This is a genomic window from Pseudoalteromonas shioyasakiensis (assembly GCF_024518675.1).
Taxonomy (GTDB): domain Bacteria; phylum Pseudomonadota; class Gammaproteobacteria; order Enterobacterales; family Alteromonadaceae; genus Pseudoalteromonas; species Pseudoalteromonas shioyasakiensis_B.
Window position 1 is genome coordinate 57,672 of sequence record NZ_JANIGL010000007.1, and the last position, 57,671, is coordinate 115,342.

Consider the following 57,671-nt stretch of genomic DNA (forward strand, 5'->3'; position numbering starts at 1 on the left):
AGGGCGAATGGATGCGCCCTCTCATAGAGATAACTGTATGCAACACGAAAAAATATTAATAATCGAAGACGACAGAGCGATTAGGCAATTGATTGTTACACAGCTTGAGCCACTTAACCTTCATATTGATCAAGCCGACAGCGCCGAAGCGGCATTGAAAAAAATTGCAAAGCACTCCTATGGCTTATTATTACTCGATATCAATTTACCACAAATGGACGGCCTCAGTTTATGTCGAAAAATTAAAGAACATTATCCAGCTATAGCTGTCATTTTACTAACGGCTTTGAGCTCTGATATGGATCGGGTTATTGGTCTTGAAATGGGTGCCGATGACTATATTTGCAAACCCTTTTTTGCTCGTGAGTTACAAGCTCGGATAAAAACTCAACTACGTCATCGCGATCAATTAATGGCAGCAGCTATAATGGATGAGCAAACAATCAGCTGCGAAAAAAGCATTCAGCTTGGTTCATTACATATTGAGTTTGCCAGTCATCAAGCTTTTTTAGCGAAGCAGGCTATTAACCTCACTGCGACTGAGTTTGACTTGTTAGCTTACTTTGCTCGCCACCCCAATCATGTTTTTAGCCGCCAACAACTGCTCGATAAAGTGTGGGGTTACCAGCATAGTGGTTATGAACATACCGTAAATTCACACATAAATCGTCTGCGCGCAAAGTTAGAGCTGCACCACCAAGCTCCCTTTATAGAAACAGTGTGGGGAGTGGGCTACAAGCTCAACCCGAGTCAATTGAGCCACTAAATTATGAAACTAAATCTTGGTTTATCTTTATATCAAAAATTAGCGTGGTCGCTAGTGGTGATTTTTTGCCTTATTTGCGCATTAGTATATAGCTGGAGTAAAAAGCTTGAGTACAGCTCACAACATCATGCCGAACAAAATTTACATATCAATTTAGCTGAGCATTTAGTGCAAGATAACCCACTCATTAAACAGGGTATTTACGACTACAAAGCACTAGAAAACCTATTTCATACCTTGATGCTGCTTGGCCCTGCATTTGAGTTTTACTTTGTTGATCCAAAAGGAAAAATTATCTCTTACTCGGCTGAGGCCGGGAAAGTTAAACGCTCCCACATCAACTTATCGCCTTTAAAGCGTTTAATAAATGATCCAACTTTAACCCCCGTTTACGGCGATGATCCTCGAGATAGTAATAAGCAAAAGATTTTCTCGGTTGCACCCGTTAATCATCAAAATACACTGCAAGGCTATATGTATGTGATTATTGGTGGGGAAGCTTACGAGACAACATTAAATAAAATAAAAGCCGATGACAGTCTGTACCTCAATGCAATGTGGCTAATGGCTGCATTACTGTTTTTATTTATTGCCATGCTACTGCTTTTTAAGTTTTTTACATCGCCAATTAAGCGCTTAGCGAATGATATAAGCCGTATTGAAGCTGCTAATTATCAATTAACTGATTTTCAGCTACCTGCTTATAGCAATAAGAATAATGAAATTGATCATCTTAGCCGTGGTATTCAAGCCATGCTAAGCCGCATAGATGAACAGTTTAAAGCGCTGCAACAAAGTGATTTACGCCGCCGTGAACTATTGACTCATTTATCCCATGATTTACGTACGCCACTTGCTTCTTTACAAGGTTTTTTAGAAGTACTCACTAGCCCAAATAGACATCTTTCGGCACAGGAACAACAACACTATTTAACGGTTTCAAGTAATAACTGCCAACAACTTAAGTTATTAATTGAGCAAATTTTTGAATTAGCAAACCTCGAAAGTGGCCAAGTAAAGATTAATACTGAAACATTCAATTTAGGTGAGCTTATTTATGATTGTGTCGCAAAGTTTAGCTTAACTGCGCAAAATAAAGGCATTAGTTTAGGCGTTGAACCGACTATCTGTGACTTTACTGTAATTGCTGATATTGCCAAATTAGAACGGGTTTTAAGTAACCTTATTGATAATGCAATTCGCCATACAGCTAAAGGAGACAGTGTAAATATACGGGTTACTCAAACACAAAACCAACAGCTATATGTAGACGTGAGTGACACTGGTATTGGTATCAATAAAGATGAGCTCACCGCTATTTTTGAGCCTCATTATCAAGGTCGCAATTCAAATACAGCGGGCCGTCAGCAAGGTGGTTTAGGATTGGCCATTTGTAAAGGCTTACTCAAACTCATGGACAGTGAAATTAATGTTCAAAGTGAATTGGGTAAAGGCACGCAATTTAGATTTAATTTAGTGCAAAAAATAAAGGCGTGATATTAAATCACGCCTTTGCTTTTAGTATTTTTAAGCTACTTTTCAATACCAGCTAAATCTAATAAGAAAGCATAATTAAGTGCGGTGTCTTGTAGGCTTTTAAAGCGTCCAGATGCACCTCCATGACCGGCTTCCATATCAATTTTAAACAATAATTTATTGTTATCTGTTTTATACTCACGAAGCTTTGCAACCCATTTAGCGGGTTCAAAGTATTGTACTTGTGAATCATGTAAACCCGTTGTCACAAGCATGTTGGGATAAGCCTGTTTACGAACTTGATCATAAGGTGAGTACGACAACATGTAATCATAATACATTTTCTCGTTCGGGTTACCCCACTCTCCATATTCATTCGTTGTCAGCGGCAGACTTGCATCAAGCATTGTGGTTACTACATCGACAAACGGCACAGCTGCTACCATGCCTCTATAAAGCTCTGGCGCTTGATTTGCCACCGCGCCCATTAATAAGCCACCAGCACTTCCACCCATAGCGAACATTTGTTTCTCATCGCCATATTGCTGTTTTATCAACCCTTTCGTGACATCAACAAAATCGTTAAAGGTGTTCTTTTTATTGAGTAGTTTACCATCTTCATACCAAGGGCGCCCCAGCATTTGTGAACCACGAATGTGAGCAATAGCAAAAACAACCCCGCGATCCAATAAACTTAAGCGAGAGCTAGAGAAACTTGGGTCCATTGTCGCGCCATATGAACCATACGCATATTGTAATAGTGGATTTGTACCGTCTTTATTAAATTTATCTTTACGATAAACCAAACTAACCGGTACTTTCACGCCATCACGAGCGGTAATAAATAATCGCTCTGAGGCATAGTTATCGGCATTAAAATCACCAACAACGGTTTGCTGCTTAAGTAAGGTTTTTGCTGTGCTATTTAAATCAATATCGTATGAGCTACCTGGGGTCGTCATACTGGCATAATAAACACGTAAACTTGGGTTATCTAACTCATTATTACCATAGGCATGAACCATATAACTGCTGTCGTTAAAGCTCAATGCCTGTTCATCACCACTGGTTAAGTTGCGCACCGTTAAACGTGACTGCCCCATTTCCCGCTCTTTATATACTAAATGGTTTGTAAACAGTTCAATGCCTTCAAGCTTAACGTCATCACGTGCAGGGATAACAGTTTGCCAATTCGCTTTATTATGGGCTTTGTCTTTATGCACTTTCATTAACTGAAAGTTCACCGCATTTAAGTTTGTAACTATGTAATACCAATCACCGTGTTTAGCAATATCGTACTCAAGATTTTCTTCTCGTTCGATAAAGCGTTTTGGCTGCGCTGTAACGTTATTTGCATCTAACACAGACACGCCTGATGCACTTGTACTCCCATGCCAAATATAAATTTCTTGCTTATCTTTGCTTTTACCAAGCCCAGTGTAATAACTGGTATTAGCTTCTTCGTATACTAGTACGTCTTCTGATTGTGGCGAGCCAAGCGTATGGCGATAAACTTGATAGCCTAATAATGTCTGTAAATCCTTTTTGATGTAATAAAACGTTTTATTATCATTAGCCCAAACAACATCACCACTTGTTCCTTCTAGCTCATCTTTAAGCAACTCACCCGTGCTTAAGTCTTTAACTAAAATGGTGTAAATACGACGGCTTACCGTATCCTCACCATAGGCCAGTAAATGACCATTAGGACTGACCGATAAACCTGTCGCTGAATAGTAATCATGGCCTTCTGCCAATTTATTTACATCTAAAATAACCGTTTGGTCAGAACCTTTTGCATCAGTGCTACGTACATAAGTTGGGTATTCATTATCACCCCGCGTTTGCGATGAATAAAAGTAGTCACCACTTTTGGTTGGCACTGAATCATCATCTTTTTGAATTCGCCCTTTTAGCTCTTCAAATAAGGTGGATTGAAGGTTTTTTGTATGCGCGAGCTGTTGGTCTGTATAAGCATTTTCAGCGTTAAGGTGTGCAATAACTGCAGGGTCTTTGCGTTCATCATCGCGCATCCAATAATAGTTATCGATGCGAGTATCATCATGAATCGTCATTTCATGAGGTATTTTTTTTGCAACCGGCGCTGATGCTTGAGTTTGCTCAGTCACACTTTGAGTGTTGTTCATTGTTGATTGTGTTTTTTGTTCTGGCGCTTTATTGCATGCCGATAAAATTGCGACAGATAGCGCTGCAAGCGCAAAAGAATGGAGAGTTTTCATAGTATTCCCTAAAGTTATTATTTTTTTCCATGGTCAATAATATCTATGTACCGATAAGTTACTATAGGCATTTGTAAAGCAATGTAAAAAGGGAGCCGAAGCTCCCTTTATAAAATATTACGATTTACTAGTTTTACTGTTATTTTTGTTTACGACGACGCATAAACGCAAATGGTGCAACTAGTAATGATAACCAAGCTAGTGAACCTGAATCACTTTTTTTAGTTTCTGGTGTAGTTACAACATCTTCACTAGGATCTTGCGTGACTGAAATGACTACATCGACGGCATCAGAACTATTATCTGCCGAGTCAATTGCAGTAACTTGAACCGTGATTTCTTCACTTGTTTCAAAATCAATATTACCTGCAACTTTCAATTCACCTGCATCTGAAATACTAATTAACTCACTACCTGATACGGTATAACTTGTGATTGGTGTCGCATCCATATCAGGATCTGTGGCTGTCACTGAGCCAATAACAGTATCTACAGTTGTATTCTCCTGTACAGTAAAGCTTTGTTCAGCATCAATGACTGGCGTAACTTCTGCTCCTTCATCCGCTATATTATTTACCATTACAGTTATCATTACTGACTCTGAAATATTACCTGCAGTATCCGCAGCAACAACTTCCAGCTTAACCTCTGTCAAGCCTGCTTCATAGTTAAGCACATCTTGATTCATCACAATTACTTCGCCCGTAGATGTGATATCTACAGCTGTAGAAGTAGAGTTTAGAACAATAAACTCAGAAACTGGGTTAGCTAAATCTGCGCCATAAGTTGCTTCTAGAGTACCAATAATAGTCCCATTTTCTGTGTTTTCATCTACGGAAAACTCAGCATCACTAAGTACAGGCGCGGTATTACCGTCACTTACAGGAGTTGCTAGATACACCTGAGAACCTGAGTCAGATAAAATCATGAAATCCGCCCCAGCATTAAGTAACGTCGCCGATACTCCCGGCTCCAAGCTCTCTAACGCCCCCATGTCATCAATCATCGCAGCATAGCTATCTTCTGATGCATCTCTAAATGTGTAGGTTCCCATAGCCACATCGCCAGTTCCTGTTGCAACCGGTGTCCAAGTTGCTTCTTCAGTACGGAATCTAACTGTCGCAGTAATACCAGCTTCCATATCTTCAGCGGTTAAACCAAAGGCACCGATACAGCTACGCAAAGTAAAGTGATTATTACCAATCGTTTGGTAAATACCGTCAGAATTTCCAGAGCCGGAGCCATAGCTATGAGTGAAGGTGATTGCTGTGCCTGGCTCTATATCTTCATAGAACCACTCAAGCATGCCATTTTGTGCTGTTACATCATATGCACCATCTTGGTCCAAATCAAAGTCAGCCATGAAACCACCCACATAACTATGCGTAATCCCCTCATTGAATACCATAGTCGTCAGTGTTAAATAGCCTTGTTCACAAACCTCACTAGGAACAGCAAAAGTCTCAACCGATGCACCGACAATATCAAAACGATGCTCTTCATCTACTTCATCAAGTGCCACAATAGGTGCAAATACAGGAGCTAAAGGTGCAGCACCTATGTTTGTAAGCTGATGAGCAGGACCATCTTCGGTCATGATTGGCATGATACTTACCTCAGCGTTTGCTTTAGGTAATACATGATAGACAAGATGCAATGCAGGCTCATTTCCCTCTGAAAAAATTAAAGCACCATCTAGCTCTAGGTTAGTCAAATCATGCGTAGCATCTAGAGAACCAACGTTATCTGCCGTTAATGTCCATTCAGGTAATGTAGCTGGGTCAATCGTTGCAATGACATCAAACGACATCGTTTGACCTGCAGGGACCGTGACTGTTTCAGGGTAATCAAGAGAGAACGAGCCTCGTTCAATATCGTTAGTGAAGCGTTGCTCTAGTGATAATGTATACACTTTATCTTCGTTTGAAAAGTTTTTCACTTCAATGGTTTTCGTGATACTAGTAAGTTGAGATGCATTCACTAAGCCAAATGATAATGCAGCTTGTTTTGTATCTGCCGCCCAAGCTGCAACAGGTAAGTTTGCTGCTTTATTTACATCCACTAAACCTGCACCGATATAACTAATAGGCGCAAGCTCTGTATCTGGATTTGTTGCAACAGGCTCCATTGTCACATTAAGGTTAGCAGTGTTCATAAGCGTCGCTTTTAACTCTAGCGCATTACGCTCAGGATGAACTTCTTTTAATAAACTCATCGCACCAGCGGTCATTGGCCCCGAGAAAGAAGTACCCGTTGCGCCAGTTAAGCCATCACCTAGGCCTGGGTGAGCTGTCATTATATTAACACCTGGAGCGGTAATTTCAGGTTTAAGTAATCCACCCATTGATGGGCCGCGCGATGTAAAGTTAGCTATCGCACCAGCCAAGACTAAGCGCTCTAAAGTAATTGTAAAATCATCGCCTGCTTTTAGTGCATTGCCAGCTTGCAGAGTAACACCAACTGACGGAATTGTAACCGTAGGATCCGAGCCACCCATAGGAGCTGGTGTACCGTCATCTACATTATTAGCAATAACAACAAATTCAGCCCCATTGGCTTGTGCGGCAAGAACTTTTACTGTAAATGCACAACCACCACGGTCAATAATTACACCTTTACCAGTGAAATCAACATCCGTATCAAATGCTAAACAACCATCTTGGTTAGCATCAGGGTAAACTAACTCAACATCCTCATTTGAGTAACTAAAAGCAGCTTGCGGACCAAAACTTGCTCCTTGAACAATAATACTTTCACCAGCAATCATGCCACTAACAATGGATTCTTCTTCAGTAGGGTGAGTCATTGCACCTACCGAAAGTGCATTTTCAGTGGTGCTTGGTCCGCCAACAATAAATGGGTATGCACCATCATTACCAGCAGAAATAACTACGCTTGTACCAAGTTTCACCGCTTTATTAATAAATAGCCCAACAGCATCATTCGCAATATCACCATAATCGCCACCCAGAGACATATTAATAACATCGACTCGATCAGAAATATCCCCATCGCCATTAGGATCCATCGCATTCTCTAATGCCAGTAATTGTGCTAAACCCGGGCAGGTAACATCATTACAAACTGAATAAACAAAGAGGTCCACATTTGGTGCGATTCCATTTACCGAGTGAGAGACATGAGTACCATGATTGGTATCGATATCAATAGGGTCTGCATCGTCATTAATGTAATCATAACCACCTAAAACTTTCCCTTGCGGCCAATCAACAGAAGCAGGATCTGCAGTTGCAGCAGCATATGCTTCGTCCGTGCCGGCACCGCCAAATGCGGTGTGGGTATAATCTATTCCAGTATCAAGCACAGCAACACGAATCCCCTCACCTGTTGCCAGACCGTTAGTAACTAATGGCGTTGCATTAATATAATCTGCACTGTCAGCTACATGCAATTCATAATCATAAATTGGCAAAATATCAGAAACTTGAGAATTATTAAGTAACTTAACGATATCCGCTTTTTTACCATTAACAATGACTGAGCTCACAAGTGTAGAGGTTTTAGCAATTACCTGAACTGGTAATCCCATATTTCTAATATCATTTTCAACACTCACCTGAGCCGCCACAGCATTCGCTTTAACGCTTGCAACATCTTGATAGAATTTATTCGCAGAAACAGTCGCTGGAGTGTTTAATTTTACTAACCAACTAGTTACCTCACCTCTAGCTTGTTCTTTTTTTGTCACACTTGTTGTTTTAATATCTTTTTGTGCTGCTAGATTATACTTCGTATAGTCATTAGCAGCATGAGCTGATCCACAAATGGCGCCGGTTATGGCAAGAGCAATAGCTGAACGCTTAATTGTTTTTGAATACATATAATTCCCCTGGATGGTTATGTTTCGTTGTGGTTGTTGTATGATATAAATAGGGTTTAAGGGAAAAGAATATAAAGTGCTAATACACAAAAGTACAACAACACAATTACAGCCAAATAACAAAAAGCCGTAACAACACAAATAAAAACCGTAAAACACTGTTATTTAAGAGTTTATAGAAAACCCCAAAATGTAAACAAATGTAAAGGGAACAAAGTGAATTCAGAAGTTATTAACATATTAACAATGGCCAAGGTTATTCAAACAGCTGTAGCCCCTGTTTTTTTGATCACAGGTATTGCGGCAACATTAGGGGTTCTTTCAAATCGTTTAGCACGTATCACCGATCGCGCACGGCAGCTTGAACGCAAACTAAAAGTAAGCATTGACGAAGATTTTAATTTATCACTTACCACCGAACTTAGGGCTCTACTTAAACGCTCTCGCTGTATCCACATCGCATTTAGTTTAAGTGTATTAAGCGCTGTATTAGTATGTGCCGTGGTCATGCTATTATTTTTGTCGCATATTCAAGCAGTTAATTTAGGAGTAACCATAGGTAGCTGCTTTGTCGGCGCTATGGCGTTATTAATCTGTGCATTTATGTCATTGCTCGGCGAAGTATTCCTCGCTACTCGAAGTATGCGCAGAGGAATGATATTTGCTGATATTGATATCAATGATTAAGAGCTGATATCAATGATTAAGACCCGATATTAATGATTGCACTTAATACTTGAATTCAAGATCGATTAAAATACAACGGTTAAAGCTTAGTTAAGTTTAACCGCAATAAACTTGTATTCTTATGAATGCTAAGATACAACAGATAAGTGAGCTTATTTTATCTATCAAGGGGCAAAAGGAATGAAATTAAAACAGGTATTTTTAGGAGCAATCCTATCAACTCTGACACTCGGTGCGTCAGCCAACTCAGCATTTGAAGAGCCAAAAGATGCAATTGAATATCGTCAAGCAGCATTTTCAATGATCCGAGTACAAATTGGTGATATGGGCGATATGCTCAAGGGTAAAGTCGAATTCGATGCTGAGCGCTTTAAGCACCGCGCAAATAACGCAGCTGCATTATCAAAAATGCCATGGGAAGCGTTTGTTGCAGGCTCAGATAAAGGTGATACTGCTGCACTACCCGCTATTTGGAGTGACAACGAAACCTTTATGAAAAAAGCCGCAGCTTTTCAGCAATATGCTGACGAATTAGCCGTTGCGGCACAAAGTGGCGACAAAAAAGTAATCGCTAAAGCGTTTGGTCCGTGGGCTAAAGGCTGTAAAGATTGCCATAAGTCTTTCAAAGACTAAGCAATAACTTGAATACTAAAACGGCGCTATTTAGCGCCGTTTTTCTTTTTTAAAAGCAAATTCAACTCAATAAATAAGCCAGAGGCTCTGCCCCCCACGTTGTCATTAATACAATTAATAACACCGCAAAAATCACAAATGCAAGCCATGGCGCTTTCGTTATTTTTTCATTACTATGGGGCTGATTTGTTTGAGTGTTACCTGTGATCATCGCTTTTACGAGCTTTTTACCCCTGAAACGATAAATTATGATGGCTGTTATATGTAAAATAATCGCGTAGAAAAGCAAATCAAAGTTTCTATGGTGCACCCAACTTGCCCATTCAACGATATTACTTGATACATATTGCACTAAAGGGCCATCAGTTAAAATATCATCTGTTGTCATTAAGCCACTGATTAACTGCACCAAAATTAATATAAAAAATGCAATAACCATATAACTACCCGCGGCGCCATGTCCGGGCTTTGAGTCACCTACTTTAAATGATTTTAATGCAGCCAATGGAGAATGTATTAGCGCTGTTAACTTTGCTGTTTTACTCCCTATCACCCCCCAAATTAAGCGGGTTATTAATAGTGCTAAAGTAAAAAAGCCAGCCACAAAATGTAGCTCCAGCATGCCCTCTTCTGCACTTAAGTACAAAGTGGCAATTGCAATCACTAATAACCAGTGGAAGCTACGTATAAAGCCATCCCACACCTTAAACTTGCCCATTCTCGACCCCTTTAAATAAAAACATGATTATTCCAAATTTTGACTAACTTAGCATCTTTACTGTTCAGAGTTAATTGATCTATGGCAGACTAATGGCTATTTAACTTATAGCGAATAAAATGAATGACTGTTTGCACTAAACGAGCCTTACTCAAAGGCTTTTTAGATATGTTGCCCCTATGTTTAGCGGTGATTCCATGGGGGATCTTATGTGGCTCGTTAGCCATACAAAATGGTTTTAGTGCTGTTGAGACCCAAGCTATGTCGTTATTGGTCTTTGCAGGCTCTGCACAATTAGTCGCAATAGAATTAATAGCAGGTAATACCCCCTTGCTCACCATTCTTTTTACCACGTTTATTATCAGTTCTCGGCACTTTTTATACGGTTTAGCAGTACGCCACAAAGTGATTGATCAACCTATGCGCTGGCGCTTACCGGTCAGCTTTGTCCTTACAGATGAACTTTTTGCGTTTTCTCATCACCGCAAAGCGTATCGCACTAAAACACGGTTGATCTACGCACTAAGTGCCGGCTTTAGCTTTTATATCACGTGGAATCTATGGACCTTGATTGGCATTGTTGCGGGTAGTTTATTACCTGATTTAACTAACTTAGGCTTAGACTTTGCCATTGCTGCCACTTTTATTGCTCTAGTGATCCCAGGCATTAAGAATACAGCCACATTAGCCACGGTGATCACCGCAGGTATAATGGCAACGCTTCTGAAAAGCCAAGGGTTTGAATTATGGTTAGTTGTTGCAGCATTAACAGCAATGGCCGTAGGCTATGCCATTAGCCGTATGCAAGCGAAAACGGAGAAAAACTTATGATGACCACTATTTTGCTCATGGCCTGTATCACTTTTTTTACCCGTTATTTATTTTTGCATCGCGCCCTACCATTTAAAGTAGGCCCTAAAATGCAGCAGTTTTTAAGCTTTAGCGCCCCAGCTGTACTTACAGCAATTTGGGTGCCGATTGTCTTTGTAACTGATGAGGGAATAAATTTAGATTGGCAAAACCCATATCTGAGCGCAGCAATAGCAGCAATTATTGTCGCCTATAAGACTCACAACATTTACTACACAACACTGGTAGGTATGGGTTTATTTTTGATCTTAAATTAAATGCTAGCTAATAATATAGCGCGGCTTTTATCTAAGGTGACCTGTTCGCGCTCACCAAGTGCCGTCATACCATGGCGCTCAAGTTGCGCAACAATTTTGTCAGCAACTTCCTCTCCTAACTCATAGTCAGATAAACGCGTTGGCATATTAACACTGTGGAAAAACGCTTCAGTTGCAGCTATTGCTTGCTCAATTGCTGCGTCTTCATCAGTAATATCGAGGCCTAAAACTCGCTCGCCATACTGTAAAATTTTACCGCGCTTGGTATCTTTTTGCTCAGCCATCATACGAGGCAACACAATTGCTAACGTTTGCGCATGATCAAGACCGTATACCGCTGTCATTTCGTGGCCTAGCATATGGGTTGCCCAGTCTTGTGGTACACCTGCTCCGATTAGGCCATTTAACGCCATGGTCGCCGACCACATAATATTAGCGCGTACTTGATAGTTATCAGGCTCGCTAAATGCTTTAGGACCTTCTTCCATTAAGGTCATTAAAATTCCTTCAGCAAAGCGATCTTGCAGTTTTGCTCCCACATCATAAGTTAAATACTGCTCCATAGTATGAACAAACGCATCAACAATACCGTTTGCGACTTGGCGCTTTGGTAAAGAGTAAGTAACTGCAGGATCTAACACAGCAAACAGAGGCTGTACTAATGGGCTCGAAAACGGAAGTTTGTCGTGAGTATCAAGGTTAGAGACCACACTAAAAGAGTTTGATTCAGAGCCCGTGGCTGGCAATGTTAAAATCACACCCAAGGCGATGGCCGATTTAACTTCGCCACGTTTGGCCAAAATATCCCATGGCTCGCCATCGAAATGTGCCGCTGCAGCAATAAACTTACTGCCATCAATAACCGAACCACCGCCTACAGCAAGAATAAAATCAATTTGCTTTTCTTTCACTAATGCAACGGCTTTCATACATGTTTGATAGCTAGGGTTTGGCTCAATTCCAGCAAATTCAAACCATGTGTGATCGCTCAGAGCCTGAGCGACCTGATCATAAATGCCATTACTTTTAATACTCCCGCCGCCATAAGTAACCAATACTTTTGCATCGGCTGGGATCTCATTCTTAATTGCTTCTATTTGCTGCTCACCAAAGTGGATTTTGGTAGGGTTTGCAAAACTAAAATTTAACATGCTTGCTCCATTGCTTGAATAGGATATGTTCGGTGACCAAGTAATTGTAGGCTTTTAAACGCGAAGTTAAAGATCAGAATCAGACAATCACTTTTGCACAGCTGCAATAATTAATGCAATATAGCAACATTAAAACATAATCGAGGCAAAATGATGTGGCAAGGTCTAGATGAATTTTTGCACGTCGTAGAGCATGGCAGCTTTACTCACGCAGCTAAAGCAATGGAGGTTTCAACTTCACACATTAGCCGTCAGGTTCAACAGCTAGAAAACCGCTTAGGTTCGGTGCTATTTCAGCGCACTACACGGAAAATCAGCTTGACTGACGCGGGCCGTGAATACGCTATTAAGCTTAAAGCAATTAAACAAGAGCTCATTGATGCCAACACTCAGCTGCAAGGTGAACAACGCCAGCCAAAGGGTCTTATTCGCATTACGGGTGCTGGAGAGTTCGTTGCTGCGAATGTAGCGCCAAAAATTGTCGAATTTGTAAAACGCTACCCTGAAGTTGAAGTTGATATGGACTTTAACAATCGCAATGTTGATCTAGTTGAAGAAGGTTTTGATTTGGCTATTCGTTTTGGCCGAATGCAAGACTCCAACTTAATTGCCCGACCACTTTGCCCACGTAATATGACCTTAGTAGCAAGCCCTGAGTATTTAAAGCAGCATCCAGCTCCTAATTCACCTTTACAATTGGGAGATCACAATTGCTTAATCGCTATGGGGAAACGCTGGCGGTTTAAATTTACAGATGAAATTAAAGAAGTAAAAGTTGCGGGCAATTGGCGCAGTAACCATCCAAAGGCATTACTAAGTGCGGCTTTATCTGGCCTCGGTATCGCGCATTTAGCCAGTGACATTGTTGAGCCCTATGTGAAAAATGGCCAACTCGTTACCTTACTTGATGAATTCCAAGTAACAGATAACGCATCTTGGCTCGTTTACCCTCGTAAAGACTTAATGCCTTATCGAGTCAGGTTATTAATCGAGCATTTATTAGCTAATTTTAATGACGACTAAAATTTAAACTTTAAGTCTGCGCTAACTCACGATAGAATTTAAAAAACAACAAGAAAAAACCTCTATTATGGACGATTTTTATCAGCTTAGTGCTACTAGCCTGCAAGGGCAATCTATTGAATTTAGTGATTTTAAAGATAAAGTGGTGCTTGTAGTCAATACCGCAAGCCAATGTGGCTTTACCCCTCAATACGCCGCTTTACAAGCTCTCCATGAAAAATACCAGCAACAGGGTTTAGTGATCATAGGCTTCCCTTGTAATCAATTTGGTAAGCAAGAACCTGGTGATGCGACGCAAATCAAGCAAGAATGCTTGATTAATTATGGTGTCGACTTTCAAATCATGAGCAAAGTTGAAGTGAATGGCGAACATGCCCACCCAGTATTTAGACATTTAAAGTCTGCATTACCAGGCTTTTTAACACGTAAAATAAAATGGAACTTTACTAAATTTTTGATTGGTAAAGATGGCAATGCAATAAAGCGTTTCGCTCCATTTACTAAACCAGAGCAAATAGAAAGCTATATCGTTAAAGCGTTAAAGCAAAGGTGAGTATAAGGCTGTTGGCAAATGCCAACAGCCTTAATAAATAGTCTTAGTGATTTAAATACTCATCAAAGTCATCATCACCTAAGTTTTTACGCAAGCGCTTCTGCTCAAGGTAGTCTTCCAACTTTTTCTTAACCTTTTGCTTTTTCTTGTCATGTTGATTACGCCCAACCATTTCGTACTCGTCTTCAACAAAATCGTCATCTAGCGCATCGTAACTAAATGTCTTACCCACAACCCACTCCATAAAGTGTTTGAGACCAATGCCTATTTTTAGTCATTGGTAGAATTAAAAAGTTTAGTGCAATTTACATGTGTAAAAAGCCACCAAAAAACTGCCATTCTTCTATCTTATAAAGAAGGTATGTCAGTAATGTGAATAAATAGCGCTTAATTTTAATTCTGGAAAGTGAGAGTTTTTTATCGAAACGATAAACATTTTTGATGCATTTAAAATATTTAGTCAAAATGACTAATTTATGGCTATTATTTAAAATAAGTTAATGTCCTCCCCTGCCACAAAAACAACTAACAACTTGTTTTATAACAAATTAAATTATTGGCACCAAACTTGATATCTATTTATCAACAAAGGTTAAAATCAACACTTAGCAGGATTACCAAAATGAAAAAATTACTTTTAGTCGGTTCTTTATTTATTGCAACAGGCGCTTTGGCCCATGATGATCACGATACCAATATTTCATTTAGTGGTGACTCGTGCGAAGTCGAATTTCAAAACGATATACGTATTAAACCAAGTGAGTTAGAGATCTACACTGCAGATAATCACAGCATGGTTTTCAGTGATAATGGCGAGCTACTGATTGATGGCCAAACACTTTCACTCGATAGCGAACAACGCCAAGCGATCAGTGATTATTCAGACAGCTTACGTAGTCAATTGCCTGAAGTCGCAAATATTGCTCTTGAAGGCGTCAAAATAGCCGGAGTTGCTATCGAAGAGGTTGCCAATGCATTTAATATTCAAGGGTTCGATAGTATTAATGAGTTGATGACAGATATTGAGGTTGAAGTAGAAAATACATTTTATCAGCAAGGTGCCTTTGTCATGGGCCAACAAAGCTTCAATGAGTTTGGTGAAAACTTCGAAAGCCATTTTGATGAGCAAATAGAAAGCGCAGTTGAATCAGCTATGATGCAATCTATGGGCAGCATATTAATGGCACTAGGCTCTGAATTAATGGGTTCTGGCGGTGATATGCAAGCATTTGAGCAGCGTATGGAAAACATGGGCGCACAAATAGAACAAAAGGTAGAACAGCAAGCTAACCAACTTGAAAAACGTGCCGATGCATTATGCGGTAACTTTTCAACCATTGCCGAGCAAGAACAACAACTTGTACAGCTTGTCCCTGAATTAAAAGATTACCAACTATTTAGCTATAAGCAAAATAACTAAATACGAATAATATTTGATATCCCTTTAGCAGCACTGTGGTTTACTCCCTTTGCTGCTTTTTTATTTTTTAGCTAAAGGTAACAACTGTCCCAGCTGAGTTATAGCCAGCTCAAGGCGCTCATTCCACGGTAGGCCATAGCTTAAACGAATACAGTTGCGATACTTATTAGTTGCAGAAAAAATATACCCCGGTGTGATGCTAATACCGTGTTCTAATGCTAATTGAAATAACTTTACACTATCGTAATCTTTGCCTAGATCAATCCAGATAACGCAGCCACCTTGCGGATCGCTTACCCGAGCAGCCTTTGGCAACGCCTGTTGTAAACACCAGATCATCCGCTCCTTATTGCTGCGCAATTTTTGTCTAAGTAACTTTAAATTGCGATCGTACTCACCGCTGGCAACAAATTCACACAAGGTCCATTGGTTTATCAAAGAAGTTGAACAACTAAAAGCTCGCTTATAACGACGCGCTTGTGCAGCAAATTTACCCGCGATCAACCAACCTACCCGATAACTCGGTGCAGCCGTTTTTGAAAACGACGCACACGTAAGCACCAAGCCTTTTTTCGAATATGCTTGAGCCGGAGTGCCCCGTGTATCACCAAAATGCAGATCCCCGTAAACATCATCTTCAATTAAGACGACATTGTGTGATTCCAACAGCTCAACCAAATACTTACGCTTGCTGTCGGGCATAAAACTTCCCACAGGGTTATTGATCGTCGTAGAAAACACGCAGGCTTTAATATCATGCTCTTGTAGCGCTTGACTGAGATCATCAAGCCAGATCCCATCATCTGGGCAGAGCGGGATCTCTAGCGCTTTTAAACCCAAACTTTCGATCAGTTCTATGATGCCAAAATAGCAAGGAGACTCGATCGCAATGATATCCCCCGCTTTTGCCACGCATTTTAGCGCAATCGTTAATGCCTCTTGAGCGCCATTGGTGATCACTAACTCTTGGTTATCAACACCGATACCAAAATCCAGGTAACGACGGATCAACTGTTTTTTCAACGGTGCATAGCCATCAATTGCGCCATAATTAATCGCACGGCTTCCGGCCATAGACATAACTCTGCGCATAGTTCGCGCAAGCATTTTATCGGTCGGCGCTGCAGCAACTGGATTGGCAATACCAAATGGCACCACATCAGCTTGATGAATCGCATCATAAACTTGTTCAATCAGTACCTGCATATTCACCGACACAGGTTCACGACTTAGCCTGACTCGTTTAGGTCTAGCGGGTTGCATTGTCGCCGTTTTTAAAAAGTAACCTGACTTTTCCCGAGCCTCCACTAAACCTTGGGCTTCAAGCGTTTGATAAGCTAATTTCACCGTAGGGATACTTACTTTTAGCTTATCAGCCATTTTTCGCAGCGACGGTAACTTCTCCCCGGGCAGCAGCGTTCCTTGGTCGCACAGTTCACGCACTAATTGTATAACCTGCTGATATAAAAATTCTTGCTTACCTTTACTGATCACAAGCGACATAGCACAACCCTATAAACCTAAAATCTGTATAGGTTACATTTTTAGTTTTCTGTATATGTTTAGTATACACACGCGCAGTAAAATACATACTTAATTAATCCATTGGATGAAAAGCCATGAAAAGTATCGCGCTTTACATTGTCACCGTTTTAATTTGGGGCTCAACCTGGCTCGCAATTGAATTTCAATTAGGTGATATCGCAGTTGAAACCTCGCTTTTTTACCGCTTTGGCCTTGCCGCAATTTTAATGTGGTTATGGGTAAGCGTTAAAAAGCTTCCTATGCGATATAGCAAATTAGATCATGGCTTTTTCGCGTTATTGGCATTATGTAACTTTGGACTAAATTATCTAATGCTGTATTGGGCGCAAAACTATTTAACGTCAGCCATGGCGTCAATTGCATTTTCGCTGTTACTGTTGATGAATATAGTGAATACCCGACTATTTTTTGGCAAACCCATAGCTAAACGTATTTACTTTGGCGCACTGCTAGGTGTTATAGGCATTGGTTGCTTGTTTTGGCCACAATTACAGCAATTCGACTTGAATAATCAGGTGTTGGTCGGGTTACTACTTGCTCTGAGTGGCACCTTTGTGGCTTCATTGGGCAATATGGTTAGCGTACGTAACTCAAAGCAACAAATTGGCGTGATGCAAGGCAATGCTTGGGGCATGTTGTACAGTGCCGCTGGATTATTAGTTTACTTACTAGTAAGTGACGCCAGCTTGGGCTGGTCAGCACCTGCCAGTTATTGGTATTCATTATTATATTTAGCCATCTTTGGCACGGTTATAGCGTTTGCTTGCTATTTCGCACTGTTGAAAAATATCGGCCCAGAGCGTGCAAGCTACGTTATCGTTTTATTTCCGCTAGTGGCTGTCACGCTAAGCACATTATTTGAAGGCTTTGTTTGGCAGGCTAATACTTTCTTGGGGTTTAGTTTAGTACTACTTGGCAACGCCATTGTGCTGACACCCACTAAAAAAATTAATGCTTTTTTTGCTGCAAGAGCAGTTCAGCAAAAAAGCTCCATCCCCAGTTAGAATGCGCACTAGCGCAACTAACGCCAAAGCGCCTACCTGTTAGGCGCTTTTTTATTGCCTTGCATAGGTATACAAAAGCGGAGGGCTTGAGGATGCACGGTAATTTTCGCGGGGGTCTCACCTATCAACTCTCCATCCGCTTCAATCGGTTGGCCAACGCTCGTGATGGCTGCACTTGCAACACGCTTATAAATAAGACCATCTATAGTTTGGTGATTACCTAATAATAATCGTATCAAGCAATATAAGTTTGCTCGCCAACCACGTGCTGGCATCGCATAACATTCAACAACTCCACTATTTAGTTGCGCCTTGGGTGCCACCGCCAACCCGCCACCAAAGTAACGATGATTAGCAAACACCGTAATTAAGTTTGTTTGTGCTATGGCTTGATCAGCAAGCAACCCAGTCAACATAGTGGGTTTAAAACTAAGTAAATGCTTAAAAGCAGCAAAGCTATAACCAAAAGCTGACTGAGTAGGGTGTTGTTGCAATGCTTTTACCACATGGGCGTCAAATCCCACACCGGCAACATTTATAAAATAGCGGTTATTCACCTGGCCAATATCAATCGCCTCTTCATATTGGCTAAAAACACTCGCTTGCCAATCACTTATTTTACATGCAAAGCCACGGGCAAAATCATTCCCTGTACCTTGAGGCAGCAACGCTAGTGAACAACTATTGCTGATTAATGCATTAACCGCTAAATGTAATGTACCGTCACCGCCAACCACCACCACGCGTTGATGGTCTTCTGCCAGCATTGTTATTGCCACACAATCAGCTGCAAAGTCGCCTGTTGTGGTAAACACATCAAGTTGCATTTGTCTTTTTTCGCATTCTTTATACAACCATTCGCACATTTTTTTATGGTTTTTTTTCGTACTTGGCTTAATTATTATTAACATTGCTAGACAAACCTTCATCACCACTACAAACCACAGTTAAACAAAAAATAAATTAATCTGAATAATTAGTCACTTTATTCACTTCAAAATGCATAAATTCCATTTGAAACTTAAAAAACTGCGTTTATAAAAGGCTTTATAAATATATTCTATTTTATAGTTATGCAAATAGCACCTCAAAACAAAGCTTAACCGCAAGTTAACAACCCCTTATCCATTAGTTATTTTTATCTGACCACCTTACTTTTTATCGTTTTATTTTTGTGCAATTTAACGTCAGAATAGCCTCGTTCTCAAAACAGACATAACCCGGAGCAAAAGTAATGAAACCAGTTAATACATTAAATCAAAATGCTGCAACTCATGTTGCCGTAAAATCAAGCAATCGCAAAGCAAAAATGCTAGCCAGACTTAACCGATACAGCAAAGCACTCGCACTAGGCGGTGTTATTCAATACAAATAATCACCCAACCATGATTATTTTAGCGGTGCAGCAAACACCCAACCACTAAACGAAGATACTTCTTTAGCTCCCTCGTTTGCTGCAACCTCTTCTTAAAGCTATTAAAACCTGCCCTTTTAGAAAAAAACTCTCTTTTTAGAACAAAAAACCAGCAAACGATCTTTTTCCTATTTACACGCCCCAATCACCTGCGTATTATTCTTTCCCAACGGAGAGATGGCAGAGTGGTCGAATGCACCGGTCTTGAAAACCGGCAGGGGTTTGTAGCCCCTCTAGGGTTCAAATCCCTATCTCTCCACCATTATTACTTTTTGGTGGTTCACTCGATCATCAAAATGACAGTTTATGCGCCGGAGAGGTGGCCGAGTGGCCGAAGGCGCTCCCCTGCTAAGGGAGTATAGGGTTTGTAGCTCTATCGAGGGTTCGAATCCCTCCTTCTCCGCCATTTAATAACGAAGAAAGCCCCGCAATTTATTGTGGGGCTTTTTTTGTTGTTAAAAATGGCTGAAGGAGGGTGAGAACCCTCGACCAGGGTTCGACCAAATGTCAGGAACATTTGGGGCCGCTGCAAGCGTCGCGAAGCGATTGATTACATGGACGTAAGCAAGCCCATCCCTACGTTTGACACAAATATCAGTATGAAAAGCCTATCGTTTTATGCCCATAACCTTTACACCGATGAAGGAGGGTGAGAACCCTCGACTAGGGTTCGACCAAACTTTGTCTGGAACAAAGTTAAACGCACGCAGTGCGGCCCGAAGGGCAAAATATAGGGATGTATTTTTCCAAATGTCAGGAACATTTTAGGCCGCTGCAAGCGCCGCGAAGCGGTTGATTACATGGACGTAAGCAAGCCTATCCCCACGTTTGACACAAATATCAGTCTAAAAAGCCTATCATTTTATGCCTGTAACCTTTACACCGATGAAGGAGGGTGATAATTGAAGTAACAACCTTCCTATTCGCAGCGTTCTTTTCTCCTCGGGTTTCGTAATACTCAACCCAAGCTACAGAGTGTTTCTCCGCATTTTATTTCAACACTCCAAACTAAACTCGTCAGCATCTAAATACGCAGGAAAACTTTGTTTAAATAGCTCAAGTGGCTCTTTATCAAGTGTTTTAATTAAAACATCCGTCTGATTGTCTGCTGCTACTGCCAACGTGTCGCCCTTAAAGTCATACACGGCAGTACCGCCATTATGGGCAACACCATTACCATCATCACCCACTCGGTTAACGGCGACAACATAACATTGATTCTCCATCGCTCGCGCCATCAATAAGGTATCCCACACTTTGCGTCTTGCTGCAGGCCAATTGGCTACATTGATCATCACGTCGTAATCATTACGGCTACGCTGAAATACCGGAAAACGTAGGTCATAGCATACTTGCGGTAGAATTTTAAAACCATTGAGAGTAAACACTTCTCGGCGATCGCCCGCTTTTACAAAATCCCCTTCTTTGCCTAAACAAAATAAGTGACGCTTGTCGTAATATTCAACCTCGCCATTGGGCCACACCCAATAAAAGCGATTAGCTTTTTTATCGCCTTGTTGCACCAGTACAGAACCTGCTAAAACGGCATTCGATGAGTTTGCAGTCGCAATCATCCAATCAAGCACTTTACCGTTTTCAGGCTCCGCACAATCTAGGTTAATAGCAAAGCCAGTAGCAAACGTTTCCGGCAACAAAATAAGATCCACAGAGTCTTTAATACTCGCGATTTTATCGCTAAAACTCGCCAAATTAGCGTCTTTATCAAGCCAGTTAAGCGATGTTTGTATAGCAGCAATAGTTAAAGTTGACATAAAATCTCCGCAGCTTGCAGCAATGTAGCCTCGTTTTTTGCAAAACACAGGCGAATTACTTTATCACTACTCGGTTGTTGATAAAATACACTCAATGGAATAGCTGCAACACCCGCCTGCTCTACCAGCCAGTGACAAAACTCAATATCACTGAGATTTGATATGTCACTGTAATCAAGCAGTAAAAAATAAGTGCCTTCGCTAGGTAAAACCGTAAAACGACTATCTTTAAGAGCATTGCTCAGTACATCACGCTTTTGCTGATAAAACTCACTGAGTTCATCCACATGCTCACCTTGTTGCTCTAACATATCGGCGAGAGCATGCTGCACAGGCGTAAAGCTTGAAAAAGTCACATATTGGTGAATTTTACGAAACTCTACTGCAAGTGCCGCCGGGGCAATGCAGTAGCCCATTTTCCAGCCAGTACTATGGAAGGTTTTACCAAAGCTTGAAATCACAAAGCTTCTAGCAAATAACACCTCATCACTTAACACACTCAAATGCGGGTTATCATCAAAAGTTATGTGCTCGTATACCTCATCACTTATAACATACAAGTCATGCTCGGCGACCAGGGCTTTCAACGCATTTATATCGTGCTGCTTTAACGTTTTACCACTTGGGTTGTGCGGGGTATTAATAATTATAGCCCGAGTGTTGTTATTAATAGCACTGGCAACTAGTTGCCAGTCAATTGCATAGCTTGGGGCCTGCAACGCAATATTAACTGACTTGCCACCAGCCAGTTCAATTGCAGGCTGATAAGAATCATACGCTGGGTCAAATACGATGACTTCGTCGCCATCGCGCACCAATGCTTGGATAGCAACAAACAAAGCCTCTGTTGCGCCCGAGGTGACAGTTACTTGCTGCATCGCATCAATTTCAGCTGCATATTTGCGCTTTGCTAACTGCGCAATTTGCTGCTGTAAACGCGGGACTCCGCTTGATGGTGAGTATTGATTAACCCCTTCAAGCACATAATGATTAAGCTGTTTTTTAAGTAACTCTGGTGCATCAAACTCAGGAAAACCTTGCGATAGATTTATCGCCGTAAACTGATTTGCCAATGCGGTCATTTGACTAAAAATACTGGTGCCTAAATTTGGCAATTTACTTTCAAACACTGATTACCCTTAATGATGGTTTTGCGCCCAAAGCGATGCTATCATTGCAAATAGTAGAAGTATAGCCGTCTAAACTTTTTTGGTAGCTCGAGGAATATATGCATAACAATACCGCTATTTCAGAACTTATAGAAGCAGGAAAGTGGATCAGCCAGCAAGGCTGGGTACCCGCAACTGGTGGAAACTTTTCAGCACGTACCAACACCAGTTTTGTTGTTACTGCAAGCGGCTTTGATAAAGGCCAATTAGGTACTCACACTTTTATCGAGCTTGATCATCAAGGTAATAGACAAGCAGGTGCAGCCAAGCCATCAGCTGAGACTGAATTACATTTAAGTATGTATAAATTAATCCCTACTGCTAATTTTGTCTTGCATACACATTCAGTCGCAGCGACTGTTTTATCTCGTATTATTAAAGGTCATAGCTTAAACCTGCAAGGCTACGAAATGCAGAAGTCACTGCGTGGGGTCACCTCGCACTTAGATATATTAAGCATACCTATTTTTGATAACGACCAAAACATTGACCGTTTAAGCTTATTGGTCAGCGACCATCATCTGCATACACCGATTGAGCATGGCGTGCTTATTCGTGGCCATGGATTATATGTTGTGGGCCGTGATATTCGTGAAGTGCGCCGTCAATTAGAAGGTTTAGAATTTTTATTTAGTTGCGAATTAGAGCGTTTAAAGTTTTCCGGTCAACAGGCAGAAGTGACGTTATGATAAAAGCATTATTAACTGATATTGAAGGCACCATTACCCGTATTTCATTTGTAAAAGAAGTACTGTTCCCTTATGCCACAGCGCAACTACCCACTTTTGTTAAGGCGAACCAGCAACAAGTTGCAGTCGCTGAGCAGATTAATGCAGTTAAAGAGCTAATTAACCAACCAAATGCTGATATAGACACCGTAATTAATACCCTATTAGCATGGATAGCCGAAGATAAGAAAATTACCCCTTTAAAGCAACTACAAGGTCTAATTTGGCAAACCGGCTATGAGAGTGGTGATTTTACTGGCCATTTATATCCCGATGCCTACCAATTTTTACAAACTCAACAACAGGCAGGTCAACAGCTGTATGTGTATTCATCAGGTTCAGTAAAAGCTCAACATTTAATTTTTCAATACTCTGACTTTGGCGATATTCGCTCCCTATTTACAGATTACTTTGATACCAAAGTGGGTGCAAAACAAGAACCCTCGTCCTATCAAAACATTGTTTCGCAGCTTCCATTTGCCGCTAACGAAGTACTTTTTTTAAGTGATATGGTCGCAGAGCTTGATGCAGCTAAAGCCGCAGGCTTAAAAACCTTACATTTGATTCGTGATGGCCAAGCAAGCTCAGCTGAACATAACTACATACATGACTTTAGCCAATTCACTGCGGAGCATTTAGTATGAGCCAGTTAACAATTTACGCTGATTGCAATAGCGAAAACGCACTGCTAAGTACCAATAAACCCAGTGAAATCAAGACTGAGTTAGTAAAGGTAAATGTTCGTTTTGAGCAATGGCAAGCAAACGCACTCATAACCGAAACAACAAGTCACGATGACATCATCAATGCATATAGCGGTGATATTAATCGCTTAAAACAACAAGACGGCTATCAAACAGTGGATGTAATTTCACTAGCAAAAGGCAACCCGGCAGCCACAGAGTTACGTGCTAAATTTTTATTTGAACATACCCACAGCGAAGATGAAGTACGCTTTTTTGTTAAGGGCCAAGGCTTATTTTGTCTACATATTAACGACAAAGTTTATCAAGTACTTTGCCAGCAAGGTGATTTAATTTCTGTTCCAGAGCTTACTCCACATTGGTTTGATATGGGAAGCGACCCTGAATTTACTGCTATTCGTTTATTCAATAACGTTGAAGGTTGGGTGGCGCAAAGCACGGATTCCGAGATAGCTAAACAGTTTCCATTATTGGACTAATAAAGGAGTTTAAATGGAAAAACTATTTTCGTACGGCACCTTACAACTCGAGCAAGTCCAACTTGATACTTTTGGCCGCTTACTCCAAGGTGAGCAGGCAACGCTTACTGGGTATATTGTCGGTGAAGTAGAAATTACCGATGCCGCCGTACTAAAAAGCAGCGGCCAACGGTTTCACCCCGCTTTAATAAAAACAGGGCAAGCAATCGACACTGTCACCGGCACCATTTTTACCATTACCCAGCAAGAACTAGCCAACGCCGACAGCTATGAAGTTGACGACTATGTTCGTGTTGAAGAGTTATTTAGCGCTGGTTGCAATGCGTGGGTGTATGTAGCAAAAGATTGAGATTTTTAAAGTAAGGTGACTTGAGAAGCTTAACTCTGTACTATATTTTTAGAATATCTTTTATCGCTCTTGGATTCTTCTAATGGTTAACGAACAATATCAAAAGTCTAAACAACAACTTGCTTTTTCACGTAAGCAAGTTGAAAAGGCTGGGCGTATTTTTCGCAAAAAAGAAGGGGATTTTGAGTTTGCTACAGAAGTAATTCAAAATTATCGCGCGGCACACTTATACCCACTCACTATCATCAAAAATCTTGTATGGAAGCATGTTAAAAAGTTACATCTACTTGAATCCGCTACAATAGTAAGGCGACTAAAGCGTCTACCCACTATTATTGACAAACTACAACGTGAAACATTGGACGGTAACAGTGATAATGCCATCAACCTTAAACGTATGCACGATATAGGAGGTTGTAGAGTCATTTTAGATAGTTTAGATCACCTAAATGAACTCAATAATAGCTTAGATTCAAGCAGAACTGTCCATAGCGTAAAATCATATGACTATATAAAGCATCCCAAAGCGACTGGCTATAGAGGAATTCATAGGGTTTATAAAAGTTACAACAATTTAGAATCGCACGATTACAAAGGCTTTCAAATTGAAGTTCAGTTACGTACCCGGCTACAGCATTTATGGGCAACTACAGTTGAAATTGTCGATATTATTGAAAAAGAAACGCTAAAGACAAACCCAAAGATGGCTGATACAGACTGGAAGCGTCTGTTCTTTATTATGGGCGAGTTTTTAGCTGTAAAAGATGGTGCTCATCAATTAACTCAGCAGCAAACTCTAGTATATACTGATGAACTTGCTGCATTAAACAAAAAGCTTGCTGCTTTTCATAAGCTTGATGCATTTAATCGTGCTTTTCAATTAGACGAAATTAAAAATAAATCCAAAAATACTGGATTTGCTTTGCTAGTTCATAATACTGAAACTCAAGAAGGCCGAGTATTTCTTTATGCCCCAAACAAAAAGCAACAGGCACTCACTCATTATGCAGAACACGAAAAGCAAACTCAAAATAACGTACTCTTAGTTGCTGGTAGTGACTTAAAATCGATTGAAAAGGCATATCCTAACTACCTAAATGACACCTCAGAGTTTCTTTCTGAATTTAGCCGCATTTTATTAGCTTAACTCTTTTAGTTTTCCTGCTTCTACTTCCCGTTGGCTATAAACGCCAGTATCTAACACCCAGCCCGTGATTAGCTTTGCGGGGGTTACGTCAAACGCGGGATTGTAGACGTTAGCATTTGTTGGTGCCCAAAGCGCTTCACCAAAACTTCCGCTAACGCCACGTACTTCAGCGCTATTACGTTGCTCAATTTCAATATCTGCACCGCATGCCGTATTTACATCAAGAGTAGTAAGCGGGGCCACCACATAAAAAGGGATGTTATGAAAATGCGCCAATACTGCTAAATTATAAGTGCCCACTTTATTTGCAAAGTCGCCGTTAGCTGCGATACGGTCAGCACCAACAAATATCTTATCAACTTTGCCCGCGGCCATTAAGCTTGCTGCCATATTGTCACAAATAAGCGTATACGGTATCTGCCAGCGTTCAAGTTCAAACGCGGTTAGCCGTCCCCCCTGCAGTAATGGCCGAGTTTCATCAACCCAAACATGAATATCGCCATGTTGTTGCTGTGCTTTATAAATGACACCTAAAGCGGTGCCAATCCCTGCTGTGGCAAGTGCACCAGTATTACAATGGGTAAGAATATTATCCCCCCTGTTCACCAGCGCTGCGCCATGGCTTGCCATGCTTTCGCATAAAGCGATATCTTCATGAAATAAGTTGACCGCGGTGCTCACAATCGCTGCAACAAAGTCATCTTGCACTAAGGCAATGCGTAATTTTTCCATACAATGCATAAGGTTAACCGCTGTTGGCCGTGTCGCTTCTAGCTTATCAATCGCCGCAGCCAATGTGGCTTTTTCAGTACCCTTCTCTGCCAAGTGCGCAACAAGTAAACTGGCGCCTAACCCAATCAACGGTGCCCCACGTATTTTTAAGGTTAAGATCAAATCTCGCATGCTGGCTACATCATTACACACATGCCACTTTTGCTGATGTGGCAATAAGTACTGATCTAACACGCTCAATGTGTTGTTTTGATATTTTAAGCTACTCGCTATCAGATCTTGCATCATGAATCCTAAAAATGTTTTGCTGCGATTTATTCTACAGCAGTTTTTAAATCACACAACCAAGAAGTATAGACATCTAAACGGTTGAGAGTATAGAATGCTACAACTGCTTATTTTATGAGACTCACTTCATGACCGAATACTTTGCTTTTAATGCCCAGCATGCGATTGATTATATTAAACAACTGATTAAAAAAAGTGAGTTTGAAACTTTTCAACAAGACGCCGAGTTAACTGCTTATGAGTTTGGCGATGGTAATTTAAATCTCGTATTTAGAATAAGTGATGAGCAAAATAACAGTGTAATCTTAAAGCAAGCGCTCCCTTACGCTCGCTGTGTTGGCGAATCATGGCCGCTTACTTTAGACCGCGCTCGCATTGAAGCTGAAGTTTTGGTAAATCACGGCGCGATTTGCTCAAAGCACACAGCTGCAGTACTGCACTACAACCCAGAGCTTGCCCTTACAGTACTGGAAGATTTGGGGCATTTACAAATATTACGTAGCGCGCAAATTAAGGCAGAGCAGTTTCCTTTACTAGCGGAGCATGTAGCACATTACTTAAGCTCTACAGGCTTTTATAACTCAGACCTTTATCTAGCGGCACAAGATAAAAAAGCCAAAGTCTGTCAATTTACGAACCCTGAGCTGTGCCAAATTACTGAAGATTTATTTTTTAGTGACCCTTATGTTATCCATGAACGCAATAGCTTCCCAGCAGCACTTGCCGATAACGTTAACCACATTCGTAACAACACAGCACTCAAGTTAGCTGCAGCTAAACTAAAAGCTAAATTTCTCGCGTGTCCACAAACATTGTTACATGGCGATATGCACAGCGGCAGTATTTTTGTTGATCAACAAACAACCAAGATGATCGACCCTGAGTTTGGCTTTTTTGGCCCTGTAGGCTTTGATATAGGATCATTTATGGGTAATTTATTATTAAACTACTGTGCCCAAAATGCACGTATTGCAGAGCTTGCTAAACGCCGCCAATATCAAACGCATTTACTGACTTGCCTGCAAGACTGTTACAGTTTATTTGAGCAAAAATGGCTGAATCTAATTACTCAACACAGCAATGATGCGAGCTTGGCAAACCCAGAATTTGCAAATTATTACTTACAACAAGTGCTACAAGACGCCATTGGTTATTGCGGAGCGGAGCTAATACGCCGAACAATTGGTTTAGCACATGTGGCAGATATCGACACCATAGAGGATGAGCAAGCACGCCTAGCAGTACAACAGCAAACCCTTGTTGTTGGCGAGCAACTAATGGTCAATGCGCCAAGCTGCGCCCATAAAGATGACTTCTTTGCCTTGCTGATCAGCTTATTAAACTAACTTTTTTATGCCATCTGAGGGCGCTACGGCGCCTTTTCTTATTGATAATGCTCGTACATTTTATCAAGCGGCTCTGATAAACCATTTTCTTGCACCACTCGAACATGTTCGCGAGACAACTCGCGCGCACTAAATACACCACAAGAATGAGCAATTAAACCTGCTCCATAATGAATATATTTATTATAGTTCGCGACCCGCTGGGCTTTATCTTCAACATCTAAACCTCGCTGTAGCCGCTCATTATGAGTTGTGATCCCTGTAGGGCAGGTGTCTTTATTACATTGCAATGCCTGAATACAACCTAATGCAAACATATGGCCACGAGCCGAAACAACAAAATCAGCACCCAACGCAAGCGCCCATGCTACGCGTGATGGCACAATTAGCTTGCCTGAAGCAATCACTTTTACACGCTCACGCAAGCCATGTTTTTCTAACATATTAACAACCAAGGGTAAGCTTTCTCGAAGTGGTAAACCGACAGAATCCATTAAAGGTTGTGGTGCAGCACCCGTACCGCCATCAGCACTATCTATAGTTATAAAGTCAGGGGCTGATTCGATACCACGGCGGTTAATTTCAGCAAATAGAGTTTCTAGCCAAGCATAAGCTCCGATAACGGCTTTGAAACCTGTTGGTTTCCCTGTCGTATCGCGTACTTTTTCAACCATATCGAGTATATCTGCCGGTGCTTTTATTTCAATATGGCCATTTGGGCTTATTGAATCATGCCCTTCAGGTATACCACGAATAGCAGCAATTTCAGCCGTCACCTTTTTACCAGGCAACATACCACCTTTGCCCGGTTTAGCACCTTGGCTCATTTTAAGTTCGAACATTTTGACTTGCTCATGGGCCGCAATTGCTTTGAGCTTTTCTGTGCTTAAGTTGCCATGCTCATCTCTTACTCCGTACTTTGCCGTGCCTATCTGAAACACTAAATCGGCACCACCTTCTAAGTGGTAGGGGCTTAAACCGCCTTCTCCGGTATTCATCCAACACCCTGCCAATTTTGCACCTTTTGACAGTGCGCGTACTGCCGGCTTTGATAAGGCTCCAAAACTCATGCCTGAGACATTAAATAAAGACTTAGTAACATAAGGCTGAGGGCAATAAGGGCCAAGTGTTACTGCACTAGGGTCGAGTGCATCTTCATCAAGCGTAGGAAAGGCACAGTTCATAAACATCACGGTGCCTGTGGTCTCTAAACTCTGAGTAGAGCCGAATGCCGTAGTACGATCAACATTTTTTGCTGCACGGTATACCCAACTCCGATCAGCACGGTTAAACGGCATCTCTTCACGATCCATAGCAAAAAAGTATTGTCGAAAAAACTCACCTTGGCGCTCAAAAAAATACCTAAACCGCCCAATCACTGGGTAATTTCGTCTAATTGCTTGTTTAGCCTGAGTAACGTCACTGATATAAAAATATATCACGAGTAAAACTAAGCAACCGAATACCACAATAAATAGACTAGCAAACACATCAATACTAAAAATAATAAAACTACTCACGCAACGCCCCTTGCTGGTTAATTTTCATTCTTATTGAAGAGCATACAATTTAAAGGAGGGGTTTTACAGGAAAAACTCAGCGCATAAGGACATGCGCTGAATATGAGGAGGAGGGTTAGCCGCGTTTTGCCAGCTCGCTCTGAATATACAATTGAATTTGCTCTTCAAGTACAGATAATGGCACAGAGCCATGACGTAATATTTGATAGTGAAATTCGCGAATATCAAAATCTTGACCTAACGCTTGCTCGGTTTCCTTGCGTAAGCGTTTAATTGTCAACTCACCAATTTTGTACGACAACGCCTGTGCAGGCCAAGAAATATAACGATCGGTTTCTGTTTTCACGTTGTGCAATGACAGTGCAGTATTTTCACTCATAAAGTTCATCGCTCGCTCTCGACTCCAGCCATACATGTGCATGCCTGTATCAACCACTAATCGAGCCGCACGCCACATTTCATAAGTTAATCGGCCAAAATTGCTATAAGGGTCTTGATAAAAACCGGCCTCTAAGCCTAAATATTCTGAATATAAACCCCAACCTTCACCAAAAGCTGATAAATACGCATCTCGACGGTAGCTTGGTAAGTATTCAAGTTCGGCATTAAGTGAAATTTGTAGGTGATGGCCTGGAACAGCTTCGTGTAGAGTTAATGCTTCTAAAACATAAAGTGGACGTTTATCAAGTGCATAAGTATTTACCCAATAATACCCAGCTTGATCATCACGACGCGAACCTGAATAGCGACCTGTTGTATATTTTGGCGCGATGCTAGCCGGTACAGGAGCTACACCGTATGGCATACGAGGTAAGGTATGAAATAACTTAGGTAATTGCGCATCCATTTTTTTGGCAATGTAAGATGCTTCTTTTAGTAACTCTTCTGGTGTTGTGGCATAAAATTGTGGATCAGTTCGTAAAAAGTGTACAAATTCGGCAAACGAGCCTTCAAAGCCTACTTCTTTGATTACTTCGTCCATTTCGCCGCGTATCCGCGCGACTTCCTTTAAACCCAGTTCGTGGATTTCTTTTGGAGTCATATCTGTCGTAGTGTAGTACTTAGCTCGATTGGCATAAAATGCTTCACCATTTGGTGTCGCTGAAATACCAATTTCACTTCGCGCTCCGGGCTGATACTCTTCATTAAAGAACGTTAAATAACCTTGATAAGCCGCAATAACTTGCTCATCAATTACTTTTTTAGCTTGCTGTTGTAGCTGAGCAAACTCACTCGCAGCTAACCCAGCAGTATTATTTAAAAATGGCTTATAAAACTCAGACTTTGTTGCATCATCAACAATATAGGCTGTGATAGAGTCTTGATAGCCCACTAATACAGCTTGTGGTTGAGTTAAGCCGACTTCTAATCCTTTTCGCATCCAACCAATATTTTGCGCGAAAAAACGAGGAACTTGCTGCAATCGCTCAAGATATAGCTGGTAATCAGCCAAGGTTTTGAAATCTGATTGCGACACCATAAATGACAAGCTTGAATGAAAACCATATTCAGAGGTTAAGGGCATGTAATGGCTGTTAAATACATACTCATCGACACTGTTTTGCACCTGAGCACGAATAATCGTCAAGTTTATGCGGTTTTCTTCACTGAGGCTCTGTGTATCAATAGCGTCAAGTTGCGCTAAAAGCTCAGTGTTTTTTTGATATTTTTGCTCTAAAAACTCCGCTGACAGGTTATTTAGTAAATAACCATCGACACCTTCAGGGTTGCTATATGGACTGATACTTTTACGATAATCAACAATGGATTGTGCCACTGCAGTGAATTGCTCATCACTGTCAACGCTAGTCATTTGGCAGGCGCTTAGTGAGCAAGCAAATGCTATACTTAATAATGAATGGCGAAATACTGCCGATGATTTCTTTTGGAACTTTATTTTCATATTAAAAGGCTCTGCTATCTGTAGTTGATTTAAACTACCTTATTCAATTCGTTTTACCAAAATAAATGCGACCAAGAGCGTCTTTGCTCAGGTTAAATTTACAGCATTACCTGCCTAGTACTTAAGCAGTACTTTAGAATTGTTGATAAAACCAGCTATTGAACGGTAAAAAAGTAAATATCCGCGGTAAATCACACTTTTTTACTTTTAAATACACGCGATACAGATTAATGTAGGGAAGTATCAAATGCTAGGATAGCGCTGATGTCTCATGGAGTGAGTTATTTAATTTAGCTGTTATGCGTATTTAGTTGGTATAAATAAATGATGTTCCATGACTCCATGGCGATTGCTCAAGAAAAAATGACAAAGGTATGTATCTTTTTAGAACGTCATGCATTACCACCTTCACCGCTTAATTATAATGTTATTTATACCTATGTAAGCCAAGCCAACGCTGACCTTAATGCAACTTTAGACCGCGCTGTTGCCCTTGGTCAAGAAATAGATAGTGTCTACATAGAACAGCTTTACTTTGATCATATGGACCAAGCCCACCAGACGGAAACGTCAATGGTTCGTAATGTTGACGGCATTATCAATTCACTCTCACGTAGTGCCAAGTCAACCGAGCACGATATTGTGCGCTTTGCCAACCAAGTTAGCGATTGTGTTCATTCTCTTGATGAAAACAATGTGCAAAAAAGCCGACATGCGCTCGATACCCTAAGCAAGCAAACAGCACAGTTACTTAATCAACATCAACAGTTTAAACAAGAACTAAGTAAAGCGAAAAAACTACAAGAAAAAACCCAACAACAGCTAGTGCAACTTCGCAAACAACATATCACGGATCAACAAACTGGCTTATACAAACGCCATTATTTAAACCAACAAACTCAGCTTTGGTTAAGTCAAAATAAATCTGTATGTGCGATTGCCATACAAATTGATAACTTAGAGCACTTTATCACTAACTATGGCGACATGATTGGCGAAGTTATTTTAAATAAAGTGGCCAAGCAAATTCAAAAATACGTGCTTGAAAGTGGCCTACCAGGTCGCACCAGCAAAGATGCCTTTACCATTTTATTAGCTGACATTGACCCTGAAACCGCTAACGTTATTGCCGAAAAGGTCCGTAATGGGGTTGAAAAATTACGTTTTGTTAGCTCTAAAAGTGGCCTTAAATTACCCACAATTGACTTATCTCTTGGTATTGCAAAACACCAAGATGAAAAAGACTTTAATGTACTTGCACGTAAAGCATCTAATGCAGCCTATAAAGCGAAGTCACTAGGGCAAAGCAGCTTTATTGCAGGGCAATAACCTCGCGCTTGATCCACAAGCATTTTTTCTATAATCAAATTGCACCTCAGGGGTACTATCAAGTACACTAGTCTCTATTACCACGATAGAGATTTATCATGAACGAGAATCAAGAAAAAACCACGCATTTTGGCTATAAAACCGTTGCCGAAACAGAAAAAGCTTCGATGGTTGCCGATGTTTTTCACTCCGTTGCGGCAAAATATGACGTAATGAACGATCTCATGTCTTTTGGTATTCACCGCTTATGGAAGCGCCAAACCATAGCAAGCTCTGGTGTTCGCAAGGGCCATCACGTGCTTGATTTAGCCGGTGGCACAGGCGATTTAACCGCAAAGTTCAGTCAACTTGTTGGCGACACCGGCCAAGTAGTATTGGGTGATATTAATTCATCAATGCTAAAAGTCGGTCGTGAAAAACTTCATAATTTAGGCCTTGTTAGCAATATTGATTATGTGCAAATGAATGCCGAGGCACTGCCATTTCCAGATAACAGCTTTGATTTGATCACCATTGCGTTTGGACTACGTAATGTTACCGATAAAGATAAAGCGCTGCGTTCTATGTACCGTATTTTAAAGCCCGGTGGCCGTTTATTAGTATTAGAGTTTTCTAAACCTGAGCATGAAGTGTTGAGTAAGGCCTACGATTTCTACTCATTTAATTTGTTACCTAAAATGGGTGAACTCGTTGCTAACGACTCAGAGTCATACAAATATCTAGCTGAATCAATCCGCATGCACCCAGATCAAGATACCCTGAAAAGCATGATGGAAGACGCGGGCTTTGAGCAAACCACTTATCAAAATTTAACCGGTGGTATCGTTGCCTTACATCGTGGCTTTAAATATTAAAAAACTCTATCAAAACCGACTAAGGTGTTGTTATGTTAACTAACTTTATTGTTGCGCTAGTTGAACGCATTTTAAATACCAGCTTAAAACTTGATAGCACCTTAATCGATAAACTGGAGCCTGTGTCACATAAACGATTGCTTATTGACATACGTGATTGGCAACAACAGTTTTTATTAGTCTTTACCGAGCAACATCTTCACTTATACAGCACCAATGAAAAACAATTCGACTGTATGATTAGTGGTGATATAGACACTCTCATCGCACTTAAAAACCCAGCTATGTTGACCCAGTTAATTCGCCAAGATAAGTTGGACTTACAGGGTGATTTAAACATAGCTCAAGGCTTTAGCAATGCATTTTCAGCTATGGATATCGATTGGCCGGAACACTTTTCTCGCTACTTAGGTGACGCTCCCGCACAACAGTTATGGCAAATAATGCAAAACGCTAAACGCCAAGGTTTAGTTACAGACAAAAAAGTGGCAGCGACCTTAACCCAGTTATGTCAAGACGAACTCAAAGTGACCATTCACCCACTTGAGCTTGACCAGTTCAAACAACAAACACGTCAGCTCAAAGGTCAAGTCGCTCAACTTGAGCAACGTATCAACCAATTACTTCAGCTCCACTAAGTCAGTAAGGATTATTTGTGTCAGCAGCTCGGCTTTATTACATTACCAAAACCCTGCTTAATTACGGTTTAGATGAGTTAATTCCAAACAAAAAGATTCCTTGGTATGGCAAAGTTGGCCGTGCTGGTTTATTTTGGCTTAAAAATAAACATAAAGAAAAACCAGCAGGGTTACGCTTGCGCCTAGCGCTACAACAACTAGGCCCGGTTTGGATTAAGTTTGGTCAAATGCTGTCAACGCGGCGAGATTTGCTGCCATTAGATATCGCGTTAGAGCTAGCGCTATTGCAAGATAAAGTGCAACCATTTGATGGTGAGCTTGCACAACAATTAATTGAAAATGCTTTAGAGATTAATGACATTAGTGAATGCTTTAGTGACTTTGAACAAACACCATTAGCGTCAGCATCTATCGCACAAGTACATACTGCAACATTAATTGATGATAATAATCAGCCACAAGAAGTCGTTATCAAAGTTATTCGTCCTGATATTAAAAATCAGATTGACGCTGATTTAGCACTGATGGAAAAATTTTCTAAGGTCGTCGCTAAATTAATCAATGAAGCAAAAAGATTACGCCCTGTTGAAGTTGTTAAAGAGTACAAGAAAACCTTACTCGATGAGTTAGATTTAATGCGCGAAGGTGCTAACGCCATACAATTAAAGCGCAATTTTGAAGGGTCAGAGTCACTTTATATTCCTTATGTTTATAGTGATTATAGTCGTGTCAATGTACTGGTGATGGAACGTATTTACGGTATTCCAGTTTCAGATACTGATGCATTAGTTGCACAAAATACTAATATGAAACTCCTTGCAGAACGTGGTGTTGAGGTATTTTTTACGCAAGTGTTTCGTGATAGTTTTTTTCATGCAGACATGCACCCAGGCAATGTATTTGTCTCTTATGACACCCCAGAAAACCCAAAGTTTATTGGTATAGACTGCGGTATAGTTGGTACGCTTAATAAAGAAGATAAGCGCTATCTAGCCGAGAACTTCATTGCCTTTTTCAACCGAGATTACCGCCAAGTAGCCCAGCTGCATGTTGACTCTGGTTGGGTACCTAAAGATACCAGTGTTGAAGAATTTGAATTTGCTATTCGCACAGTCTGTGAACCTATTTTTAATAAGCCCTTAGCAGAAATTTCTTTTGGGCACGTGCTCGTCAACCTTTTCAATACAGCTCGTCGCTTTAATATGCAAGTTCAACCACAATTAGTGCTATTACAGAAAACCTTACTGTATGTTGAAGGACTCGGAAGACAACTATATCCGCAACTTGATTTGTGGCAAACAGCGAAGCCTTTTTTAGAAGATTGGGTAAAACAGCAAGTAGGGCCGTTGTCGGTACTGAAGCAAATGTATGCTAACTTGCCTTTTTGGGCCGAAAAAATGCCCGAATTACCTGATTTAATCTATTACAACTTAAAACAACAACACAAAGCAATTGAACCGTGCGCAGCACCAGCGTCACATAAACCCCTTATAATGGGGGTGTTTGCAGGCGCTGCGATGATAGTTTCAGGCCTGTGTTACTTACAAAGCGACATAATCGCCAGTAGTATTGCAGCTAGCTGTTCATTAATTGGTTTTATATTAGCGTGGCGTAGCGCATAAACTAAGTGCTATTTACATTTTGCTGAGTATAATCAGCGTAAACATACAATGAGATTTGGAGTAAATCATGGGTTTTGGTGGTATTAGTATTTGGCAATTATTAATTGTTCTAGCAATCATAGTATTACTTTTTGGCACAAAGAAACTTCGCGGTATCGGTGGTGATTTAGGCAATGCTGTAAAAGGTTTTAAAAAAGCAGTTTCTGATGATGAACAAGCGAAACCCACTGATAATATAGAACAATCGACTAATTCAGTGCACAGCAAAGAAACGGCTGACAAAAGCAAAGAAGACCATAAGGCTTAATTAAATGGGCATGTGGGAACTTGTTATTGTATTAATTGTTGGCCTAGTTGTACTCGGCCCAGAGCGGCTGCCTGTTGCAATTCGAACAGTAAGCCGCTGGGTTAAGACGATAAAATCAATGGCAAACTCAGTAAAAGCTGAAGTAAATGAAGAGCTGCGTGTACATGAGTTGCATCAAAACCTAAAAAAAGCCGAACAACAAAGCATGCAAGACTTAAGTCCTGCAGTAAAAGACTCTGTTAACGAGCTAAAAAAAGCCGCTGATTCTGTAACCCACAGTTATAAAAAAAATTCCCCCGAGCAAAGCGATAAAGTGAATATTGATGAACAAAAATGAAATTATTTTTGCACTCTGTGGTCTATTAATAGGTAACAATTAAATTATGGCAGAGCAAACTCAATCAGGCTTTGTTGGTCATTTAATTGAATTACGCAATAGATTAATGAAGGCTTTATTAGCTATTTTGCTATTTTTTATTGCCTTTGTTTATTTTGCAAATGACATCTATAGCTTTGTTGCTGCACCACTGGTTGCACACTTACCAAGTACTGCAACCATGATAGCTACAGATGTAACAGCACCCTTTTTTGCACCGTTCAAACTAACCTTATTTGTTGCTTTATTTGCGGCAATTCCGGTTATTTTACACCAAATTTGGGGGTTTATTGCACCGGGGCTATATCAACATGAAAAACGCATGTTAATGCCAATATTAGCATCAAGTATCATCTTGTTTTATAGCGGTATTGCTTTTTGCTACTTTGTAGTTTTGCCAATTATATTGGGGTTTTTTACCAGTGTTGGTCCTCAAATGATGACCCTTGCACCAGATATAAGCAGCTACTTAAGCTTTGCTTTAAAGCTGTTTTTTGCCTTTGGTGTCGCATTTGAAATTCCTGTTGCAATCATGCTGTTATGTTGGAGTGGTGCAACAACAACGCAAAGCTTGAAAGAAAAACGACCTTATATTGTGGTAGGTGTCTTTGTGGTGGCTATGTTTTTAACCCCACCAGACGTACTTTCACAAACATTATTAGCATTTCCGATGCTACTGTTATTTGAATTGGGATTAATTTTAGCGGCTTTTTACAGCGCTAAGCCTCAGCAAGATGAGTCAGAGGAATAAATGAAAAAACAAATATTACCAATAATAGCACTTTTAAGTGCATCAACGGTTTATGCCGATGAAGTGAACTTACAAGCACTGCAAGCCTGTACCTTGGTTGAAAATGATTTTAATCGCCTCTTATGCTATGACAACACTATGGCAGGAAAATCATTAAGTAAACCAACAACGACTAAACAATTAACCCCTGCTGATACGGCCGCTCCTGCTGCAACAGCCGGTGCAGTGGTAGCTACTGATCAAATAGTAAAAACAAAAAATGAAGACTTTGGTTTAGAACATAAAGAAGCAACTAAAGGCAATGATGATGAAATCACCGCAGTGGTTACCGATGTCAAACAAGCCCCTTATGGTGAGTTAATTATAACCCTTAATAATGGTCAAAAATGGCGTCAAATAGGTTCTGACCGTATGCGCCTAAATAGCGAAGATACAGTTGTTATCGAGCGAGGAATGTTTAATTCATTCCTACTGAGAGTGCAAGGGAAAAACAATTCAATTCGTGTGAAACGTACCAATTAATGACGCTAATGCTAACCGATGCAGGTGTAAACCTTACTAATCATCAATTTGATGATCAGCATGAGGCTGTTATTACACGTGCTAAAGCACAGAATATTAGTCAAATGCTGCTTATTGGTTGCGATATCGCAAGCAGCCAACAAGCACTGTTTTTAGCAAATAAATATAAACTCCTTGCGACGGCCGGTATTCACCCTCACGATGCTAAAACCGCCACCGAACAATTAGAGCAACAGTTAACGACTCTGGCACAACAAACTGAAGTAGTGGCGATTGGTGAATGCGGCTTAGACTATAACCGTGATTTTTCACCTCGGGATACACAAAGAAGTGTGCTTACTCGCCAGCTTGTTCTTGCAGAGCAACTCAACTTACCTGTTTATCTGCATGAACGTGATGCTAGTGAAGATATGCTCAGAATTTTAAAGCAACATAAGATACGCGGTGTACTTCACTGCTTTACTGGGGATAAGGATGCGTTAACGCAATACCTTGAACTGGGCTTATACATAGGTATTACTGGCTGGGTATGTGATGAGCGTCGCGGTCAAGCGTTGCAGCAGCTGATACCTAGCATTCCCTTAGAGCGCTTACTCATAGAAACAGACGCGCCCTTTTTAATACCTAGAACAATAAAACCAAAGCCAAAATCACGTCGTAACGAGCCCAGTTATTTACCTTATGTGTGCCAGACAATCGCGACATTGAAAGGCGTAGACTTTGCAACGGTAGCGAAACAAACTACACTTAATTTTCAACAGTTATTCAACCCTAAGGCCTAATAATGAAGTGTGCTTGGTGGTTGCTATGCAGCTTTATTTTTTTTACTGCGTCTTCGGCTTTTGCAACAGACATAATACTTGATAAGCAAGTTAGCCGTTTGCAGTTCATTCCATTTGAATATATTGCCCAACCACTTACACCAGAACAAGCAAAAACATCAAATGAATGGCAAGCTGCCAGCAGCCAAAACTTGAACTTAGGTATGCGCTATAAAGTGGCTTGGTTGCGCGTTAAGCTGATCAATAAAGAACAAAATGAACTAGCGAGTCTACTCTCTATTGATAACCCACTATTAGATAAAGTGTCTGTTTATCATTATCAGCAAAATAAGACTTTACTGTTTAAAGAAATAGGCGATGCATTGCCATTAAAGAACCGGCAAATTAAAAATGAGTCACTCTTAGTAAAACTAGTACTCCCACCTCAAAGTAACAGTACTTTATTGTTACGGGTTGAAAACCAAGCTGGCTTAAGAGTGCCATTAAGTCTGTGGCAAAGTGATGAATATTTAAAATATAAAAGTAAATTTAACCTGCTATATGGCTTGCTCGTAGGCTTTATTTTATCACTTGCCTTAACTAGTTTTGTGCTATTTGGTTTTTCAAGAAAGCACTACTTTGCACTATGCGGTAGTGTGCTGGTTACCCTGTGGCTGTTGCTTATCTACCTTTACGGCTTTGGCTACCGTTATTTTCACCCCTCACTGCCTAGCCTACAGCAACTAGCGATCCCTAGCATGCTGTTAGTCACGAGCTGCTTATTTAAACCTTTATTTGAGCAATTAAGAACTTATAGCTTCAAGCAAATAGATAAGGTACACACTGGGTGTAACTACCTTGTATTCATAAGTTTATTTGTTGCTTGCTGGTTCCCTACCCCCGTATTTGTCAGCTACAGCTTAAGTATTAGTCTGTTATTGATGCTATTACACAGCACAATTATCGCTTTGCATATTAAACATAGCCGTAATCAACCTCTTAATGCGTTACTTATAGGGGCTATAATTTACGCTGCATCCTTGGTTTACTTAAATATTGTGGTATTCAATCTCTTTAACTTAGACTCACGAAGCTTGCCTTTTATGTTCATTAGTTTTCTGCTCTGCTCGTTGAGTTTAAGTTTTGCCACCATTAGGCATTTCATCATTGAACGCGATGCCCAAATTGCCTTACAACAGGCTCAAATAGCACAAAATGAAGCCCAAGACGTGCTATTACAGGAACGTTTAGCGCTACAAGAACAAGCTCGGCAAGACTTAGAAAGTAATATTGAAGAGCGCACTTTTGAACTACAAGTAACTTTACGGGAGCTGGAAGAGAAAAACCGCGCTCTAGAACTACTTAATATGGAAGACCCATTAACGAAAGTTAAAAACCGCCGTTATTTCGATAAAAAGTTGGTTATGGATTTACGCCGCTCTCGCCGAGAGCAAACGCCTTTAGGTATTATTATGCTAGATATCGATCACTTTAAAGTGATCAACGATAACTATGGCCACTTGATCGGCGACCAAACTATTCGCGCTGTAGCAGATATTATAAAAAGCCATTTAAAGCGCCCCCTTGATGAAGTTGCTAGATATGGTGGTGAAGAGTTTGTCGTGTTACTCCCCAACACGCCGATATCCGGTGCTTTAGAGATTGCCGAGTCTATTAAACAATCAATAATGAATACAACGATTACTATTGCCAACTCAGATATAAAATTTACAATTAGTGCTGGTGTCTATAGCGCTATCGCAGAAGATACTAATAACCCAGGATTATTTACTGATTGCGCAGATAAAGCACTTTATCATGCCAAGCAAAATGGCCGTAATCGGGTAATTAGCTTTCCAATTTTAGACTAGGAGCAAATAATGGCCCAATCAGGTCTGGATCTTTTTCCTTATACACGCATGCGCAGAATGCGTCGTAATGACTTTTCCCGCCGGCTAATGGCTGAAAACCAGCTGACTGTAAATGATTTAATCTACCCAGTATTCGTACTTGAAGGAAAAAATCGCCGCGAAAGTATAGAGTCAATGCCTGGGATTGAGCGCTTATCAATTGATTTATTGCTAATAGAAGCGCAAGAGCTTGTTGATTTAGGCGTACCTGCTGTGGCTATTTTCCCCGTCACCCCTGCAGATAAGAAATCGCTATTAGCTGAACAAGCGTATAGTGATGATGGCCTTGCACAGCGCACTGTTCGCGCATTAAAGGCCGCATTTCCAGAGCTTGGAGTGATCACCGACGTCGCACTTGACCCATTCACAGTGCATGGCCAAGACGGTATTATTGATGACGAAGGCTATGTAATAAATGACGTTACGACCGAGATTTTAGTAAAGCAAGCGCTATCACATGCAGAGGCTGGCGCAGACGTTGTTGCTCCTTCAGATATGATGGATGGCCGTATTGGTGCTATTCGTGAAGCGCTTGAAGCCGACGGTCATATACACACTCGTATAATGGCCTATTCTGCGAAATATGCATCAAGTTACTACGGACCCTTTCGTGACGCGGTAGGCTCGGCAGGTAACTTGAAAGGCGCAGATAAAAAAACCTATCAAATGGATCCGGCAAATTCTGATGAGGCAATTCGCGAAGTCGCCTTAGACTTACAAGAAGGCGCCGACATGGTTATGGTAAAGCCAGGCATGCCATATTTAGATATTGTTCGTCGCGTTAAAGACGAGTTTGGCGTGCCAACCTTCGCTTATCAGGTCAGCGGCGAATATGCCATGCACAAAGCGGCCATTGATAATGGCTGGTTAGCAGAAGAGGCAACAATAATGGAATCACTATTAGCGTTTAAACGCGCAGGTGCTGATGGCATTTTAACGTATTTTGCCAAGCAAGCAGCTCAGTGGTTAAAGAAATAACGACTTAGCAGTCTAATGCTGCTTTAAGTTAAAGTGGCATTAACTTAATCAATTGCTGTAAATTGACCTGAAACAGTTTTACTACAGGTTCTTACTCTCCAATATATAAACCTTTAACTTACTCTTTTTGTTCACCTGATATCCTCCTAAAAACCATAAGATGAATTAGACTATAAGAGTAATGACTGCTGTTGATTAAGAGCAAATCATCTATAAACAATTTTATTAGAAATTATTATGACGAATGTTTCTTTATAAATTTATGAAAGGGTTTTTGGTAATAGCAACATCTTCCCATATGATTAGCAGCTAGTTAATTACGGACATAAATAGTTATCTTACAAAACAAAAAACCCGCAACAAGTGCGGGTTTTTTTAAGAGTTTAAGTGACTAATTACTTAGCAGCTTTTTTCTCTTTTTCTGCAGCGATTACAGTGTCAGCTACGTTTTGTGGACATGCTGCGTAGTGTGAGAACTCCATAGAGAACTGACCACGACCTGATGTCATTGTACGTAGTGAACCGATGTAACCGAACATTTCTGATAACGGAACGTCAGCTTTAATGCGAACGCCTGTTAAGCCAGCTTCTTGGTCGCTTAACATACCACGACGACGGTTAAGGTCACCGATTACGTCACCAACATGATCTTCTGGCGTGAACACGTCAACTTTCATGATTGGCTCAAGAAGTTGTGCACCCGCTTTAGGGATCGATTGACGGAAAGCGCCTTTAGCAGCGATTTCGAATGCGATTGCAGATGAATCCACCGCGTGGAAGCCACCGTCGAAAAGCTCAACTTCAACGTCAAGTACTGGGAAGCCAGCTAGAACACCTTCGTTCATCATTGACTTAAAGCCTTTCTCAACTGCAGGCCAGAATTCTTTAGGTACGTTACCACCAACAACTGATGAAGTGAACGTGAAGCCTGAATTCGCTTCGCCTGGTTTGATGCGGTAATCAATCTTACCGAACTGACCAGAACCACCTGATTGCTTCTTGTGCGTGTAGCTATCTTCGATTTCACGAGTGATAGTTTCACGGTAAGCAACCTGTGGTTGACCAACAACAAGGTCTACGCCGTAAGTACGCTTAAGGATATCTACTTTGATATCTAAGTGAAGCTCACCCATACCTTTAAGGATAGTTTCGCCTGAATCTTCATCAGTCTCAACTTGGAAAGATGGATCTTCTGCAACCATTTTACCGATAGCAATACCCATTTTCTCATTACCGCCTTTATCTTTAGGCTGTACAGCAATCGAGATTACTGGAGTTGGGAATACCATTGGCTCAAGAGTTACTGGGTGCTTAGGATCACATAGAGTGTGACCAGTTTGCACGTTTTTCATACCTACGATGGCGATGATATCACCAGCTTGTGCTGAAGTAAGCTCTTTACGCTCATCTGCTTGCATCTCAACCATACGGCCAACACGCTCAGTTTTACCAGTAAACGCATTAAGGATAGTGTCACCCTTGTTAAGCTTACCAGAGTAGATACGTACGAACGTTAATGCACCAAAACGGTCATCCATGATTTTGAATGCTAGCGCTTTGAATGGTTCGTCAGCAGATACAATTGCATGCTCGCCGTTTTCGTTACCATCTTCATCCATAAGAGGTTGAGGATCAACTTCTGTAGGTGCCGGTAGGTAATCAACAACAGCATCAAGTACAAGTTGCATACCTTTATTCTTGAACGCAGAACCACAGAATGTTGGGAAGAAAGCAAGGTCACGAGTACCTTTACGGATACAACGCTTGATATCTTCTAAAGAAGGTACTTCACCTTCCATGTACGCTTCCATTAGGTCATCGTCTTGCTCTACAGCAGTTTCGATAAGCATCTCATGGTATTCTTCAGTTTTTTCTACCATGTCTGCAGGAACGTCTGTGATTTCGTAGTTTTCTGGAAGACCAGTCTCATCCCAGATGTATGCTTTTTTAGTAAGCACGTCTACAACACCAACGAAATCATCTTCAATACCGATTGGTAAAGTCATGATTAGTGGTACTGCACCAAGTACTTTACGTACTTGCTCAGTTACACGGTAAAAATCAGCACCCATACGGTCTAATTTGTTTACGAAGATGATACGTGCAACTTCAGATTCGTTAGCATAGCGCCAGTTAGTTTCTGATTGTGGCTCAACACCACCAGAACCACAGAATACACCAACACCACCGTCTAATACTTTAAGTGAACGGTAAACTTCAACTGTGAAGTCAACGTGTCCAGGAGTATCGATAACGTTGAAACGGTGATCTTTCCAGAAACAGCTTACTGCCGCAGACTGGATAGTAATACCGCGCTCAGCTTCTTGATCCATGAAGTCAGTTGTAGATTCACCATCATGAACCTCACCTGTTTTATGGATAGTACCTGTAAGCTTCAGGATACGCTCAGTAGTAGTGGTTTTACCCGCATCAACGTGCGCGAAAATACCAATGTTTCTGTACTTCGATAAATCTGCCATTATTTTACTCTTAATAAAGTCGAAAAATTATTCGGCGGGAGTATAGCATTAGTTAAAGCGAACATCACCATAGAAGTCGCTTAAAATGCAATCAATTCTAGAAAATTTTTTTGCTTACAGATATATCAATGTTGTTAAATAGCTAAAACTGCGTAATTAGAAACAATTTAGTCTAGCTTTATCAGCCATTTAATTGCCTTTAATCCATTTTATAGCAACGTTCTGGTCGACCAATGCTACCGTAGCTTTGGTCGGCTCCCACTTGCTCAGCTTCCAATAAATATTCTAAATAACGTCTTGCTGTTGAGCGGCTAACCCCAACGAGATCGCCCATTTGCTGAGCGGTGAAAGGTGTTTTTTTGTTCGCATTAAAAGCATCTAAAATTTTTCTTAATGTAAGTTGATCCACACCTTTAGGCAATCTAGTTGGTGCCTTACTTTGCTCGTTTGAGCCAAATAGCGTATCAACCATAGATTGCGTTACTTCATTGGCATCTGACAAACATTGTTGACGCGCTTCAAAACGAGCCAACGCTTGATCAAGACGAGGTAACATGAGTGGTTTTACTAAGAAATCGCAGGCACCTAATTGAATCGCTTTTTCTAAAGTTTCGACTTCTTTTGCCGCGGTGAGTAGCATCACGTCACTTTTAATTGCTTGAGCGCGTAGCTCAGTTAATAAATCCAACCCATTACCATCCGGTAAATGAATATCTAATAAGATGAGATCTGGCTCTATTGCTTTTAACAGACCATGAGCTGTTGCTAGGTTTGCAGCTATACCGACCACTTGATACTGCCCTTGGCGTAAACTTTGCCGCGTAGTTTGGTTACCCGCGGTACCATTTGGCAACAACAAATATTGTGCTAACAATTGCGCAACTTCGACTTCATCTTCGATAATGACCACTGAATATGTCATTTGCTATCACTCTTATTGTTTTCTTTGGGAATATAAACGCTTAATCGAGCGCCCTTTAAATCTGATTCACCAATCTCTAAACTTCCACCACATGAGTCTAAATTGGTTTTAACTAAATATAGACCTATACCATGTTCAGCTCCTGACTTTGAGCTATATTGTGGGCTGAATATCACTCCATGATCACTACCTAAACCAGTACCGCTGTCTTCAACATCAAATAAAAATGTTTTATTTGTCTCATCAACCGTTACTCTTACATAGGGCTTACGGAGCTCTGCTGCACAAATTGCCGCTTCAATTGCATTATCAATTAAATTACCTAGAATTGACACTACTCGTTCAATCATCTCTTTACGTGCAATTGCGCCAAGTAAACTGTCTGGGTTTAATTCTAATATCACATTAAGCTCTCGCGCTTTATGGTACTTGCCTACCAGTAAACCGGCTAGTACAGGGTCTTGAATACGCTCTAGTAAGTGATGTATCTGTGCTTGTGAGCCTTGACTTTCTTGGCCTATCAACTCAATCGCTTTGTCTGCTTCCCCCATTTGAATTAATGCACCTATGAGATTAAGTTTATTAGAATAATCATGAGTTTGAACACGTAGTAACTCAGCAAAGGCTTGAACTTTAGTGAGCTGCTGGCTCATATATTCAAGCTCATCAGCAGGGCGCAAGGTTAATAAAATACCATCTGCTTGACCTTGTACTTGCAACGAAAAACGAGACAGCACTAAACGTTTATCTGCAGCAAATAATTCAAAACCAACCATTTTGCGACGTTGATTACGCAATAAAAAACCTGCATGTTCAGGCAGCAAATCACTGAGCATTAAATCCTGCTCACTATAGGCCGTCGGTTTATCCAAAATTTCGCATGCTCGCTGCGTTAATTTACGCACGCGCCCATCCGGATCTAGGGCTATTACACCACTGCGCATGGTGTTTAAAATCGCGTCTTGCTCTGAAAATAACCGGGCGATTTCATCTGGCTGTAAACCAAAAATAGCGTTACGAACACGTTGACCAATAAACACAGCAGCTAAAATACTGAGTACCACCAATAACAAACCCCAAGCAACTATTTCAACAATACGTGCCTGAATCAAAGGCTCTACTGACTGCACCAAAAACCCAACAGATACCAAACCAATGATATTTTTTTGTTCATCGTATACAGGAACTTTACCGCGAATCGACTCTCCTAAACTGCCTTGTGCTACAGATATATAGCGCTCTCCTTGAAGGGCTTCTTGACTGTCTCCACCCACCATACGCTGCCCTAACTTATTTTTATCAGGATGAACGATACGATTCGCATTTGTATCCCCAATAACAATAAAATCTGCCCCAGTAAGCTGACGCAGATTTTCAATTTCTTGGTTGATTGTCACTAGATTACGTGAGCCTTTTAATGCCTGCACAACATCATCACTTGATGCAATACTCGTGGCAACAGCCAGCGCTTTATCACCAATATGGCTATGCAAGCTTTGAGCTGTAATTTGGTACACCAAACCACCAAACAACACAGCTTGTAATATACATAGCCCTGTTACCCAAATAATTAGCCGTGTTTCTAAACGTTTAGGAGTCTTAACTATGCTGTGCAATGGATTTCGCTTTTTGGTGTACTTCATACTCAACCTTAACTTTTAGGCATGCTTTTGACTCGCTTTGAGTGCGGCTTTATCAGCACGCCGCTGAGTTATAAAATCTTTTAGTGGGAATAACAATACTAAGAGCGAAATAACAAAAATACTCAACGTGAGAGGACGCTCCCATAAAAAGCTTAGCGAACCATCAGAGAGCATCATCGAACGACGGAAGTTACGTTCAATCATATCCCCTAAAATAAATCCTAGTAGTAAAGGTGCCATTGGGAAAGCTAATATTCTTAACACCAAAGCTACCAGCGCAAAACCAACCATCATGAATAAATCAAACGTATTAAAAGAGACCAAATAAACCCCTATTAAGCTAAAGAATAGAATCATGATAGTGAGCACTGATTTAGGCATTGCCAATACTTTTGCAAAGTAAGGGATCAGTGGTAAATTTAAGATAAGTAGTACAATGTTGCCAAAGTACATACTAACGATCACAGCCCAAAATACACTTGGATTTTCTTCCATCAACATTGGCCCAGGCTGAATACCGTAAGCAATCAATGCACCTAGCATGATAGCCGTAGTGCCAGAGCCTGGAATACCTAACGTTAATAATGGCACAAAAGAACCAGTACAGGCCGCATTATTTGCCGATTCTGGCGCAGCTAAACCACGCAATGAACCTTTACCAAATTTATCTTTTAATGCTTTTGGTGCTAAGTTACGCTCAGTTGCATACGCCATAAAGCTGGCAATCGTCGCCCCAGCTCCAGGAAGCACACCAACAATAAAACCAAGGATAGAAGAACGGCCTACACTCGGCGCCATTTCTTTCACTTCAGCTTTACTCAGTTTGGTTGAACCAATCTGCGGTGTATCAGAATCGTTAATGCTCTTCACTTCTTTTTTCTCAGGACGAACAACATTAATTAATGCCTCAGCCAGCGCAAACGTTGCCATCGCCACTAATAAAAAGCTTATACCATCAAGTAAATCTGCTTGACCGAATGTAAAACGCTCAGTGCCCGATGAGGGATCAATACCCACTGTAGCTAGCATTAGACCAAACACCGTCATCATCATGGCTTTTAAAAATTGCCCTTTATTAGAAAATGCAGCAATGGCGGTTAATCCCAAAAACATCAACACAACGTAATCAGGTGATTGGAAACTTAGCGACACTTTTGCCAATAACGGTGCGGCCACCATCAATAAAATCGCGCCGATTGTGCCGCCAATAAAGGAGGAATAAGCTGCGATTGCCAACGCTTTACCGGCATGGCCTTGCTTAGCTAACGGGTAGCCATCAAAAGAGGAAGCTACCGTGCCTGCAACACCAGGAGCATTAATTAAAATAGACGATGTTGAGCCACCAAAAATAGCGCCGTAGTAAACACCCGCCATTAATATCATGCCTGAATCAGCACCAATGCTATAAGTAATTGGGATCATTAACGCGATCGCGGTAATAGGGCCAAGACCCGGTAGCATGCCGATAAATGTACCAACAAAGCACCCTACAATAACGTACAACAAATTATTCCAGTCGAGTACGGTCGACAAACCCAGCATAATTCCATCAAACATAACTTAACTCCACAGATCGCCAGGAACCAAATAAATACCGAGTATTTGGGTCATTAAAAACCAAAAAACCACTACAACAGGAATAGACGCAAGCAGTAGAATCTTTTTCCGTCGTTCCCCCATCACAAAAAAGCCCACTAATAAAAAAATACTCGTAGAGATTAAGAAACCAATTGGCTCCAGCGCCGTACTGTATAAAACCATCAACACTAACAAGCCGAAGGTGCGTAATACATCTCTCTTATCTAGGCGTTGTTCAGGCTCCTCTTTTTGCTCTTGAGGCTTTAATAAGGTCGCTCCAATGGATAATAAACACACCAAAATACCAAACCCAGCATATACTTTAGGTAAGGTGGCAGAGGTCACCATTTCATACTCTTCAAATGGAAGGAGTGGTATTTGCCATGCAACAATGGCGTATAAGGTAAATAGCGCCAAGAATAAACTTGGCCCTAGTAATTCGCGGTTTAACATCATTAGCCCCGATTAACGTAATGTACGAATAAAGCCGAGCTCTTCCATAACGACTCTAAGCTGTGCTTCTTGCTGCTCAAGTGACTTTATAAACTGCTCCTTTTCTTGAAACAGGTTTAACCAGCCGTTACGAGCACGCACGGTTTCCCATTCAGGAGTGCTTTGTAGCTTGCGTAACTTTTCGGTGTACTGTGCAAGTTTGTTATCTGGTAAGTTTGGTGCTGCAAAAAAACCACGCCAGTTAACAAATTCCATGTCGTAGCCCAATGATTTAAGTGTAGGGATCTGTGGATAATCAGGTAAAGGCTCCCCAGAAGTGACAGCCAAAATACGTGCTTGACCACCATTAGCAACTTCTAGCGCCTCACTCAAGCCGGTAGAGAGCAAGTTAACCTCGCCAGATAACAGCCCTGCTTTAGCTTTGCCACCAGCATCATATGGAATATAACGTAAACGTCGTCCATCAAGGCCTGCTGACTTAACCGCTTGAGCAGCAACCAAATGATCCATACTGCCACGAGCCGAACCACCAGCAACCTTGACTGAACCCGGATTTTTTTTCATTGCAGCAATCACATCTTGCCACGTTTTGTAAGGAGAGTCGTTTCGCACTACAAAAGCACCATAGTCGGCAACCATGCTCGCTACAGGTGTTAAGTCTCGATAGCTGTAAGGAATTTTCCCTGATAATGCTCGCAACACAATAGGTGTTGAGTTAACCATTAAAATATCACCCTTTTTCGTACCTGACTCAATTAAGTAGGCAATTGCACGACCACCACCGCCACCTGACATGTTTTGAAAAGATGCATTATCTTCAATTCCTGCTTTTACTAAACCTTCACCGACCCCACGAGCTGTGGTATCCCAGCCTCCGCCAGGGCCTCCAGGTACTAGGAAGTGAATATCAGCCATTGCAAATGGGCTACTTAGTACCAGCGAAGCGGCCAGCACTGTGGTTTTAAATGATTTAAACGTTTTTGTAAGCAACTTCATGTTTTATGCCCCTTAAAATAAGTACTGAATACGAGCGGCTAAACCTAAGCCATCGTCTTCGTCACCAATTAAGTCATCAGCACCAGGGCCTTCAACTTCAGAATAAACTAGGTTAGCCATAAACTTAACTTGTGAAGAATAATAATAATTGGCACCCGCAGTATAAGTGGTCACTTCAGTACCTTGTGACTCAGATGTTGCATCTGCACCACTGAAACGAGCAACGAGCTCCCATGCGTTTTTCACGCCTTTTGGTTGAGAAAATACCGCGCTGCCTTTTGAGTATTTCTTTTGTGAACCATCTAAAAAGTAGCTTGCTGTAACGGCATACGCGTCAAAACGCTCGCCATTTAGTGCAGAGCTATTATCCAATGTGTCGATTTCTCGTATCGCATATTCAGCCTCAACACTGAACCCTTTATTTTGATAAGCCGCTTCAAGACCAACTTGCTCGAAGCTATTTAAACGTACTAACTCTCCACCAGCTGCATAATTAAGTAATCGGGTATTCGTACTGCGTACTTCCCCACGAGCAAGTGCACCTGTTAACACACGTCCGCCCATATCACGTTTTGAATACCAGCTACCTAAATGTAATACGCCATTATCTAAATCTTGTTGCCATGTTAAACGCCCTGTTAGTGATAGAGCGAGCGAACCATCATCGTTATTGTTACCATTAGCGCCAAAGGCTTCATTTTTATAAACACCGACGGCATAGCGTAAACCTGTATCTTTAAAATATTGGTATACCGATGTACCCCACTGAAAATAAGGCGAAACGTTATCTGCAAGCGAGCTACGCTCAATAGTGGCTATATGCTTAGAACTGGTTAGTGCATTTAAAGAAATATCTTCGCGTAGCTTACCCACCTGTACTTTTAAACCATTACCAAAACCACTGTAGCGCAATCGGGCCATAACGATTTCACCTGTGTCATCAGCAAAATCGAGTAGTAATTTGTTATCCCAATCACTGTGTTCACTTTCAACATATAATCGAGCACGACGAACAAACAAATCACTCGCCGCTTCCCCTGAACGATTAGGACCCGCGTTGTAAGCACCATCAAAATGGTTATAGTCCACCTGCAAACGACCACCAAATTCAAGACCAAAAGCTTTATTACCTTTTAGCGAATCAACTTCTTTTTGCAGTTCATCTAATTGTTGTTGCAACTTATCAGTATCGTTATCAGCTAGAGCCGAAGTACTAGCTAACGCTGCTGCTATAGCGAGCGCTAATTGTGTGCTACTTGCTTTCATTTGTGTTCTCCATACTCATTTTTATAATCGTTTGTTGTCAAAGATCAGGTACTACCTACTACGATCTAAATCGGAGCATAGTGTTAACGTGAAATTAACGAAATATTTAGAAGTTAAGCTGCATTGATCAGTGTAAAAAGCATTAACACCATAAAGTTCATGAACAATATATACTTAATTACTTATTAGTTTAATTTACAATACCCTGATTTCTATATTATGGATCGCTAAGCCATTGATGTGTACTCTTGGCATGCGTGCGAGCAAAGACACGCTTAACTGGCAACAGCAAAATGAGGGCGTTGTGATCGAACTGACTGACAGCGGCACGGGCATTGCCAACCCCGATAACCTCTTTGTGCCATTTTACTCAACCAAAGCACAAGGCGCAGGAATCGGCCTCGTGATCAGTCGCGAATTGATACGCAACCAAGTGGGCGAGCTGAGCATCAGAGCACGACAAAGCTCACCAGGTACTTTAGTTTTAATTACACTTACGGCATTCAAATAAATAGAGAGTCCTAACCATAACGAACAAGCTATGACCATTTATGCTCTTTTCTTGTACTAAGTATTTGTTTTATTTGTATCTTTAATGCACAAATGAAATAAATGATAACTATTTGCAAATAGCTATTGACACTTCACCAAATCTAACTGATAATCAATATCAACAAGGCGATAGAGTATTGCGACTTGTACAGAATAAATTTGTTTCTCGACCCTGAAACAATGTGTAGTCCACATTAAAAGCTAAGGTTATCTGTTATTAACCGCAACGCCCCTTGATGTTGATACCAGATGACCGCCCTACTTGCTACATTGCTCATATCGGTGACGGTAGATATGAAACTAAAAAGCCCTTACGGGCTTTTTTTATGTCTAAAATTCACATACCACATTTATTCTTTCTGTAATTATCTAAATAAAATAAAGAAAAACAACAAATTAAACTTAATGAGAATTATTTTCAAATAGCTGTTGACACTTAGTCAAATCTAACTGATAATCAATATCAACAAGACGATAACGCACTACGGCTTGTACGGAATAAACTGAATTTGTTTCTCGACCCTGAAACAACGTGTAGCCCACGTTAAAGCTATGGTTACCTGTTATTAATCGCAACGCCCCTTGATGTTGATAACGGGTAACCGCCCTACTATTTTACTTGCTACATTGCTCATATCGGTGACGGTTGATATGAAACTAAAAAAGCCCTTACGGGCTTTTTTTATGTCTGTGATTTATGGCTTGAAGAACTTTAGCAAAAGTTAACGACGATTTTTTCGTGCTCGCGCTCGGCGTTGTTTCTTCTCTTCTTCTTTCGCTGCTTTTTTGGCTTCAGCTGCAGCGCGAAGTTCAGCAACCATTACTTCTTCCTCTTCACGCATGGCTGGTGTTTCCATGGTAATTCGACCAATTATGCCATCACGTAATTCATTGATAAGAATTTCTGACATTTTATAAGTATCGATTTGATTACCACCGCGAATACAACCGCGCTTTTTGCCCGCCATCTCAACAAATTCCCAATCGCTTTGCGGTAATTCATCAATTTTATAACGCGCCTGCAAAAGCTCAGGGTAGGCATGCAATAAATATTCAGCGGTATAACTGGCTACTTCTTCATAATCAAGCGCGGTATCACGAATCGCACCCGTTGCCCCAAGGCGATAACCCGAGTTTTCGTTTTCCACTTTAGGCCATAACATACCTGGTGTATCGTAAAGCATAATACCATCTTCAAGTTTAATACGTTGCTGCGCTTTGGTTACCGCAGGTTCGTTACCCGTTTTTGCCACTATACGACCTGCTAAGGTATTAATCAGCGTAGACTTGCCCACATTCGGGATGCCCATGATCATGGCTTTAATTTGCTTATCAGCACCCACTTTATGTGGCACCAGCTTTCTACATAATTCATTAATACTATGAACTTGCCCCGCTTTATCATTACCGAACGCAATGGCTTTTACACCACTTTCTTGCTCAAAGTAATCTTTCCACGCCTGGGTCATTTTAGGATCAGCCAAATCAGCCTTATTCAAAATTTTGATGACCGGTTTGCCTTCGCGCAGACTTGTTACCATTGGATTTTCACTACTGTAAGGAATGCGCGCATCAAGCACTTCAATGATCACATCCATCTGTGGCATGATTTCTTTAATTTCATTACGGGCTTTGTTCATATGCCCAGGGAACCACTGTATTCCTGCTCTACTCATTTGATTTATATGACCTTTAATTTCAGGCCGTAGGCCATGGGTACTAATGTGGGTACTAAAAGTAAAACTATGCTTTTGTACTTTTGGTTTATTGGTAGAGTTTACTACAAAATAGCAATCTAATTCTTGATTAAATTTATACCTTTATTTGGACTTTCCATAATTTGCATAAATCCAATAAGTTACATTGCAGCTTAAAAATTGTGGCATAAAAGAGAAGCTTTTAGCTTCTCTTTTCGTTAACTCTTAAGAAAATAAATCATTTTGCTTAACACACACATCTAGCTTTTGACTGTATGCAAATATTTTTTCAACTGTTTTGATCCCAACGCCTTGTATCGATAAAAGCTGATTCAGCTGATATATACGGCCTTCCTTAATTGCTTCTAAAATTCTTTCAATATAGATAATTTTAACTCCGCTCTCTACTGATATTTGTTCACTTGATAAAAGCGTTATTTTTTTAGCAAATTCGATATACAAATCATCATTAGCTGTTGCTGAATAGTCATAAATTTCGATATCAATATTAAGCTCTGATAGGTATAACTGCATAATAGCAAGGCTAACGTCGCTATCTATCCCACCTCGCCCCCCGCCTAAAATAGGAAAAGCTATCGATTCTATATTTCTAATTTGATAGGTATCTACAAATTTTTTAAGGCCTTGGTTAAGGTATGACTCTTTTGACGGGTATTTCCAGCTCAACTTAGTCGGAAAATTTAAAACCGATCTAAGCTCTGATTTATATATCCACAGGAGCCCTATATTTAGTTTTTTTGCCTCACATAGAGCCTCGTATTTTATAAACATTTCTGGGTAGCGTAATTTAAATTCTAAAGCTAAACCTGCCCCCATAACGCCGTCACAGTTAACTGGGTTTACTAAAAAATCGCATTTAGAGTTAAATATGTTCCCACTTATTACTTTAACGCCCATAACAGTACCTTAATTAATAAATCTAAATGTGATGCTAAAAAAACAATTTCGAGTCAACAACAACACCAATATCTATTTTGTTATCTTCACAAAGATTTTTAACCCTTTGCTGTACAATTACATTCTGACAATAAATACAATAAAGGTTATTAATATCTACCTTTTCATAAACTAAGCATTCACTCATCATTATTGATTTTAATTCTAAATCTATAACCCCATTTTGGCTCCAGCTTGAGCTAAACACCTTAGACCAATTAAAGAAAGCTAGCTCATTTATGTCAGGCGTAAAAGTTGTACTTAGTGAGGATGCATTCCCCCTCGAAAAAATAACTTTAGGGGATGCTATAATTTCTTTCCGAAAGGATAAAATAATAACCTCTTCTCCAAACTCTTTTTGAACTTGGAACAACATGGCATTTTTAACATTAAAATAAAAAGGTACGTAGTCATGAACTGAGTATTTATATATAGGCTCTTTCTTTGCACGCCTTGCATTTACCAACCCATTACTTATATCAACTTTTTGTGCTTTATTATTATGGTTTAATAAGCCTTTAGAAAGTATGCCTTGAAGGTTAGCAATGTGTGTAATGTGCATTAAATAACTAATGTTTACCCTTTCAAGTGAAGAGAGCTTAAAGTTAAAGATCACATCATTAAGTGCATCATTCGACCACACAATCCAACGTTCATTTTTATCATTTTCTCTATACATACCACCGAACTGTTTACCTTTGTTTGTTAAGTAGTACTTCTTATTTTCAAAGAAAATTAGGCCAATTTCGATTAAGTGCTTAAAAAAGCCATTTCTATTTTTAATACCGTTATTCCTACATAACGTTGTTGTTGAAACTAACTCTGCTCTTGCATTCGTTTCAGCGCTTCTATTGGCACATTCAATGGCATCCTTACGCCTTAAAATGGATTCTCTTAACTTATACTTTGATTTTATTTGATGCTTAGCTTTAGCTAGCCCTACTCTCTGGTGTTTTTTTTGCAGTAGCTCTGAAGCATCGCCGTGAGGATTAATAACTAACCTGTTTTCTCTCTCTACACTTTCAAGTTTCGACAGCTCATAATTTTTTGAGACTTTTAATTTATGAAACTCATTCTGAAAGTGATGAGTTAACCCTCTTACTTTCTTCTCTTCAGAAAAAAGACTATGGTTATTTGGGTCTTCATATTTTCCTATATGCTCACTCTTACTATTTTCATTACAGGCTTTTTTATGAACTACCTCATCTTTCTTAGATTGTGCTCTAACAGGTTTTGACTCTTCCTTGCCTTTAGATGCGTATAATTTATTCGCCTCAAGCTCAGCCGCCAAAACCTCTTGCTGTATTCTTCTGTTAAAAGCCTTAGCGCCTTCCTCAAACTTTACAGCCTTCTCATTAACAGACTCAGCAAAATTTACTAAACGATCTGAAATAGGTATTTCAGCGGAGTTATTATTGCTTACACCCTCTGAAGATATGCTTTTAGCAGACCTCGTGTTATTTTTGTGAGCTGCTTCTTTATCAACTGATGGATTTTTTGTGAGCTTATTAATTAGGGTGCCTAAAACAACTGTAATTAATAAAACATGAGGCATGGCTGCTATCAAGCAGATTGGATTTAAACACAAACCAAAAAAGAGTAATTGATTAAGAAACATTACAAAAATAAATGTACCAGTATATAAACTGGCAATTTTTTTAGTCTTAACCCACAGATGACTTAACCAATTCATTTGACTACCAACATGCTTGAACTATATCCATATAAAAAAACTCCAATCTTTCCAAGTTGAGAATTGAGTCTCCATTACTTACTTTGCATTTTTTATTAGCTAGAACGGGATATCATCATCAAAATCGATTGTGGGTTCCATAGAGTCAGATGAGCTAAACCCACTTTTTTTATTAGGAGCATCTTGTGAAGGCTTTGGAGCGAAACCTGTATATGGTTGAGATGACTCACCTTGTAAAGATCCAGTATCTATGATGTTTGTTATATCACTCGAAAAATTAACACATCTATTTAAAGTAATGTTTTCGGCAAGCTCTTCTTGAGTATCACAACGGTATACTTCTCTTTGGCAGGCTTCGCAAAATTTTATGACAGAAATATGAGTTGCAGTTAACTTATCCCATTTTTGGTCACATGAATAACCCCATGCACAATTCCTTATATATTCTTTTGTCATTCCCTTTTCCTTAAGTTATTTAGAGTAAGTTCACTCTAGGCTACATCGCTTTAAAAGTGGCATAAATAGCTGAGAGTCGAATCAGCTATTTATGTTAACTGTAATTATTTTGGGTTACTTTTTAAATCATCTTGGTTTTGAGCTATCTGTGTCATTGGCAATAATATACGTGGTAATCTCATTCGCTCACACTGAGCAGAAAGTAGTTCTCTCCAGTAAGGCCAAACATGATAACTAACATTATTAAGAGCAAATTCGTCTAAGCACTCAGGGCCTATTTCAGCCTTCAGTAAATACTCCGCGACAAACTCGCTTTCTATTAAAGCTAGCATGTCAGCATCTTCGCTTTCCTCTTTGACCCACTTCACTCCTACTTCGACAAACACACGAAATAATAAATCACCATCGTCATTTTGAATCGTTTCAGACTTTGTTACTAAGTGCTTGCTCTGAATGATGCAGCCATCTAGATTAGAGTACTTTGGATCAAAGCCATCACTACATTGTGCATTCACATTGCGCACGTATAAGTCTTGAATTTGTAAGTTTTCAATCGCTTTTTGTAAAGTGTCTTTATTCATTTTAGCCAACTGCCTGTAACTGTGACTGCGTATAACCTTGGCCGCCTTTAAGCGTATTAGAGCTAATAACTGTCACTTTTTGACGAGGTTTTTCACTGCTAACTACCGATTGAGTGAAAGAGGTCCAACTCCATTTATGAGTTGGTACAGGGCGAATTCGTGCTTCTTTGTATGTATGAGTATGATTTAAGTACTCAAAGGCTACCGGTACATCATGCGCAACTCGCAATAGCTTATCCATTGCCTCAGACTGAGTTACGTCATCAGCTTCATATTTTGAAAAGGCGACCGGGCCACCACCAAAAATACGAGCGGCTTCGGCTTGTGTTAAACCAAGAGTATTACGTAACTCTTTTAACTGACTACCTGTAAGTAAACCATCGACTTCTTTTTTAAACGCGATCATCAATCTTTTATTTGTACGCGATTGTTCAGGCAGAGTGATTTCAGAACCACAGTAATCACACTCGCTGTAATGCATTGGCAATTCTTTATGAGTATTTTTATATTCAACAGGGTTAGAACCAACATGAGCGTGTAACTCACCCTCTTCACATATTGAACATACAGAAGTATTTTTCATTTTCGTTCTCCTATCAAGAACCAGAAGGATG

The 57,671-nt window shown here is 40.5% G+C and carries 54 protein-coding genes, 2 tRNA genes and 1 pseudogene (1 of these 57 only partly in view); 31 read left to right on the forward strand and 26 right to left on the reverse strand.

Annotated elements, in window-relative coordinates; all coding sequences use genetic code 11:
• Positions 1-37 precede the first annotated feature (37 nt).
• Together NQT69_RS16695 and NQT69_RS16700 are read left to right on the forward strand one after the other, a co-directional pair.
• Positions 38-766, forward strand: coding sequence for a response regulator transcription factor (locus NQT69_RS16695; protein ID WP_256828811.1), 729 nt, complete (start codon positions 38-40; stop codon positions 764-766).
• Positions 767-769: 3 nt separating this feature from the next.
• A complete protein-coding gene (locus NQT69_RS16700; protein ID WP_256828812.1) occupies positions 770-2,263 on the forward strand; it encodes a sensor histidine kinase in 1,494 nt (497 codons plus the stop codon).
• A 35-nt stretch (positions 2,264-2,298) separates the two neighbouring features.
• Here NQT69_RS16700 and NQT69_RS16705 read toward each other — a convergent pair whose 3' ends face one another.
• Positions 2,299-4,482 (reverse strand): S9 family peptidase, encoded by a 2,184-nt coding sequence (locus NQT69_RS16705; RefSeq protein WP_256828813.1) that lies wholly within the window; start codon positions 4,480-4,482, stop codon positions 2,299-2,301.
• A 139-nt stretch (positions 4,483-4,621) separates the two neighbouring features.
• Positions 4,622-8,323, reverse strand: coding sequence for a S8 family serine peptidase (locus tag NQT69_RS16710; RefSeq protein WP_256828814.1), 3,702 nt, complete (start codon positions 8,321-8,323; stop codon positions 4,622-4,624).
• Positions 8,324-8,539: 216 nt separating this feature from the next.
• Between NQT69_RS16710 and NQT69_RS16715 the strand changes: the two genes are divergently transcribed.
• The gene (locus tag NQT69_RS16715) at positions 8,540-9,010 is read left to right on the forward strand and encodes a DUF2721 domain-containing protein (protein ID WP_256828815.1); all 471 of its coding nucleotides are present in this window, start codon (positions 8,540-8,542) and stop codon (positions 9,008-9,010) included.
• A gap of 180 nt (positions 9,011-9,190) precedes the next feature.
• Positions 9,191-9,643: a c-type cytochrome gene (locus tag NQT69_RS16720; RefSeq protein ID WP_256828816.1), complete on the forward strand. Its 453-nt coding sequence runs from the start codon at positions 9,191-9,193 to the stop codon at positions 9,641-9,643.
• A 61-nt stretch (positions 9,644-9,704) separates the two neighbouring features.
• Here the strand turns inward: NQT69_RS16720 and NQT69_RS16725 are convergent, their stop codons facing one another.
• Positions 9,705-10,361, reverse strand: a complete 657-nt coding sequence (locus tag NQT69_RS16725; protein ID WP_256828817.1) for a cytochrome b/b6 domain-containing protein — start codon at positions 10,359-10,361, stop codon at positions 9,705-9,707.
• Between the two features lie 123 nt (positions 10,362-10,484).
• Here NQT69_RS16725 and NQT69_RS16730 point away from each other — a divergent pair, with 123 nt between their 5' ends.
• Positions 10,485-11,192, forward strand: a complete 708-nt coding sequence (locus NQT69_RS16730) for an AzlC family ABC transporter permease (RefSeq protein WP_256828818.1) — start codon at positions 10,485-10,487, stop codon at positions 11,190-11,192.
• Positions 11,189-11,488: an AzlD domain-containing protein gene (locus NQT69_RS16735; protein ID WP_256828819.1), complete on the forward strand. Its 300-nt coding sequence runs from the start codon at positions 11,189-11,191 to the stop codon at positions 11,486-11,488. Before NQT69_RS16730 ends, NQT69_RS16735 begins: the two co-directional genes overlap by 4 nt.
• Here NQT69_RS16735 and NQT69_RS16740 read toward each other — a convergent pair.
• Positions 11,485-12,639 (reverse strand): iron-containing alcohol dehydrogenase, encoded by a 1,155-nt coding sequence (locus tag NQT69_RS16740; RefSeq protein ID WP_256828820.1) that lies wholly within the window; start codon positions 12,637-12,639, stop codon positions 11,485-11,487. The two genes, NQT69_RS16735 and NQT69_RS16740, sit on opposite strands and share 4 nt — an antisense overlap.
• A 150-nt stretch (positions 12,640-12,789) precedes the next feature.
• Here NQT69_RS16740 and NQT69_RS16745 point away from each other — a divergent pair, with 150 nt between their 5' ends.
• Together NQT69_RS16745 and NQT69_RS16750 are read left to right on the forward strand one after the other, a co-directional pair.
• Positions 12,790-13,662: a LysR family transcriptional regulator gene (locus NQT69_RS16745; protein WP_256828821.1), complete on the forward strand. Its 873-nt coding sequence runs from the start codon at positions 12,790-12,792 to the stop codon at positions 13,660-13,662.
• A 67-nt stretch (positions 13,663-13,729) separates the two neighbouring features.
• Positions 13,730-14,215, forward strand: a complete 486-nt coding sequence (locus NQT69_RS16750; protein WP_256828822.1) for a glutathione peroxidase — start codon at positions 13,730-13,732, stop codon at positions 14,213-14,215.
• Positions 14,216-14,258: 43 nt separating this feature from the next.
• On the opposite strand, the gene NQT69_RS16755 is transcribed toward NQT69_RS16750, so the two are convergent.
• Positions 14,259-14,447, reverse strand: a complete 189-nt coding sequence (locus NQT69_RS16755) for a PA3496 family putative envelope integrity protein (protein WP_087531252.1) — start codon at positions 14,445-14,447, stop codon at positions 14,259-14,261.
• Between the two features lie 390 nt (positions 14,448-14,837).
• Here NQT69_RS16755 and NQT69_RS16760 point away from each other — a divergent pair, with 390 nt between their 5' ends.
• Complete coding sequence (locus NQT69_RS16760; RefSeq protein WP_256828823.1) at positions 14,838-15,635, forward strand: YggN family protein; 798 nt, start codon at positions 14,838-14,840, stop codon at positions 15,633-15,635.
• A gap of 60 nt (positions 15,636-15,695) precedes the next feature.
• On the opposite strand, the gene NQT69_RS16765 is transcribed toward NQT69_RS16760, so the two are convergent.
• Positions 15,696-17,138, reverse strand: a complete 1,443-nt coding sequence (locus NQT69_RS16765) for an aminotransferase-like domain-containing protein (RefSeq protein WP_256828824.1) — start codon at positions 17,136-17,138, stop codon at positions 15,696-15,698.
• A 116-nt stretch (positions 17,139-17,254) separates the two neighbouring features.
• On the opposite strand from NQT69_RS16765, the gene NQT69_RS16770 reads away from it, so the two are divergent.
• Positions 17,255-18,184 (forward strand): DMT family transporter, encoded by a 930-nt coding sequence (locus tag NQT69_RS16770; protein WP_256828825.1) that lies wholly within the window; start codon positions 17,255-17,257, stop codon positions 18,182-18,184.
• A 32-nt stretch (positions 18,185-18,216) separates the two neighbouring features.
• Here the strand turns inward: NQT69_RS16770 and NQT69_RS16775 are convergent, their stop codons facing one another.
• Entirely contained in the window at positions 18,217-19,095 is an 879-nt protein-coding gene (locus tag NQT69_RS16775; protein ID WP_256828826.1) for a diacylglycerol/lipid kinase family protein, read from the reverse strand.
• Positions 19,096-19,418: 323 nt separating this feature from the next.
• Between NQT69_RS16775 and NQT69_RS16780 the strand changes: the two genes are divergently transcribed.
• From NQT69_RS16780 to NQT69_RS16790, 3 genes are all read left to right on the forward strand, one after another.
• Positions 19,419-19,559 (forward strand): hypothetical protein, encoded by a 141-nt coding sequence (locus NQT69_RS16780; RefSeq protein WP_256828827.1) that lies wholly within the window; start codon positions 19,419-19,421, stop codon positions 19,557-19,559.
• Between the two features lie 210 nt (positions 19,560-19,769).
• Positions 19,770-19,860: transfer RNA gene (locus NQT69_RS16785), tRNA-Ser, on the forward strand.
• Between the two features lie 51 nt (positions 19,861-19,911).
• Positions 19,912-20,004: transfer RNA gene (locus NQT69_RS16790), tRNA-Ser, on the forward strand.
• 589 nt (positions 20,005-20,593) lie between these two features.
• On the opposite strand, the gene NQT69_RS16795 is transcribed toward NQT69_RS16790, so the two are convergent.
• Positions 20,594-21,370 (reverse strand): amidohydrolase, encoded by a 777-nt coding sequence (locus NQT69_RS16795; protein ID WP_256828828.1) that lies wholly within the window; start codon positions 21,368-21,370, stop codon positions 20,594-20,596.
• The gene (locus NQT69_RS16800) at positions 21,358-22,500 is read right to left on the reverse strand and encodes a methionine aminotransferase (protein WP_256828829.1); all 1,143 of its coding nucleotides are present in this window, start codon (positions 22,498-22,500) and stop codon (positions 21,358-21,360) included. Before NQT69_RS16800 ends, NQT69_RS16795 begins: the two co-directional genes overlap by 13 nt.
• A gap of 98 nt (positions 22,501-22,598) precedes the next feature.
• Between NQT69_RS16800 and NQT69_RS16805 the strand changes: the two genes are divergently transcribed.
• The 5 genes from NQT69_RS16805 to NQT69_RS16825 all read left to right on the forward strand — a co-directional run bounded on the left by NQT69_RS16805 (position 22,599) and on the right by NQT69_RS16825 (position 25,946).
• Positions 22,599-23,228, forward strand: coding sequence for a methylthioribulose 1-phosphate dehydratase (locus tag NQT69_RS16805; protein ID WP_256828830.1), 630 nt, complete (start codon positions 22,599-22,601; stop codon positions 23,226-23,228).
• The gene (mtnC, locus tag NQT69_RS16810) at positions 23,225-23,911 is read left to right on the forward strand and encodes an acireductone synthase (protein WP_256828831.1); all 687 of its coding nucleotides are present in this window, start codon (positions 23,225-23,227) and stop codon (positions 23,909-23,911) included. The genes NQT69_RS16805 and mtnC overlap by 4 nt, the downstream gene beginning before the upstream one ends.
• Positions 23,908-24,450 carry a 1,2-dihydroxy-3-keto-5-methylthiopentene dioxygenase gene (locus NQT69_RS16815; RefSeq protein ID WP_256828832.1) on the forward strand — a complete coding sequence of 181 codons (543 nt, stop codon included), beginning with the start codon at positions 23,908-23,910 and terminating at the stop codon, positions 24,448-24,450. Before mtnC ends, NQT69_RS16815 begins: the two co-directional genes overlap by 4 nt.
• Before the next feature lie 13 nt (positions 24,451-24,463).
• Complete coding sequence (locus NQT69_RS16820; protein ID WP_256828833.1) at positions 24,464-24,799, forward strand: gamma-glutamylcyclotransferase family protein; 336 nt, start codon at positions 24,464-24,466, stop codon at positions 24,797-24,799.
• Between the two features lie 82 nt (positions 24,800-24,881).
• Positions 24,882-25,946: a RelA/SpoT domain-containing protein gene (locus tag NQT69_RS16825; protein ID WP_256828834.1), complete on the forward strand. Its 1,065-nt coding sequence runs from the start codon at positions 24,882-24,884 to the stop codon at positions 25,944-25,946.
• On the opposite strand, the gene mtnA is transcribed toward NQT69_RS16825, so the two are convergent.
• On the reverse strand, positions 25,938-26,963 hold the full coding sequence (mtnA, locus tag NQT69_RS16830; RefSeq protein ID WP_256828922.1) for an S-methyl-5-thioribose-1-phosphate isomerase: 1,026 nt from the start codon (positions 26,961-26,963) through the stop codon (positions 25,938-25,940). The two genes, NQT69_RS16825 and mtnA, sit on opposite strands and share 9 nt — an antisense overlap.
• Before the next feature lie 131 nt (positions 26,964-27,094).
• Between mtnA and mtnK the strand changes: the two genes are divergently transcribed.
• Positions 27,095-28,312 carry an S-methyl-5-thioribose kinase gene (mtnK, locus tag NQT69_RS16835; protein ID WP_256828835.1) on the forward strand — a complete coding sequence of 406 codons (1,218 nt, stop codon included), beginning with the start codon at positions 27,095-27,097 and terminating at the stop codon, positions 28,310-28,312.
• 38 nt (positions 28,313-28,350) lie between these two features.
• Here the strand turns inward: mtnK and NQT69_RS16840 are convergent, their stop codons facing one another.
• On the reverse strand, positions 28,351-29,832 hold the full coding sequence (locus NQT69_RS16840; protein WP_256828836.1) for an FMN-binding glutamate synthase family protein: 1,482 nt from the start codon (positions 29,830-29,832) through the stop codon (positions 28,351-28,353).
• A gap of 115 nt (positions 29,833-29,947) precedes the next feature.
• Positions 29,948-31,735 (reverse strand): DUF885 domain-containing protein, encoded by a 1,788-nt coding sequence (locus NQT69_RS16845; RefSeq protein WP_256828837.1) that lies wholly within the window; start codon positions 31,733-31,735, stop codon positions 29,948-29,950.
• A gap of 342 nt (positions 31,736-32,077) precedes the next feature.
• Here NQT69_RS16845 and NQT69_RS16850 point away from each other — a divergent pair, with 342 nt between their 5' ends.
• The 11 genes from NQT69_RS16850 (at position 32,078) to hemB (ending at position 41,783) form a co-directional block, all read left to right on the forward strand.
• The gene (locus NQT69_RS16850) at positions 32,078-33,064 is read left to right on the forward strand and encodes a GGDEF domain-containing protein (protein WP_256828923.1); all 987 of its coding nucleotides are present in this window, start codon (positions 32,078-32,080) and stop codon (positions 33,062-33,064) included.
• A gap of 98 nt (positions 33,065-33,162) precedes the next feature.
• Positions 33,163-33,918, forward strand: coding sequence for a bifunctional demethylmenaquinone methyltransferase/2-methoxy-6-polyprenyl-1,4-benzoquinol methylase UbiE (gene ubiE / locus NQT69_RS16855; RefSeq protein ID WP_256828838.1), 756 nt, complete (start codon positions 33,163-33,165; stop codon positions 33,916-33,918).
• A 32-nt stretch (positions 33,919-33,950) separates the two neighbouring features.
• Positions 33,951-34,556, forward strand: coding sequence for a ubiquinone biosynthesis accessory factor UbiJ (locus NQT69_RS16860; RefSeq protein ID WP_256828839.1), 606 nt, complete (start codon positions 33,951-33,953; stop codon positions 34,554-34,556).
• A 17-nt stretch (positions 34,557-34,573) separates the two neighbouring features.
• The gene (gene ubiB / locus NQT69_RS16865; RefSeq protein ID WP_256828840.1) at positions 34,574-36,178 is read left to right on the forward strand and encodes a ubiquinone biosynthesis regulatory protein kinase UbiB; all 1,605 of its coding nucleotides are present in this window, start codon (positions 34,574-34,576) and stop codon (positions 36,176-36,178) included.
• A 67-nt stretch (positions 36,179-36,245) separates the two neighbouring features.
• A complete protein-coding gene (gene tatA / locus NQT69_RS16870; protein ID WP_256828841.1) occupies positions 36,246-36,485 on the forward strand; it encodes a Sec-independent protein translocase subunit TatA in 240 nt (79 codons plus the stop codon).
• 4 nt (positions 36,486-36,489) lie between these two features.
• Entirely contained in the window at positions 36,490-36,822 is a 333-nt protein-coding gene (gene tatB, locus NQT69_RS16875; protein WP_256828842.1) for a Sec-independent protein translocase protein TatB, read from the forward strand.
• A gap of 46 nt (positions 36,823-36,868) precedes the next feature.
• Complete coding sequence (gene tatC / locus NQT69_RS16880; RefSeq protein ID WP_256828843.1) at positions 36,869-37,612, forward strand: twin-arginine translocase subunit TatC; 744 nt, start codon at positions 36,869-36,871, stop codon at positions 37,610-37,612.
• Positions 37,613-38,134 carry a hypothetical protein gene (locus NQT69_RS16885; RefSeq protein ID WP_256828844.1) on the forward strand — a complete coding sequence of 174 codons (522 nt, stop codon included), beginning with the start codon at positions 37,613-37,615 and terminating at the stop codon, positions 38,132-38,134.
• Positions 38,134-38,916 carry a TatD family hydrolase gene (locus NQT69_RS16890; protein WP_256828845.1) on the forward strand — a complete coding sequence of 261 codons (783 nt, stop codon included), beginning with the start codon at positions 38,134-38,136 and terminating at the stop codon, positions 38,914-38,916. Before NQT69_RS16885 ends, NQT69_RS16890 begins: the two co-directional genes overlap by 1 nt.
• A gap of 2 nt (positions 38,917-38,918) precedes the next feature.
• Entirely contained in the window at positions 38,919-40,766 is a 1,848-nt protein-coding gene (locus NQT69_RS16895; protein WP_256828846.1) for a sensor domain-containing diguanylate cyclase, read from the forward strand.
• Between the two features lie 9 nt (positions 40,767-40,775).
• On the forward strand, positions 40,776-41,783 hold the full coding sequence (gene hemB, locus NQT69_RS16900; protein ID WP_256828847.1) for a porphobilinogen synthase: 1,008 nt from the start codon (positions 40,776-40,778) through the stop codon (positions 41,781-41,783).
• Between the two features lie 395 nt (positions 41,784-42,178).
• Here the strand turns inward: hemB and fusA are convergent, their stop codons facing one another.
• The 7 genes from fusA to NQT69_RS16935 form a co-directional block, all read right to left on the reverse strand.
• Positions 42,179-44,263, reverse strand: a complete 2,085-nt coding sequence (gene fusA, locus NQT69_RS16905) for an elongation factor G (protein ID WP_256828848.1) — start codon at positions 44,261-44,263, stop codon at positions 42,179-42,181.
• Positions 44,264-44,462: 199 nt separating this feature from the next.
• Positions 44,463-45,185, reverse strand: a complete 723-nt coding sequence (locus NQT69_RS16910) for a response regulator (RefSeq protein WP_256828849.1) — start codon at positions 45,183-45,185, stop codon at positions 44,463-44,465.
• Positions 45,182-46,828: an ATP-binding protein gene (locus NQT69_RS16915; RefSeq protein ID WP_256828850.1), complete on the reverse strand. Its 1,647-nt coding sequence runs from the start codon at positions 46,826-46,828 to the stop codon at positions 45,182-45,184. Before NQT69_RS16915 ends, NQT69_RS16910 begins: the two co-directional genes overlap by 4 nt.
• A 15-nt stretch (positions 46,829-46,843) precedes the next feature.
• Positions 46,844-48,385, reverse strand: coding sequence for a tripartite tricarboxylate transporter permease (locus NQT69_RS16920; protein ID WP_256828851.1), 1,542 nt, complete (start codon positions 48,383-48,385; stop codon positions 46,844-46,846).
• 3 nt (positions 48,386-48,388) lie between these two features.
• Positions 48,389-48,859: a tripartite tricarboxylate transporter TctB family protein gene (locus tag NQT69_RS16925; RefSeq protein ID WP_306174093.1), complete on the reverse strand. Its 471-nt coding sequence runs from the start codon at positions 48,857-48,859 to the stop codon at positions 48,389-48,391.
• 12 nt (positions 48,860-48,871) lie between these two features.
• A complete protein-coding gene (locus tag NQT69_RS16930) occupies positions 48,872-49,855 on the reverse strand; it encodes a Bug family tripartite tricarboxylate transporter substrate binding protein (protein ID WP_372823426.1) in 984 nt (327 codons plus the stop codon).
• Positions 49,856-49,867: 12 nt separating this feature from the next.
• A complete protein-coding gene (locus NQT69_RS16935) occupies positions 49,868-51,121 on the reverse strand; it encodes an OprO/OprP family phosphate-selective porin (protein ID WP_256828853.1) in 1,254 nt (417 codons plus the stop codon).
• Between the two features lie 238 nt (positions 51,122-51,359).
• On the opposite strand from NQT69_RS16935, the gene NQT69_RS16940 reads away from it, so the two are divergent.
• Positions 51,360-51,632: an ATP-binding protein gene (locus tag NQT69_RS16940; RefSeq protein WP_256828925.1), complete on the forward strand. Its 273-nt coding sequence runs from the start codon at positions 51,360-51,362 to the stop codon at positions 51,630-51,632.
• Between the two features lie 763 nt (positions 51,633-52,395).
• On the opposite strand, the gene ylqF is transcribed toward NQT69_RS16940, so the two are convergent.
• From ylqF to NQT69_RS16975, 7 genes and pseudogenes are all read right to left on the reverse strand, one after another.
• On the reverse strand, positions 52,396-53,349 hold the full coding sequence (gene ylqF, locus NQT69_RS16945) for a ribosome biogenesis GTPase YlqF (RefSeq protein WP_256828854.1): 954 nt from the start codon (positions 53,347-53,349) through the stop codon (positions 52,396-52,398).
• A 246-nt stretch (positions 53,350-53,595) separates the two neighbouring features.
• Positions 53,596-54,288: a macro domain-containing protein gene (locus NQT69_RS16950; protein ID WP_256828855.1), complete on the reverse strand. Its 693-nt coding sequence runs from the start codon at positions 54,286-54,288 to the stop codon at positions 53,596-53,598.
• 34 nt (positions 54,289-54,322) lie between these two features.
• Positions 54,323-56,020: a DUF4433 domain-containing protein gene (locus NQT69_RS16955; RefSeq protein WP_256828856.1), complete on the reverse strand. Its 1,698-nt coding sequence runs from the start codon at positions 56,018-56,020 to the stop codon at positions 54,323-54,325.
• A 99-nt stretch (positions 56,021-56,119) separates the two neighbouring features.
• Positions 56,120-56,254: pseudogene (locus NQT69_RS16960) on the reverse strand (single-stranded DNA-binding protein); the annotation flags it as partial.
• A gap of 326 nt (positions 56,255-56,580) precedes the next feature.
• The gene (locus NQT69_RS16965) at positions 56,581-57,057 is read right to left on the reverse strand and encodes a hypothetical protein (RefSeq protein WP_256828857.1); all 477 of its coding nucleotides are present in this window, start codon (positions 57,055-57,057) and stop codon (positions 56,581-56,583) included.
• Between the two features lies 1 nt (position 57,058).
• Complete coding sequence (locus NQT69_RS16970; RefSeq protein ID WP_256828858.1) at positions 57,059-57,640, reverse strand: type II toxin-antitoxin system MqsA family antitoxin; 582 nt, start codon at positions 57,638-57,640, stop codon at positions 57,059-57,061.
• A gap of 13 nt (positions 57,641-57,653) precedes the next feature.
• On the reverse strand, positions 57,654-57,671 hold the end of the coding sequence (locus tag NQT69_RS16975) for a hypothetical protein (protein WP_256828859.1). 408 nt of this gene lie beyond the right edge of the window; 18 of the gene's 426 nt are visible here — the last part of the coding sequence; the start codon falls outside the window, past its right edge; the stop codon is at positions 57,654-57,656.

Bases quoted from the DNA above. Each gene is read 5' to 3' on its own strand.
- NQT69_RS16750 (WP_256828822.1), top strand. From the start codon at position 13,730: ATGGACGATTTTTATCAGCTTAGTGCTACTAGCCTGCAAGGGCAATCT.
- NQT69_RS16820 (WP_256828833.1), top strand. From the start codon at position 24,464: ATGGAAAAACTATTTTCGTACGGCACCTTACAACTCGAGCAAGTCCAA.
- NQT69_RS16710 (WP_256828814.1), bottom strand. From the start codon at position 8,323: ATGTATTCAAAAACAATTAAGCGTTCAGCTATTGCTCTTGCCATAACC.
- NQT69_RS16700 (WP_256828812.1), top strand. From the start codon at position 770: ATGAAACTAAATCTTGGTTTATCTTTATATCAAAAATTAGCGTGGTCG.
- NQT69_RS16910 (WP_256828849.1), bottom strand. From the start codon at position 45,185: ATGACATATTCAGTGGTCATTATCGAAGATGAAGTCGAAGTTGCGCAA.
- NQT69_RS16825 (WP_256828834.1), top strand. From the start codon at position 24,882: ATGGTTAACGAACAATATCAAAAGTCTAAACAACAACTTGCTTTTTCA.
- NQT69_RS16735 (WP_256828819.1), top strand. From the start codon at position 11,189: ATGATGACCACTATTTTGCTCATGGCCTGTATCACTTTTTTTACCCGT.
- NQT69_RS16895 (WP_256828846.1), top strand. From the start codon at position 38,919: ATGAAGTGTGCTTGGTGGTTGCTATGCAGCTTTATTTTTTTTACTGCG.
- NQT69_RS16795 (WP_256828828.1), bottom strand. From the start codon at position 21,370: ATGTCAACTTTAACTATTGCTGCTATACAAACATCGCTTAACTGGCTT.
- NQT69_RS16970 (WP_256828858.1), bottom strand. From the start codon at position 57,640: ATGAAAAATACTTCTGTATGTTCAATATGTGAAGAGGGTGAGTTACAC.
- NQT69_RS16955 (WP_256828856.1), bottom strand. From the start codon at position 56,020: ATGAATTGGTTAAGTCATCTGTGGGTTAAGACTAAAAAAATTGCCAGT.
- NQT69_RS16850 (WP_256828923.1), top strand. From the start codon at position 32,078: ATGGCGATTGCTCAAGAAAAAATGACAAAGGTATGTATCTTTTTAGAA.
- NQT69_RS16965 (WP_256828857.1), bottom strand. From the start codon at position 57,057: ATGAATAAAGACACTTTACAAAAAGCGATTGAAAACTTACAAATTCAA.
- fusA (WP_256828848.1), bottom strand. From the start codon at position 44,263: ATGGCAGATTTATCGAAGTACAGAAACATTGGTATTTTCGCGCACGTT.
- tatC (WP_256828843.1), top strand. From the start codon at position 36,869: ATGGCAGAGCAAACTCAATCAGGCTTTGTTGGTCATTTAATTGAATTA.
- NQT69_RS16860 (WP_256828839.1), top strand. From the start codon at position 33,951: ATGTTAACTAACTTTATTGTTGCGCTAGTTGAACGCATTTTAAATACC.
- NQT69_RS16815 (WP_256828832.1), top strand. From the start codon at position 23,908: ATGAGCCAGTTAACAATTTACGCTGATTGCAATAGCGAAAACGCACTG.
- NQT69_RS16920 (WP_256828851.1), bottom strand. From the start codon at position 48,385: ATGTTTGATGGAATTATGCTGGGTTTGTCGACCGTACTCGACTGGAAT.
- NQT69_RS16765 (WP_256828824.1), bottom strand. From the start codon at position 17,138: ATGTCGCTTGTGATCAGTAAAGGTAAGCAAGAATTTTTATATCAGCAG.
- NQT69_RS16925 (WP_306174093.1), bottom strand. From the start codon at position 48,859: ATGTTAAACCGCGAATTACTAGGGCCAAGTTTATTCTTGGCGCTATTT.
- mtnK (WP_256828835.1), top strand. From the start codon at position 27,095: ATGACCGAATACTTTGCTTTTAATGCCCAGCATGCGATTGATTATATT.
- NQT69_RS16950 (WP_256828855.1), bottom strand. From the start codon at position 54,288: ATGGGCGTTAAAGTAATAAGTGGGAACATATTTAACTCTAAATGCGAT.
- NQT69_RS16775 (WP_256828826.1), bottom strand. From the start codon at position 19,095: ATGTTAATAATAATTAAGCCAAGTACGAAAAAAAACCATAAAAAAATG.
- NQT69_RS16730 (WP_256828818.1), top strand. From the start codon at position 10,485: ATGACTGTTTGCACTAAACGAGCCTTACTCAAAGGCTTTTTAGATATG.
- tatA (WP_256828841.1), top strand. From the start codon at position 36,246: ATGGGTTTTGGTGGTATTAGTATTTGGCAATTATTAATTGTTCTAGCA.
- NQT69_RS16930 (WP_372823426.1), bottom strand. From the start codon at position 49,855: ATGAAGTTGCTTACAAAAACGTTTAAATCATTTAAAACCACAGTGCTG.
- NQT69_RS16695 (WP_256828811.1), top strand. From the start codon at position 38: ATGCAACACGAAAAAATATTAATAATCGAAGACGACAGAGCGATTAGG.
- mtnC (WP_256828831.1), top strand. From the start codon at position 23,225: ATGATAAAAGCATTATTAACTGATATTGAAGGCACCATTACCCGTATT.
- mtnA (WP_256828922.1), bottom strand. From the start codon at position 26,963: ATGCAAGATCTGATAGCGAGTAGCTTAAAATATCAAAACAACACATTG.
- NQT69_RS16745 (WP_256828821.1), top strand. From the start codon at position 12,790: ATGATGTGGCAAGGTCTAGATGAATTTTTGCACGTCGTAGAGCATGGC.
- NQT69_RS16935 (WP_256828853.1), bottom strand. From the start codon at position 51,121: ATGAAAGCAAGTAGCACACAATTAGCGCTCGCTATAGCAGCAGCGTTA.
- ubiE (WP_256828838.1), top strand. From the start codon at position 33,163: ATGAACGAGAATCAAGAAAAAACCACGCATTTTGGCTATAAAACCGTT.
- NQT69_RS16705 (WP_256828813.1), bottom strand. From the start codon at position 4,482: ATGAAAACTCTCCATTCTTTTGCGCTTGCAGCGCTATCTGTCGCAATT.
- NQT69_RS16760 (WP_256828823.1), top strand. From the start codon at position 14,838: ATGAAAAAATTACTTTTAGTCGGTTCTTTATTTATTGCAACAGGCGCT.
- NQT69_RS16720 (WP_256828816.1), top strand. From the start codon at position 9,191: ATGAAATTAAAACAGGTATTTTTAGGAGCAATCCTATCAACTCTGACA.
- NQT69_RS16885 (WP_256828844.1), top strand. From the start codon at position 37,613: ATGAAAAAACAAATATTACCAATAATAGCACTTTTAAGTGCATCAACG.
- NQT69_RS16890 (WP_256828845.1), top strand. From the start codon at position 38,134: ATGACGCTAATGCTAACCGATGCAGGTGTAAACCTTACTAATCATCAA.
- NQT69_RS16915 (WP_256828850.1), bottom strand. From the start codon at position 46,828: ATGAAGTACACCAAAAAGCGAAATCCATTGCACAGCATAGTTAAGACT.
- NQT69_RS16805 (WP_256828830.1), top strand. From the start codon at position 22,599: ATGCATAACAATACCGCTATTTCAGAACTTATAGAAGCAGGAAAGTGG.
- NQT69_RS16845 (WP_256828837.1), bottom strand. From the start codon at position 31,735: ATGAAAATAAAGTTCCAAAAGAAATCATCGGCAGTATTTCGCCATTCA.
- NQT69_RS16725 (WP_256828817.1), bottom strand. From the start codon at position 10,361: ATGGGCAAGTTTAAGGTGTGGGATGGCTTTATACGTAGCTTCCACTGG.
- hemB (WP_256828847.1), top strand. From the start codon at position 40,776: ATGGCCCAATCAGGTCTGGATCTTTTTCCTTATACACGCATGCGCAGA.
- tatB (WP_256828842.1), top strand. From the start codon at position 36,490: ATGGGCATGTGGGAACTTGTTATTGTATTAATTGTTGGCCTAGTTGTA.
- NQT69_RS16740 (WP_256828820.1), bottom strand. From the start codon at position 12,639: ATGTTAAATTTTAGTTTTGCAAACCCTACCAAAATCCACTTTGGTGAG.
- ylqF (WP_256828854.1), bottom strand. From the start codon at position 53,349: ATGAGTAGAGCAGGAATACAGTGGTTCCCTGGGCATATGAACAAAGCC.
- NQT69_RS16940 (WP_256828925.1), top strand. From the start codon at position 51,360: ATGTGTACTCTTGGCATGCGTGCGAGCAAAGACACGCTTAACTGGCAA.
- NQT69_RS16770 (WP_256828825.1), top strand. From the start codon at position 17,255: ATGAAAAGTATCGCGCTTTACATTGTCACCGTTTTAATTTGGGGCTCA.
- NQT69_RS16780 (WP_256828827.1), top strand. From the start codon at position 19,419: ATGAAACCAGTTAATACATTAAATCAAAATGCTGCAACTCATGTTGCC.